54 protein-coding genes and 1 pseudogene (2 of these 55 cut by a window edge) are annotated in these 57671 nt (G+C 52.8%); 18 read left to right on the top strand and 37 right to left on the bottom strand.

Going from position 1 to position 57671, the window contains the following annotated elements; genetic code table 11:
• From XI25_RS09325 to XI25_RS09315, 3 genes are all read left to right on the top strand, one after another.
• On the top strand, positions 1-546 hold the 3' portion of the coding sequence (locus tag XI25_RS09325) for a 3-ketoacyl-ACP reductase (RefSeq protein ID WP_046678316.1). It extends 174 nt beyond the left edge of the window; only the last 546 of its 720 coding nucleotides appear in the window; its start codon lies off the left edge, out of view; the stop codon is at positions 544-546.
• Positions 547-754: 208 nt separating this feature from the next.
• Positions 755-1678 carry an AEC family transporter gene (locus XI25_RS09320; protein WP_046678315.1) on the top strand — a complete coding sequence of 308 codons (924 nt, stop codon included), beginning with the start codon at positions 755-757 and terminating at the stop codon, positions 1676-1678.
• 23 nt (positions 1679-1701) lie between these two features.
• Positions 1702-2886, top strand: coding sequence for a MalY/PatB family protein (locus XI25_RS09315; RefSeq protein ID WP_046678314.1), 1185 nt, complete (start codon positions 1702-1704; stop codon positions 2884-2886).
• Between the two features lie 129 nt (positions 2887-3015).
• Here the strand turns inward: XI25_RS09315 and XI25_RS09310 are convergent, their stop codons facing one another.
• Entirely contained in the window at positions 3016-3540 is a 525-nt protein-coding gene (locus XI25_RS09310) for a hypothetical protein (protein ID WP_046678313.1), read from the bottom strand.
• Positions 3541-3756: 216 nt separating this feature from the next.
• Between XI25_RS09310 and XI25_RS09305 the strand changes: the two genes are divergently transcribed.
• The 4 genes from XI25_RS09305 to XI25_RS09290 all read left to right on the top strand — a co-directional run bounded on the left by XI25_RS09305 (position 3757) and on the right by XI25_RS09290 (position 6762).
• The gene (locus XI25_RS09305; protein ID WP_046678312.1) at positions 3757-4347 is read left to right on the top strand and encodes a M15 family metallopeptidase; all 591 of its coding nucleotides are present in this window, start codon (positions 3757-3759) and stop codon (positions 4345-4347) included.
• Positions 4348-4622: 275 nt separating this feature from the next.
• Positions 4623-5171 (top strand): PadR family transcriptional regulator, encoded by a 549-nt coding sequence (locus tag XI25_RS09300; RefSeq protein WP_046678311.1) that lies wholly within the window; start codon positions 4623-4625, stop codon positions 5169-5171.
• Complete coding sequence (locus XI25_RS09295; RefSeq protein WP_046678310.1) at positions 5171-6346, top strand: MFS transporter; 1176 nt, start codon at positions 5171-5173, stop codon at positions 6344-6346. Before XI25_RS09300 ends, XI25_RS09295 begins: the two co-directional genes overlap by 1 nt.
• Positions 6343-6762 (top strand): transposase family protein, encoded by a 420-nt coding sequence (locus tag XI25_RS09290; RefSeq protein ID WP_046678309.1) that lies wholly within the window; start codon positions 6343-6345, stop codon positions 6760-6762. Before XI25_RS09295 ends, XI25_RS09290 begins: the two co-directional genes overlap by 4 nt.
• Before the next feature lie 55 nt (positions 6763-6817).
• On the opposite strand, the gene XI25_RS09285 is transcribed toward XI25_RS09290, so the two are convergent.
• Positions 6818-7420: a TetR/AcrR family transcriptional regulator gene (locus XI25_RS09285; RefSeq protein ID WP_046678308.1), complete on the bottom strand. Its 603-nt coding sequence runs from the start codon at positions 7418-7420 to the stop codon at positions 6818-6820.
• A gap of 175 nt (positions 7421-7595) precedes the next feature.
• Between XI25_RS09285 and XI25_RS09280 the strand changes: the two genes are divergently transcribed.
• Complete coding sequence (locus tag XI25_RS09280) at positions 7596-8249, top strand: futalosine hydrolase (RefSeq protein ID WP_046678307.1); 654 nt, start codon at positions 7596-7598, stop codon at positions 8247-8249.
• Positions 8246-9091 (top strand): 1,4-dihydroxy-6-naphthoate synthase, encoded by an 846-nt coding sequence (locus tag XI25_RS09275; RefSeq protein WP_046678306.1) that lies wholly within the window; start codon positions 8246-8248, stop codon positions 9089-9091. Before XI25_RS09280 ends, XI25_RS09275 begins: the two co-directional genes overlap by 4 nt.
• A 107-nt stretch (positions 9092-9198) precedes the next feature.
• Here XI25_RS09275 and XI25_RS09270 read toward each other — a convergent pair whose 3' ends face one another.
• The 3 genes from XI25_RS09270 to XI25_RS09260 are packed head-to-tail and all read right to left on the bottom strand — an operon-like array spanning position 9199 to position 11039.
• Positions 9199-9714: a mismatch-specific DNA-glycosylase gene (locus XI25_RS09270; protein ID WP_046678305.1), complete on the bottom strand. Its 516-nt coding sequence runs from the start codon at positions 9712-9714 to the stop codon at positions 9199-9201.
• Positions 9711-10517, bottom strand: coding sequence for a nucleotidyltransferase domain-containing protein (locus XI25_RS09265; RefSeq protein WP_046678304.1), 807 nt, complete (start codon positions 10515-10517; stop codon positions 9711-9713). Before XI25_RS09265 ends, XI25_RS09270 begins: the two co-directional genes overlap by 4 nt.
• Before the next feature lie 18 nt (positions 10518-10535).
• The gene (locus XI25_RS09260) at positions 10536-11039 is read right to left on the bottom strand and encodes a hypothetical protein (RefSeq protein WP_046678303.1); all 504 of its coding nucleotides are present in this window, start codon (positions 11037-11039) and stop codon (positions 10536-10538) included.
• A gap of 157 nt (positions 11040-11196) precedes the next feature.
• Between XI25_RS09260 and XI25_RS09255 the strand changes: the two genes are divergently transcribed.
• Positions 11197-11751: a sigma-70 family RNA polymerase sigma factor gene (locus XI25_RS09255; protein WP_442950369.1), complete on the top strand. Its 555-nt coding sequence runs from the start codon at positions 11197-11199 to the stop codon at positions 11749-11751.
• Positions 11732-12691 carry a DUF4871 domain-containing protein gene (locus XI25_RS09250; protein WP_235439776.1) on the top strand — a complete coding sequence of 320 codons (960 nt, stop codon included), beginning with the start codon at positions 11732-11734 and terminating at the stop codon, positions 12689-12691. The genes XI25_RS09255 and XI25_RS09250 overlap by 20 nt, the downstream gene beginning before the upstream one ends.
• A 117-nt stretch (positions 12692-12808) precedes the next feature.
• Here XI25_RS09250 and XI25_RS09245 read toward each other — a convergent pair whose 3' ends face one another.
• Positions 12809-13693, bottom strand: a complete 885-nt coding sequence (locus tag XI25_RS09245) for a DUF6612 family protein (RefSeq protein WP_046678300.1) — start codon at positions 13691-13693, stop codon at positions 12809-12811.
• A 207-nt stretch (positions 13694-13900) separates the two neighbouring features.
• On the opposite strand from XI25_RS09245, the gene XI25_RS09240 reads away from it, so the two are divergent.
• A complete protein-coding gene (locus XI25_RS09240) occupies positions 13901-14470 on the top strand; it encodes a DUF1273 domain-containing protein (RefSeq protein WP_046678299.1) in 570 nt (189 codons plus the stop codon).
• 211 nt (positions 14471-14681) lie between these two features.
• On the opposite strand, the gene ald is transcribed toward XI25_RS09240, so the two are convergent.
• The 21 genes from ald to XI25_RS09145 form a co-directional block, all read right to left on the bottom strand.
• Complete coding sequence (ald, locus tag XI25_RS09235; protein WP_046678298.1) at positions 14682-15818, bottom strand: alanine dehydrogenase; 1137 nt, start codon at positions 15816-15818, stop codon at positions 14682-14684.
• Positions 15819-15855: 37 nt separating this feature from the next.
• Complete coding sequence (locus XI25_RS33320) at positions 15856-16020, bottom strand: hypothetical protein (RefSeq protein WP_160308899.1); 165 nt, start codon at positions 16018-16020, stop codon at positions 15856-15858.
• Between the two features lie 132 nt (positions 16021-16152).
• Positions 16153-17091 (bottom strand): nucleoside hydrolase, encoded by a 939-nt coding sequence (locus tag XI25_RS09230; RefSeq protein ID WP_046678297.1) that lies wholly within the window; start codon positions 17089-17091, stop codon positions 16153-16155.
• A gap of 194 nt (positions 17092-17285) precedes the next feature.
• Positions 17286-17840: a nitroreductase family protein gene (locus tag XI25_RS09225; RefSeq protein WP_046678436.1), complete on the bottom strand. Its 555-nt coding sequence runs from the start codon at positions 17838-17840 to the stop codon at positions 17286-17288.
• Between the two features lie 18 nt (positions 17841-17858).
• Positions 17859-18662, bottom strand: coding sequence for an ABC transporter ATP-binding protein (locus XI25_RS09220; RefSeq protein WP_046678296.1), 804 nt, complete (start codon positions 18660-18662; stop codon positions 17859-17861).
• A 95-nt stretch (positions 18663-18757) separates the two neighbouring features.
• Positions 18758-19786 carry an ABC transporter substrate-binding protein gene (locus tag XI25_RS09215; protein ID WP_046678295.1) on the bottom strand — a complete coding sequence of 343 codons (1029 nt, stop codon included), beginning with the start codon at positions 19784-19786 and terminating at the stop codon, positions 18758-18760.
• Positions 19787-19815: 29 nt separating this feature from the next.
• Positions 19816-20841, bottom strand: a complete 1026-nt coding sequence (locus XI25_RS09210; protein WP_046678294.1) for a FecCD family ABC transporter permease — start codon at positions 20839-20841, stop codon at positions 19816-19818.
• Entirely contained in the window at positions 20841-21881 is a 1041-nt protein-coding gene (locus tag XI25_RS09205) for a FecCD family ABC transporter permease (protein ID WP_046678293.1), read from the bottom strand. The genes XI25_RS09210 and XI25_RS09205 overlap by 1 nt, the downstream gene beginning before the upstream one ends.
• Positions 21882-22177: 296 nt before the next feature.
• Entirely contained in the window at positions 22178-23689 is a 1512-nt protein-coding gene (locus tag XI25_RS09200) for a helix-turn-helix domain-containing protein (protein ID WP_052759535.1), read from the bottom strand.
• 273 nt (positions 23690-23962) lie between these two features.
• Positions 23963-25021, bottom strand: coding sequence for a protein-glutamate methylesterase/protein-glutamine glutaminase (locus XI25_RS09195; RefSeq protein ID WP_046678292.1), 1059 nt, complete (start codon positions 25019-25021; stop codon positions 23963-23965).
• A gap of 57 nt (positions 25022-25078) precedes the next feature.
• Positions 25079-27136, bottom strand: coding sequence for a chemotaxis protein CheA (locus XI25_RS09190; RefSeq protein WP_046678291.1), 2058 nt, complete (start codon positions 27134-27136; stop codon positions 25079-25081).
• A gap of 14 nt (positions 27137-27150) precedes the next feature.
• On the bottom strand, positions 27151-27579 hold the full coding sequence (locus XI25_RS09185) for a chemotaxis protein CheW (protein ID WP_046678290.1): 429 nt from the start codon (positions 27577-27579) through the stop codon (positions 27151-27153).
• Positions 27580-27595: 16 nt separating this feature from the next.
• Positions 27596-29584: a methyl-accepting chemotaxis protein gene (locus tag XI25_RS09180; RefSeq protein ID WP_046678289.1), complete on the bottom strand. Its 1989-nt coding sequence runs from the start codon at positions 29582-29584 to the stop codon at positions 27596-27598.
• Between the two features lie 18 nt (positions 29585-29602).
• On the bottom strand, positions 29603-31195 hold the full coding sequence (locus XI25_RS09175; RefSeq protein WP_046678288.1) for a methyl-accepting chemotaxis protein: 1593 nt from the start codon (positions 31193-31195) through the stop codon (positions 29603-29605).
• Between the two features lie 33 nt (positions 31196-31228).
• A complete protein-coding gene (locus tag XI25_RS09170; protein WP_046678287.1) occupies positions 31229-31594 on the bottom strand; it encodes a response regulator in 366 nt (121 codons plus the stop codon).
• A 14-nt stretch (positions 31595-31608) separates the two neighbouring features.
• Positions 31609-32034, bottom strand: a complete 426-nt coding sequence (locus XI25_RS09165) for a chemotaxis protein CheX (RefSeq protein ID WP_327204749.1) — start codon at positions 32032-32034, stop codon at positions 31609-31611.
• A gap of 229 nt (positions 32035-32263) precedes the next feature.
• On the bottom strand, positions 32264-32926 hold the full coding sequence (locus XI25_RS09160) for a response regulator transcription factor (RefSeq protein WP_046678285.1): 663 nt from the start codon (positions 32924-32926) through the stop codon (positions 32264-32266).
• A gap of 41 nt (positions 32927-32967) precedes the next feature.
• Positions 32968-35055, bottom strand: coding sequence for a PAS domain-containing sensor histidine kinase (locus XI25_RS09155; RefSeq protein ID WP_052759534.1), 2088 nt, complete (start codon positions 35053-35055; stop codon positions 32968-32970).
• Positions 35056-35286: 231 nt separating this feature from the next.
• The gene (locus XI25_RS09150; protein ID WP_442950373.1) at positions 35287-36414 is read right to left on the bottom strand and encodes a sensor domain-containing diguanylate cyclase; all 1128 of its coding nucleotides are present in this window, start codon (positions 36412-36414) and stop codon (positions 35287-35289) included.
• Positions 36415-36425: 11 nt separating this feature from the next.
• Positions 36426-36836 (bottom strand): hypothetical protein, encoded by a 411-nt coding sequence (locus XI25_RS34445; protein WP_235439774.1) that lies wholly within the window; start codon positions 36834-36836, stop codon positions 36426-36428.
• A 189-nt stretch (positions 36837-37025) separates the two neighbouring features.
• Positions 37026-37625 (bottom strand): hypothetical protein, encoded by a 600-nt coding sequence (locus XI25_RS09145; RefSeq protein WP_046678284.1) that lies wholly within the window; start codon positions 37623-37625, stop codon positions 37026-37028.
• A 176-nt stretch (positions 37626-37801) separates the two neighbouring features.
• Between XI25_RS09145 and XI25_RS09140 the strand changes: the two genes are divergently transcribed.
• Positions 37802-39049 (top strand): ATP-binding protein, encoded by a 1248-nt coding sequence (locus tag XI25_RS09140; RefSeq protein ID WP_046678283.1) that lies wholly within the window; start codon positions 37802-37804, stop codon positions 39047-39049.
• A 46-nt stretch (positions 39050-39095) separates the two neighbouring features.
• On the opposite strand, the gene XI25_RS09135 is transcribed toward XI25_RS09140, so the two are convergent.
• The 3 genes from XI25_RS09135 to XI25_RS34440 all read right to left on the bottom strand — a co-directional run bounded on the left by XI25_RS09135 (position 39096) and on the right by XI25_RS34440 (position 45222).
• Positions 39096-42806, bottom strand: a complete 3711-nt coding sequence (locus XI25_RS09135; RefSeq protein WP_046678282.1) for a glycosyl hydrolase family 18 protein — start codon at positions 42804-42806, stop codon at positions 39096-39098.
• Between the two features lie 452 nt (positions 42807-43258).
• Complete coding sequence (locus tag XI25_RS09125) at positions 43259-44575, bottom strand: tetratricopeptide repeat protein (protein ID WP_235439773.1); 1317 nt, start codon at positions 44573-44575, stop codon at positions 43259-43261.
• Positions 44533-45222, bottom strand: coding sequence for a tetratricopeptide repeat protein (locus XI25_RS34440; protein ID WP_235439772.1), 690 nt, complete (start codon positions 45220-45222; stop codon positions 44533-44535). Before XI25_RS34440 ends, XI25_RS09125 begins: the two co-directional genes overlap by 43 nt.
• 277 nt (positions 45223-45499) lie before the next feature.
• On the opposite strand from XI25_RS34440, the gene XI25_RS09120 reads away from it, so the two are divergent.
• From XI25_RS09120 to XI25_RS09105, 4 genes are read left to right on the top strand one after another with little or no spacing between them, the layout of a single operon-like run.
• Positions 45500-46123: a TetR/AcrR family transcriptional regulator gene (locus XI25_RS09120; protein WP_046678280.1), complete on the top strand. Its 624-nt coding sequence runs from the start codon at positions 45500-45502 to the stop codon at positions 46121-46123.
• On the top strand, positions 46120-46974 hold the full coding sequence (locus XI25_RS09115) for an ABC transporter ATP-binding protein (RefSeq protein ID WP_046678279.1): 855 nt from the start codon (positions 46120-46122) through the stop codon (positions 46972-46974). Before XI25_RS09120 ends, XI25_RS09115 begins: the two co-directional genes overlap by 4 nt.
• Positions 46971-47741 carry a fluoroquinolone export ABC transporter permease subunit gene (locus XI25_RS09110; protein WP_046678278.1) on the top strand — a complete coding sequence of 257 codons (771 nt, stop codon included), beginning with the start codon at positions 46971-46973 and terminating at the stop codon, positions 47739-47741. The genes XI25_RS09115 and XI25_RS09110 overlap by 4 nt, the downstream gene beginning before the upstream one ends.
• Positions 47738-48469: a hypothetical protein gene (locus XI25_RS09105; protein WP_046678277.1), complete on the top strand. Its 732-nt coding sequence runs from the start codon at positions 47738-47740 to the stop codon at positions 48467-48469. The genes XI25_RS09110 and XI25_RS09105 overlap by 4 nt, the downstream gene beginning before the upstream one ends.
• Positions 48470-49108: 639 nt before the next feature.
• Here the strand turns inward: XI25_RS09105 and XI25_RS09100 are convergent.
• From XI25_RS09100 to XI25_RS09075, 6 genes and pseudogenes are all read right to left on the bottom strand, one after another.
• Positions 49109-50188, bottom strand: a complete 1080-nt coding sequence (locus XI25_RS09100; protein WP_046678434.1) for an ABC transporter ATP-binding protein — start codon at positions 50186-50188, stop codon at positions 49109-49111.
• Between the two features lie 18 nt (positions 50189-50206).
• A complete protein-coding gene (locus XI25_RS09095) occupies positions 50207-51010 on the bottom strand; it encodes an ABC transporter permease (protein WP_046678276.1) in 804 nt (267 codons plus the stop codon).
• Positions 51007-51783: an ABC transporter permease gene (locus XI25_RS09090; RefSeq protein WP_046678275.1), complete on the bottom strand. Its 777-nt coding sequence runs from the start codon at positions 51781-51783 to the stop codon at positions 51007-51009. The genes XI25_RS09095 and XI25_RS09090 overlap by 4 nt, the downstream gene beginning before the upstream one ends.
• Before the next feature lie 208 nt (positions 51784-51991).
• A complete protein-coding gene (locus tag XI25_RS09085) occupies positions 51992-52321 on the bottom strand; it encodes a thioredoxin family protein (RefSeq protein WP_046678274.1) in 330 nt (109 codons plus the stop codon).
• A gap of 88 nt (positions 52322-52409) precedes the next feature.
• Positions 52410-54265 (bottom strand): annotated as a pseudogene (locus tag XI25_RS09080) (ABC transporter ATP-binding protein).
• The gene (locus XI25_RS09075; RefSeq protein ID WP_046678273.1) at positions 54246-55991 is read right to left on the bottom strand and encodes an ABC transporter ATP-binding protein; all 1746 of its coding nucleotides are present in this window, start codon (positions 55989-55991) and stop codon (positions 54246-54248) included. The pseudogene XI25_RS09080 and the gene XI25_RS09075 overlap by 20 nt, the downstream one beginning before the upstream one ends.
• Positions 55992-56527: 536 nt before the next feature.
• Here XI25_RS09075 and XI25_RS09070 point away from each other — a divergent pair.
• A complete protein-coding gene (locus tag XI25_RS09070) occupies positions 56528-57577 on the top strand; it encodes a hypothetical protein (protein ID WP_152669104.1) in 1050 nt (349 codons plus the stop codon).
• 77 nt (positions 57578-57654) lie between these two features.
• Here XI25_RS09070 and XI25_RS09065 read toward each other — a convergent pair whose 3' ends face one another.
• On the bottom strand, positions 57655-57671 hold the final stretch of the coding sequence (locus XI25_RS09065) for an ABC transporter permease (RefSeq protein WP_046678271.1). The gene runs 3295 nt beyond the window's last position; 17 of the gene's 3312 nt are visible here — the last part of the coding sequence; its start codon lies beyond the right edge, outside the window; it ends in the stop codon at positions 57655-57657.

The following is a 57671-nucleotide window of genomic DNA, read 5'->3' as shown; positions in this document are numbered from 1 at the left end:
GGCGCAACCGCCGACATATCGGTCCAAAGCGAAGCGGAAGCTGCCTATGCGGCTATCAGCCAGGAGCTTGGGGCCGTTGATATTCTCATTAATAACGCGGGCATCGCCCAGTTCGGCAATCTGCTGGATATGGATCCGGAGCAGTGGAAGCGGATCGTGGACGTCAATCTGATGGGTACATACCATATGCTGCGCACCGTGCTGCCGGGCATGGTTGAGCGTAAAAGCGGCGACGTGATCAACATTTCCTCCACGGCAGGCGAACGCGGTTTTGCCACAGGCTCCGCTTACAATGCCTCCAAGTTTGCCGTAATGGGCTTGACGGAAGCCGTTCTGCAGGAGGTCCGCAAGCATAATATCCGCGTTACGGCGTTAACGCCGAGCACCGTGAATACCGACCTGGCCGTCAATGCCGGCCTTAAAATCGGCGAAGAAGACCATATGATGCAGCCGGAGGATGTGGCCGAGCTGGCTCTGGCCGCATTGAAGCTGCCTGCACGGGTCTTCGTGAAAACCGCGGGCATCTGGACAACCAATCCGCAATAAAGTTTTTGCTTATATTAGGCTGCTTGAAGCCCCATGCAGTAATCTATTCAAGCCGTTCAAGCCGATCGTGGCTGAGCGGCTTTTTCCGTCCCCGCCTAATTTCCTCCCGTGAAGGGCATCCTTTATACCGTGTGAAATTGCCGAGGGTCGTGATATAATGACAGGGTGCTTATAGCCATCGTTAATTGAAAGAAGATGAACAACCACCTTGATTACCGACATTCTTCTGGAAGTAGTTCTGCCCATTTTCGTCCTGATCGGCTTCGGGATATTGTTGCAGCGAGCGTTTCAGCTCGACCTGTATACGCTGGCCAAAATCAATTTTTATTACATTACTCCGGCCGCGGTGTTCATGAGCATGTATGAATCCGAAATGTCTCCCGAGCTTCTCGGTACCGTAGTCCTGTTCTATGCCCTCTATGTGTCCGTCCTTTATCTCCTTGGACGCTGGACCGCGAAACGGCGCAAATTCAGCCGCGGCATGCAGGCGGCCTTCACCAACAGCCTCATTTTGGACAATTCGGGAAACTACGGACTGCCGATCAACGATCTCGCCTTCAAAGGAGATCCTTTGGCCGGATCCGTCCAGGCGTTGATCATGTCCCTGCAAAGCCTGCTTACGTTTACTTACGGCGTGATTTCCATACAGGGTGCCAAGACGGAAGGATTGTACCGCCATGCGATCATCGGCTTTCTGAAAATGCCTGTACCCTACGCCCTTATTCTCGGGCTTCTGTTTCACGCGCTCGCCGTGCCGCTGCCGGTGTTTCTCTCGCGTCCGCTGCTGTATGCGGACCAATCGCTGGTAGCCATTGCCCTGCTCACGCTTGGAGCGCAAATCATCAAATATCCGCTCCGTTTGCGCCGGATGGATGTCTATCTGAGCGTAGCGCTTCGGCTGCTCGCAGCCCCGGCCATCGGGATTCTTATCGTTTTCGCACTCGGGCTTAAAGGCATTCCCGCACAGGCGCTCATTATCGCCTCAGGTATGCCGGTTGGAGTGAACACGTCCATTTTGGCGGAAGAATATCAGAACGAACCTGATTTTGCCGCCCAAACCGTGCTCCTTTCAACCATTTTGAACGTCATCACCATCACCGGCTTGATATCTTTGGCCAAACTTGTCGCTTAATCACACTGCTTGGAGGAGATCGCATGAATTTTGACCTGACTATCGACCGCAACCGAACCGCTTCATTAAAATGGGACCATCTTCGGTCCGTCTTCGGCGTGGAGGACGTCCTGCCCATGTGGGTCGCGGACATGGACTTTGCCGCACCGCCTGCGGTAGTCCGCGCAATGCACGAACGCGTGGAGCACGGTGTGTTCGGCTACACGCTTCAAACGGATTCTTACCGTGATGCCATTGCCGCTTGGATGAAGAAACGGCACGGTTGGAACGTTGCATCCGAATGGATTCAGTTCTGTCCGGGAGTCGTTCCCGCCATGCACCTCATGGTTGAAGCTTTTACGGAACCGGGAGACCAGGTACTCATCCAGACACCCGTATATCCGCCCTTCTATCGCGTTGTAGAGGACCATGGCCGCGAGCTGGTTCAGAACCCTCTTAAACAGGATGCTCAAGGCAATTACGCTATCGATTTTGAGGACCTTGAGCGCAGCCTGTCCGGGGACCGCGTGAAAATGATGATATTGTGCAGCCCCCACAACCCCGTCGGCCGGGTATGGTCACGGGAAGAGCTGACGCGGATCGCGGAGCTTTGCCAACGGCATGACGTGCTGGTCATATCGGATGAAATCCATGCCGATTTGGTTTATGGGCCGGGAGCCCATACCCCGTTCGCATCCCTGTCGGAGGATGCGGCACAGCGTTCCTTTATCTGCACGGCCCCCAGCAAAACCTTTAATATCGCCGGGCTGAATACCGCCAACATTATCATTCCCAATGATTCGAACCGCCGCAAATTCGGAATGGCGATCGAGCGTTATTCTTTGGGCTCCATCACTCCGCTTGGCGTGGCCGCAACGGAAGCGGCCTACCGGGAAGGCGGAGAATGGCTGGACGCGCTTCTGGCCTATGTCCGGGGCAATATGGAATATATGCGGGACTACTTGCATCGCTATCTGCCGGAAATCAAGATGAATCTGCCGGAAGCCACTTATCTTCTCTGGCTGGATTTCCGGGAACTCGGAATGGACGATAAGGAACTTAACCGTTTTCTTATTGAGAATGCCAAGCTCGGCCTGAACAGCGGCGCTTCGTTCGGCAAGAACGGCAACGGTTTCATGCGTTTGAACGCAGCTTGTACGCGGGCGACCATAGAAGAAGCCATGTCCCGCCTGAACAGCGCCGTTACCGCGTGGCGCAGCGTTAAATAAGCTAACCATCCAGCAACGAATTTTCAGTAGCAGGTCGCGGTAGATCAATGACATAAGCCATACGCACCAAAAAGAGGGCCTTACGTTGCGGCCCTCTTTTCTTTCATTCTGCTTCTCGCAGTACCGTTTTTAAGACCAATCGGTCGTGGCGGTCCCCGAGGTGAAATCCTCCGGGGATGCATCGCCGTACACGGCCGTTTCTTCGCCCGGTCCCCGTCCCAACTGATAGCCGGCATCCATCATCGCCCCGTCCAACTGATGAATATGCCTGCTCACATCGTCCATTCCCTTAAACAGCTGCAGGAACTGGTAGGCACCGGGATCGGTGTTTTGCTGGGATTGATCGTCCAACCTCTCGAAATCTTCCTTCCGGTCACCCAGCACCTGACGGTAACGTTCTGCCATATCAGAACGGATGTTGGATACCAGGCCCAGCATACCATGCAGGGCCATCCGGCACTGCACCAAATCCTGGCGGAGGGCTTCAGGCGTTTCGGGAGTGATCTGTACCTGGGCATGCCGAAGTTCGGCATCCAGCTGACCCAACTCCTGCAGAATTCCCCCTAATTGCTCCCCGCTTCCCTCTTGCTGCATTTGCGTCAGCACACCGGACATCTGATTGATTTTGCCCGCGATCGACTGAATAAGGCTCATGCCATCTTCCCCTTTTCTTTGATGTAATATTTTGCCTTTAGCATGCGGAAATCAAAGAATCCTTATTCATCGGGCCAAGCGATGCCTTCTGCTGATAATTCCAACGGAGAAACAATGGGTATGGTGGAATGAAGGCTCCCCAGCCGATATAATCGTTATAGGACATTGAATGATAGATATATGATTATCAGGAAAGTAGGTAGAACACGAAAACATATGGCAAAGGTTAAACGGAGAAAATCAACACGTTTTATCATCGCTGCGGTACTGCTGGCGATTATATATATGCAGCTGCAGACATCCATCCCGGAAATATTGCCTGATTTGGACAAGGAAGAGTCTCCCCCTGTCACGGAGCTTCATCCTGTCGTGCTCGCCCAAAAAAACAAGCTGGTCGCCAAAATGCGCGAGCTTGGAATCCGCGTGGTCATTACGGACGGGTTCCGGAGCCATGAGGAACAATCCCGGTTGTACGAACAGGGAAGAAGCGGCGGGGGCCAAATCGTCACCAATGCCAAGGCCGGCGAATCTCTTCACAATTACGGCTTGGCCATCGATTTTGCGCTCCGCAACGACGGCGGCGATATCATCTGGGATATGGAATATGACGGCAACCGAAACGGCAAAGCCGACTGGATGGAGGTCGTAGCCGTCGCGAAGGACCTCGGCTTCCAGTGGGGCGGCGATTGGGACAACTTCCCCGATTATCCCCATCTCCAGATGGACTTCGGCCTGAGCATCCGCGACCTGAAACGCGGCAAGCGGCCACCCGCGGATTACCAGGAATATTTGGAGGCGGCTAAATAGAAGATGCCCCCTGAACCTTTTTGGATCCAAATCCCGAAACAAACACTGCTCTTCCCCGTCAATGCAGGCTGGAAGTGTAAGTCGCGCGAATCTCAAAAAAAGCCGCAGAGACCATCGGGGTCTGCGGCTTTTTGCAATGCGGTGCCAATCCCTCGTTCTTCGGATTATATGGTGGAAAACTTTACGGACCGAAAAAATTCGTTTATTCTGAGTACATAGATACTAAATGTTTAGTATTCCATGTTTATTATTTTTATTTCTTTGAGGTGAATGAAATGACAAGAGCTATGGTACTCGGTCTTTTGCACACCAACGGACCGATGTCGGGGTATGAAATTCAACAGATGATGCAATCTGCCCAGACGGATTTGTGGGCGTACGTTCAGCCTGCATCGATCTATCACGCCCTTAAAAAACTCCAAGCGGAAGGAAAGGTGTACCTGGATCATGTCGAAATGACGGGAATGAGGTCCAAATCCACCTTTAAAATTACGGAGGACGGGGTTCAGGAGCTCAAGGATTTGCTGCGGCAGTCTTTCGGCAAATCGTCGGTCGTTTTTCCCACGCACCTTTATACGGCCCTCACCTTCATGAACATGCTGCCACCGGAAGAAATACGGGCCGCGCTCTCCTCCCAGGAACAGGATATAAGGGAGTTGTACGAAACGATGAAATCCGGGCAGAAGAAAAAGGAAGAAGCGACGGGAAAAGAGCTGGCTCCGGAAGTGATGGCCATTTTTCAAAACATGTACGCTCAATGCGAGCTTCAACTGGCCTGTATCGAGCAGATCCGGTCATGTCTGGGAGAAGGTGAACCATCTTGATGACCTCCGTCCCTTCTCCTGCAATCCGCAAAAGAGTACTGCTCGTCGTCGGTTTTGCCGTTTTTGTGGATATGCTCATTTATGGCCTGATCGTTCCCATCCTGCCATCTTATGCGGAAAGCCTTGGCGCATCCCAGACGAGGATCGGTTTGCTCTTTAGCTCCTACGCCCTGACCCTGTTTATAGCTACCCCCTTATTAGGGATGCTTACCGATAAGGTTGGCCGCAAAGGTCCTCTGTTGTGGGGAATGATTGGCTTGGCCGGCACAACCGTCATGTTTGCTTTTGCAACGGAGTTCTGGGTACTGGTTGCCGCACGCATGCTGCAAGGCATTGCGGCCGCAGCTACCTGGACGGCGGGATTGGCTCTGCTCGCGGACGTATATCCTTCCGAAGAACGCGGCGCCGCGATGGGGCTTGCCCTCTCCGGCCAAGCGGCGGGAACGCTCCTTGGACCCACGGTCGGCGGATGGTTGTTCGAATGGGGAGGCTACAAGCTGCCGTTCCTGGTTGCTGCCCTGCTGGCATTGATAGACGCTCTGTTGCGGGTGAGCTTGCTTCGGCAAGTTACCGATACCAAGGCCGAGCGCTATATCTCTCCCCTACGTCTTCTGGGGAGCCGGGCGATCTGGATGATTGCCGGCGTCGTTGCTCTGGGCGCGTCCATTCCCGCTATTTTGGAACCTACCCTGCCCCTGCATCTCAGCCGGCATCTGAATGCGACGCCTGGCGTGATCGGGTTATTGTTTGCTGTTCCCACCATAGCTTACGCCTTGACTACGGGAATGATCGGGGCTCTATCAACGAAGGTCGGCCACGCCAAAACCATAGCCGCCGGGCTCATGTTCACTGCAATCATGCTGCCCTTAAATGCTCTGCCGGACATGATTTGGCTTCAAGTCGTCATCCTTGCCCTGCTGGGAATCGGCATGGGTACCGTCCTCGCTCCCGCTCTTCCGAAACTGACGGATTTGTCGCAGCAAACCGTAACGGGGGCCAACGCGCATGGTTTTACCTTTGCGGTTTACAATACCGCTTATTCGGTCGGCATGATGGTCGGCCCTTTGGGCAGCAGCGTGTTGACGGAACATTTCGGCATTTCATACGCGTATCTTATCATCGGAGCGGCGGCTATGCTTTGTGCCATCCTTTTCTATAGAGGGATGCCTAAATGAACAGCAGGCTATGGTTTCAAAATCTCCCGGAACTTCGTTTGATTGGCGAACCGCGCGAAAGCCCTGGCGTTACGGTCTTTCCGGTTGAAGCGGCGGCTGGGCCCGGGCACTGCCCTTATTGCAAGCAATCCGTGAGCCTTTACAAGTACGGTACCCGAATTCAGACCATGATGGATGTGCCGATCAGGTCTAAACCGGTCGAGCTGCAGCTTGTCAGAAAAAGATACCGCTGCCGGGAATGCGGCGTCACTTTTTGGGAGAATCTGCAATGTTTCGATCCTTCCCGTAAAATGACCAAAAGGCTGGTTGAAGCGATAAAACAACATTCCTTCGTCAAGAACTATTCCGAGATTGCCGCGGAATGCGGCATTCACGAAAAAACGGTCCGAAACTGCGTCAAGCAAGAAACCGGATAGCATAAAAAAGAGGTTATTCCGAAGGCCGACCGACCTTTTGGGATAACCTCTTGTGCTAAACCGCATTTTCATTGTTTTTTTCGGAAGCAATGCCGAACATATATAAGTCCACAACCTGACGAGCCAAGTCCTCGGGCGTGCTTTTGCCGGAAAGCAGCTGCCGGAGCGTCAGCCTTTCAATCGCTCCTACCAGACATTCCGCCACCATGGCCATATCGGCGTCGGGGCGGAAATAGCCGTTATCCTTCTCCGCCCGCAAATTCTGTTCGATCATCCTTGCCAGCTCTTGTTTTACCTCGACGGCTTCCGGTCCGATAAAGAAACCGATTCGGGTCAAATCCGGGTCCCTCGCCAAAAGGCTGAACAAATTGGTAAGCACGGCATGGATTCTTGCCGGGACGGTCCCCCGGGTGATTCCCGCCTCAAGCCGGCTGTCCGTAATCAGCTCCTTTAACCGGGTTCGGAAGACGCCCATCAATTCCTTGAACACCGCTTCCTTGCTATCGAAATACAAGTAGAACGAAGGCTGGGTCAATCCGGCCCGGGAGACAATGGTGCTGATTTTTGTCTGGTGATAGCCTGACCGCGCAAACTCGTTAGCCGCAACCGTCAATAATTTTGCCCTGCTTTCCTGTCCATTCGCACCCTTTTTTCGCAAAGCTATCGAACCTCCGTCTCGATCTCGTTGTTCTCTCATTATAACCGAAGCCCCTCAGACTTTCTATAAGAATGAAAGCGGTTAATCATAGCCTTAAATCTTCCCCCTGCTTTACAACGACACTTGAACAATATAACGTTAATAAGGTAGAGGTGCGAAAAAGGAGTGAAATACATTGAACAACCCGGCAACAATTCTGGTCGTCACCGCGGTTGAAGCGGAAAAGGAAGCCGTACTGCGGGGGCTTGCAGGCAGCTCAAAGTTTGAGGTCATTGCGGCAGGAGTCGGTTCTGCGGCTGCAGCATCCCGAACTGCCAAAGAATTGGCATCGGGCCATTATGCATGGGTCATCAGCGCGGGAATCGGCGGGGGCTTTCCGGGTCACGCGGAAACGGAAACCCTCGTCATAGCGGACCGAATCATCGCCGCGGACCTCGGCTCGGAAACGCCGGACGGATTCCTCAGCGTGGACGAGCTCGGTTTCGGATCGTCCGTCATCCAAACTCCGGAGGAAATCGTACACGGATTTGCGCATAAGCTTCAAGCAGCCGGGATTACGGCCGCTATCGGCCCCATTTTGACCGTATCCACGACGACGGGAACGAAGGAAAAGGCGGAGGCTTTGGCCGCCCGGATTCCTGGAGCAGCGGCCGAAGGAATGGAGGGATTCGGCGCAGCCCGGGCTGCTGCCGATTTTGATCTGCCTGTTCTGGAGATCCGGGCCATATCCAACAGCGTCGGTCCCCGTGACCGCGAGGCCTGGAAAATCCCCGAAGCGCTGCGTGCGCTGGAGACCGCAAGTTCCATACTAACGGAGGTGCTGACATGAAAATCGCGTTCTCGCCTTGTCCGAACGACACGTTCGTCTTCCACGCCTGGGTGCACGGCCTGATCCCCGGGGCTCCCGAACTGGATGTATCGTACGCGGACATCGACATTACAAACAACTGGGCTTCCGGCAGCGGTTCACGTGACCATGACGTGCTGAAAATCTCCTACGCCGCTCTTCCTTGGGTCTTGGACGAGTACGCCTTGATCCCATGCGGCGGAGCACTCGGCCGCGGATGCGGGCCTTTGCTTCTTACTCGCGGCGATGCAGCCGAAACCTCCGATCCGGCTTTTCTGTCCGGCCGGAAAGTAGCCGTTCCAAGCGAGCGTTCCACCGCGTATTTGCTGTTCCGGTTGTGGGCGGCCCGTCATGTTCCCGGCGGTTTCGGCGAGATTGTCGTCATGCCGTTCGACCGGATCATGCCGGCCGTCCGTGACGGGCAGATCGACGCCGGACTGGTTATTCACGAAGCTCGGTTCACCTACCCCTCCTACGGTCTCAGCATGATGACCGATCTCGGCAGCTGGTGGGAAAGCGACACCGGGCTTCCGATTCCGCTTGGCGCCATTATCGCCCGCCGATCGCTGGATCTGGCGAAAATTACCGCCTGGACACGCGCCTCGGTTGAATATGCCTGGGCTCATCCGGATGAGTCACGCGATTATGTCATGAGACACGCTCAAGAGATGGATCCCGCTGTGGCGAATGCTCACATCGGCTTGTACGTGAACGCGTTTACCGCGAACCTGGGAGAGGATGGCTATGCTGCCGTATCCGCATTGTTAAACCGGGCTGCGGATGAAGGGCTAGTACCGAAAATAGATCCGGACAAGCTCAGGTAAGACTTCAATCGAAAAAAGGAACCTGTATGCCTTTGTCTTCACTGGCCATCGGGTTCCTTTTTTATTTGTTAATCCTGTCTATGCCCCAGGATTGCAGAATTCTCCTCTCATATGCGCTCGTTCCGGAGGAACTCGCCGAGCTGCCGGTAAATCCCGACAATCTCCTCCATCGGCATCCGGACCAAACCGCTGGAAGAAGGAGCCACAAACTCGCGTACCTCTTTCACAACCGGCTCCGGTTGAAACCCCCAGTCCGCTTGGGATCTGCGGCTGAATTCCGTGTACACCCCTTTGCCTACAAAGCAGGCGATACGGGGACGATACTGTTCCAACTTGGCCCTCAGAATCCTTCGTCCCCGTTCATATTCCTCGCGCCGTATATCCTCCGCCCCCCGTGTGGGCCGGGCGACGATATTCGTAAATCCGTATCCCAGCTTCAACAGCTCGCCGTCCTCCGATGCTTCGTACAGGCGAGGCGTAAGCCCGGAGCGGTGCAGAATTCGCCAAAAGTTGTTTCGGGGGTTGGCGTAATGATGGCCGACCTCGCCGGACCGCAGGCTCGGATTAAAGCCGATAAACAAAATCGAAAGCCCGTAGTCCAGATGATCCTTCACTTCGTTCATTCCAAAAGCCCCTCCTTTCCCCATGCTTCCTTCAACACGGCCCGGAACAAAAGGTCCAGTTCATCATCCTGAACAACGTTATCCCTGCCTGCCGGCATCCGGCTTGCCGATTCCTCATAATAAGCGATTTGGCGCTCCAGGTAATCGTTCAGCAGGCGCATCCGGGGTCCATGCCCCAGATCCTCGCCGGACTTCTTGCGCCGGATCAAATCAAGAACGGCATCATGCAGTTCACTCCCCGCAGGAATAAGAGATTCGGCCAGCATATCAAACGAAAGCGGCGGCATGCTGCCAAAACGCTCGATCCATTCACAAGCCAAAATCGGACGCAGCACATAAAAGTATTTTTTAACCTTTACCTCGTCTCGTTGGAGATAGTCGCGATAATTGCCCTTGGCCATGTTAAGATAGTGGTACGTGCAGGATTTGGGCGAGAAGTTTAGCGGGGACAACTTCCGAATCCGCCCCGCCGCAGAGGTTCGCTCCCTGTATCGGATAGGGGAATCAAGCCACTCCAGCAGAGGAGGATTTGACTTTCGAAACAAATTCAAACCCTTCTTCAAATCCCATCCGACCATATCCAGCCCGAAGTCCACAGGGCGTTCAATCACGTCTCTTCCGGCGAAAATGGACAGGTACCAATCCACCGGTCTAACGTATAAAAAACGGACATCATAATCACTGTCCCGGGAAGGAAATCCCCAAGCCCGGCTTCCCGCTTCGCAGGCATACAGGATCACGATTCCCTCGTCCTGCTCCAATTGCACCAGCGACTCCCGGATCAAGGCGCTCATTTCCCTCATTCCTGTCCCCCCCGTTTTCTAAGTCGATGCCGACGATGCACTTTTGTTCACGCGTTTTTGGATCGAGTGGACGCCCATGACGACAGCAATCAACTCCCAGTCGCTGAGATGACCGCTGTTGTTCTCCAGATGATAGGCTCCGGATTGAAGCCAGCCGCTGATTCGCCGGAAGCCGGCCACCGTCCTGCCGCTCTGGTCGACAACTTCGTATTCCTTGGAGAACGCGGGCGATAGAATTTCGTACACTCCTCGTTCATTGGCATCATATTCATATTTTTTGGTTAAAAAGCTCATTCGCATTCGCAGCACGCCGATTTCATATTCGTCCTTGTCCGCGATTTCCCACTTGTTCGAGAAAAAGCGGAACGTTCCGCTGCAAACCTTTTGTCCGCGATCGTCATAAACGTCAAGAGAGGAACCGAACGCGCTTTTTAAATCCACGCTGCCGACCGCTTCTCCGGCTTCATTCAAAATCTCGGTAGTGCCGGCATTAAAAAAGTTGTCCTTTACATACAAACTCATCAGAAACACTCCTTTTTCCCATCCGATGCTTGAGAACGCAATTTTTGAAAAGCCGCCTTCCCCTTATTATAACTTAACCGGAAGGTTTCGGCTGTCGGGGGAGCGGTTCCGGGAACCAAACCGTGGTCCGGTTGTCTAATGATTAGAGGTGATGATATTGGAACTGGAAAGTCCGCTTAACCGGATGACGGCAGACCATCCAAGTTCGATCCTGATGGAATGGATGGAGGCCTACGGGCAGGATGTTTGGAATTATGCCTATTATTTGACCAAACGCCGGGATGCTGCGGATGACATCAGTCAGGACGTTTTTCTCAAAGCACTTGTAAGCCTTCGCCAATTCGAGGGGCGCAGTTCCGTCAAAACCTGGCTGTTCGCCATCACGCGCAATCTGTCCATGAATTATCTCAGGTCTTCGTTCATCAAAAAAGTAACTCTCATCGGCATGCCAGCGTTTGCCCGGAGCGAGCGTTCGGCTGAAATGGAAGCGATCGGAAAACAGGAAATATCCCGGATTTGGCAGCATGTCATGAGCCTGCCCGTCAAATTCAGGGAAGTGCTGGTCCTCGAATTTCATTACCAGCTTCCGCGTTCCGAAACCGCCTCCCTCCTGGGAATTTCCGAAGGCACCGTGAAATCGCGGCTCCATCGGGCAAGAAAACGAATGGAAGCCCTGCTGAAAGGAGATGAAGATGATGAGCAAAGCAAATGAACCGGATTGGACCCGAAAACTCCAATCCCAGCCGTTCGATAAATCCGCTTTTACGAAAGAGATGGCCGCTGCCGTCCTTGAGCGTTCCAACCGGAGCCCCCGCAACCGTCGCAAGCTGTTCATTCGGGCAGCTGCCGCGGTCCTGGGAAGCGCCGTTCTGCTAGCGGGAGTTTGGCTTGCGGCTCCCTTGCCGACATGGAAAAGCAATGAAGCACACATAGCGAAGCCTGCAGCCCTTGCAGTCGATTGGATGCCACGCCTGGAATTTCGTGCGGAGGATGGGGCCCCCAAGCTTCAAATGGTTCCCGGCGGCGACTACGCCGCCGGCGCCCCGGCAGGCAGCTGGTGGAATTTATACGCTCCCGTGAATGAGCTCTTAGGACAGACCATTCGTATTAGAGCTATCCATCAAGGTACCGGGATGGAGATTGAGGAGCTTCCTCCTACGAAAATAACGAAGGAGATGGGATATGATGATTTTACCCGCGTAACATCCCGGCTCGCACTTCCATTGGCGGGACTGTGGAGGTTTGACGTGACCATCGGCGGTGCTTCGTTCGGCCATGTAGTGGCCGACGTGCCTGACGGCCCCTGGGAGCCGAGTCCGGACTTCCGGTCGTCATCCTATACGATGACAGGCGTTCAGGACCGGCTCGGGTTTATCAATCCGGGTTTTCGTGCCAACCGGCCGAACAAATACATGTGGCATTTCTGGGGCAGAGACGAGGAGCTGAACGGGGAGTTCGTCATAACCGCCGTTAAAAAGGATACCGCCGAGATCATCAGCGTGTTCGAAGCTTCCCTTCATCCGGGAAAACTCAACGGATCGGATGCCTCCCATCCCACCTCCATGACCCTGCCATCCTCCGGCCTGTGGAGGCTGATGGTGAGCATAAACGGAAGGCTCTTCGGAAGCGTGATCGTAAAGGTGGAACCGTAGAGTTCTTGATCAACGCAAATACCGCCGATGCCGTAAACATCGGCGGTATCTTACCGCCAAAAACGCCGTCGTCCTTCGGAAAGGACGACGGCGTCTTATGCTTGTTCGTATTTTGGCTTACTTGCCGGCTTTCGCGCCGTCAAGCGCTTCTTTCGGCACTTCGATCTTAGCGATTTCGTTATGCTTGGAAAGCCCGCTGGTCATCTCCATTTCAAGAGAGACCTTCTGTCCTTCCTGTTCCATTTCCATGACCATGTTCATATCGGTCTTGGTTGGAAAATACGTTTCCTTGTTTACGCCAAGCGTAATCTTCATGCTTTTGATATTCATCTGCTCCAGCATCGCCGCAGCTTCGCCGCCGGCCTGGCCCATGTAGGTCTTCGCCAGCTCCTTCAGGTTGTCGCCGGAAACGTCCGCCGTCAGGATATACTGATCGCCTTCTTCGCTTACCTTGGCGTCTTTGGATATGGTTTTAAACTGCTCCAGCTGTTTTTCCGGTCCTTGGGTGGTCATCTTCATGCCGTCAAGAATTTGCTGCTCCTGCTCCTTGGGAATCTGAACCCATTGGCCGCCAACCTGGGAGTAGATGCCCTTTTGCGTAATGTATTGCTTGATGTCCTGCGTTCCTTGGCCCGGCATCTCCATTTTCATTTCCTGATACATTTCCATTGGATCCAACGTGGTATCGATTTTCATGGAAATGTTCACTTTTTGTTCCTGTTTGCTTTCCCCGGCGCTGATCACGATGTTCTGCTTAATATCGGAATCCATGGAGAAACTTTTCATCTTCTGGCTTGCCTCAGCCGATTTCTGGATTAATTCATCCGCTGAAGGGACGGCAGCTTCTTTCGGTGCTTCCGCTTTCGTTTCGTCCGTTTTACCCGCAGCCGGCTGCTCCGCTGCAGGAGGAGTTGTTGCTTTCTCGGCCTCTTTGTCTTTGCTGCAAGCCGTGATCCCCATTACCAAAATTACGCTAAGTAGTCCTGCTGTCCATTTTTTCAAAACAAGTTCCTCCTAAGAAATATGTATTCCTATTTCATGAATTGGTAAAGGCTGTAACGCCTAACCGAAAACTATTTTATAAAATATCTTCCAAGCCTGTCAAAAGGATAAAGTTATAATTTAAAATTTCATATTTATGAACAATCCTTGCTTCTTCAGGTACCTTGACATTACACTGATGATAAGCTGAATAAGGAGCGTGTTTGATTGAAAAATCTCCTCATCACCGGTTACAGAGCCCATGAGCTCGGCATTTACAATAATAAACACAAGGGCATCCCCTATATTCGAAAAGCGATCGAGTCCCGCCTGGTCCCGCTGCTTGAAGAAGGACTCGAATGGGTTCTCACCCCGGGACAATACGGAGTAGATCTGTGGGCCTGCGAGGCTGCCATTTCGTTAAAACCGCAATACCCGCAGCTGAAATGTTCCATTATCACGGCCTACGCCCATCCGGAGGAGCAATGGAACGACGAAAAAAAGGAATATTACCGCCAAATCCTGAAAGACGTGGATTTCTGCGCACCCGTCAGCAAGGAAAGCTACCAGGGGAGCTGGCAGTTTAAAGCCAGGGACGAGCTGCTGCTGCGGAAAAGCGACGGAATTCTGCTCGTTTACGACGAGGATGCCGGCGAGGCAAGCCCGAGATTCATGAAGGAACGCGCTTTGAAAAAACATGAAGAGGAAGGCTACGGTTACATGATCATCGGCCCGGAGGAAATTCAGGCGGTGACGGATGAAGATAACGGCGGGCCGGATTACGATACTTACATGTAGCTTTGCGAAACGCCAAAAAACCGTCTTCCCGAAGACGGTTTTTTGGTGCTGCAGTCCTTTACGCACGAATGAAAATCTCTGCGGATAATCCGCTTCCCGGATCTCGCCAAGGATTTTACGGGCAACTGCCGTGCGTTCGATTGCCGCCGCCCGATCATCCTTCATTCCCGGATGCTCACCGCTATCGTTAACCGGATGATTTGCTCGGTGCTTACGCAGAGTTTGCGGCATTCCCGGCCAAACAGGTTTCTACAGCCGCATGTTCATAGCCATGGGCCTCCGCTACAGCTTTGTAAGTGACTTTGCCGCCGATCACATTGATTCCTTTGGCAAGGGCTCTGTTGTTCAAAGCAGCCTGCACGACCCCTTGATTCGCTATTTTCAGGCCATATGGCGTCGTGGCATTCGTTAACGCGATCGTCGAGGTGCGGGCAACCGCGCCCGGCATATTGGCCACCGCATAATGAATAACGCCGAACTTTTCATAAGTCGGATTATCATGCGTCGTAATGCGGTCGATCGTCTCGATGGAACCTCCCTGGTCTATCGCCACATCCACAATAACGGATCCCGCTGCCATCTGTTTCACCATCTCCTCGGTTACCAGCCGCGGAGCGCGTGCGCCCGGAATCAGCACGGCACCCACAACCAGGTCCGCCTGCTTCACCGTCTCGGCAATATGGAATGAGTCGGACATGATGGTCTTGATTCTGCCCTGGAACATGTCGTCAAGCTGGCGCAGCCGGTTCGGATTGATGTCCAAAATGCTGACGTCCGCCCCCATGCCGAGCGCAATCCGTGCCGCATTCGTGCCGACGATGCCGCCGCCGATAACGGCCACCTTCGCCGGCGCAACACCCGGAACGCCGCTCAGAAGCACGCCTTTGCCGCCATGGGCTTTTTCCAGGAAGTGTGCGCCGATCTGGATCGACATCCGCCCGGCCACCTCGCTCATCGGCGTTAGCAGGGGCAGACTGCCGTCATCCAGCTGAATCGTTTCATAGGCCACCGCCGTTACCTTGGCATCGACAAGAGCCTTGGTCAGCGCCGCTTCCGGCGCAAGATGCAAATACGTATACAGGATTTGCCCTTCCCGGAAATACCGGTATTCCTCTGGCAGCGGCTCCTTCACCTTAACTACCATGTCTGCGGACCAGGCCTCTTGGGCCGAGTGGACAATTTTGGCGCCGGAAGCTATGTAATCTTCGTCATTGAACCCGATGCCTTGACCCGCACCGCTTTCCACGAGCACCTCATGACCGCCGTTCTTGTAACTGAGAACTGTCCCCGGCGTCATGCCTACGCGGTTTTCATTGTTTTTGATTTCCTTTGGAACCCCGATTATCATGGCTTTAGCACCCCTTTTATGTAACTACTTTCCAACATTATAATATTTTACCCTTTTTAAACGATTGCGCCACTATTATATTATATTCATTGGCCTGCTGACACCCTCCAAATAGAAGAATACCCGCTTTTTTTGCAAGAAAAACGCCATTCCGACCGGCAAACGCCAAAAGAGGCCGCCATCGATCTTTCAAAAGACTCAAAAACTGCACCTCCAATTGTTAGTCGTGCCTAGCAATTGGGGTGCAGTTCAATATTTGGGACAGCCCATATTAATGAAGAAATATGATATGAATCATTCCTTTATTATAATTACCCGACAGAGAATCCTTACCTCACGCCGAAGCGGCTTGCAATCCCGACATAACCCTGTTTAAAAAATGCTCCAGAAAGGCCTTCTCGTCGACCTCGACGCATACGTCGATATTGGGCTCCCCATCCGGAATCTCAAACGTTTGCCCCTCCGCATCGCCGGAAGTGATAACCTCCACGCTAAGCGGCAGCGTCTTCACGAATTCCGGACGGACCACGACGCCGACCGCCAGCGGATCATGCAGGGCACAGCCGCCGATGCCGGGGTAGAATTCTTCGTATACATCCATATAGAAATGGGTCATCTCCGCAAACATCCTTGACATTTCGTTCCCGAGCCCTTCCCATTCCTTCAGATGATTCCGCGCCAGAAGCGTTTTCATCGTAACGTCGAGTCCGACCAGCGTCAGCGGGATGCCGGACTGAAATACGTACTGGGCCGCTTCGGGATCGGCATGAATATTCGCCTCCGCCTTGGGCGTCACGTTGCCCCGGCAGCGTACCGCACCGCCCATCACCACGACCCGGTCAACCAGGTTTACGATTTCCGGATCCTTTTGGATAGCCAGGGCCAGATTGGTCAGCGGTCCTACCATAATGAGCGTGATTTGGTGCGGCTGACTGCGAACAGCTTCAATCATGAAATCGGCGGCATGCGCTTGATGGGCCTGCCGACTTGCCTTAAAAGAGACCGTTGTATTGCCCAATCCGTTATGTCCATGGACCCTGGTGGCATAACCTTTCAGGTCTCTTTCCAGCGGCTTATCCGCTCCCGGAATGACCGGCACCTCGTATCCCAGCATCTCGGCGAGCAGCAGCGAATTTCTCGTTGCGTCCTCGACCGGGATGTTGCCGAAACAGGTCGTCAGCCCGATCAGCTTCAATTCCGGCGATTTCGCTGCGTAAATAATGGCTAGCGCATCGTCAATTCCTGTATCCACGTCTAATATAACCGGCTTCATTTTCCCATCCCCCATGTTTGTAGTTATCAGCGGCTTCTGTTTCGATAGATTCGTCAAGCCCAAAAACAACCTTACAGCCGCAGCCGTAAGGTTGTGTAAATCCGATACCTAACTCTTCTTCATTATACCCTTTAACCGTGACGAAGCGGAAATGATCACAGAAGTATTATATCACGGCTTTGGAAGATATTCTCTTACTGCTGAGAAAAATCCCGAATAATCGTCAACTTCTCCTCTACCGGTGTTCTCGGTCTACCTGCAGGCACTTCTTCCGGATAACCAACCTGCAGCAGTCCGACCAGTTTCTCACGAGGTTGAACCCCAATGCTGGCTCTGAATTCAGGTTTGTATGTAAAAGGCTCGGTCAGCCATTTGACCCCGACTCCACGCTCCCATGCCGCCAGCTGGAAATTTTGCACAAAGGTACCTGCGGCCAGCATATCCTCCTCGAATTCCCGCTGCCGTTCATCCTCCTGGATCATGACGGCGATATACGCCGGAACACTGAGTAGCCTTGCAGGGTCTTTCGGTTTTCTTGCATTGTCGGAAATGGCCTTGACCAACAGCTGCTTGCCTTCATCTACGAACAAGGTGAACCTCCAAGGCTCACGCATCCCATGATTCGGTGCCCATGCCGCCGTATTTAGGAGTTCCAGCAGCAGACCCTCCGCTACCGGATCAGGCTTGAATTTCTTGATCGTTCTGCGCTCCTGAATTACCTTGGCTATAGGCAAAACAGTTGTATCCATGCCCATTGTAATTCCTCCCTATGTTCTAAGTCGCCATCCTTCTTCTACTGCCAGCTCATAAGGCAAGCACAGCGGCTGCCCATTCCGCGGATCAAGGATGATATCGCTTTTAATGCCGAATACAGTCTGCAGTACGCCGGATGTCATCACTTCCAACGGACTTCCTTGTTTGATCATCTGTCCGGACTTGATCGCCACAATATGATGTGCAAACCGGCTGGCATGGTTCAAGTCGTGAACGACCATGACTATGGTCCGCTGCTCTTCCTCGTTCAGCTTTTTAAGTAACTGGAGCACCTCCAGCTGGTGGGCCATATCCAGGAACGTGGTCGGCTCGTCCAGGAACAACACCGGTGTTTGCTGGGCAAGCGCCATGGCGATCCAGGCCCGTTGCCGCTGCCCACCGGATAGCATGTCTACCGGGCGATGGATGAATTGTTCCAGATTGGTGACCTCAATCGCCCAGGAGACCATCTCCTTATCCTCTAACGTTAAATTTCCGAAGCCGGACTGATGAGGAAACCTGCCGTAAGCGACAAGCTCCTCTACCGTTAGACCATCGGGAGCTGTCGGATTTTGCGGCAGTACCGCAAGCTGTTTTGCCACATCCTTGGTTTTCTGCTCATGAATGGCTTTCCCGTCCAAATACACGACACCCTGCTTCGGCTTCAGCAAACGCGCCATAGCTTTTAGGATCGTCGATTTGCCGGAACCGTTTGCCCCGACCAGCGCTGTCATCTTTTTCTCCGGAATGTTTAAGTTCAACTGTTCTACGATGATACGGTCGTCATAGCCAATGGTCAGCTCTTTCGTTATAATCATTCGTGCTCCTCCATTCCGCTGCGGACAGTTCAAGCGCCGGTTCCAATCTACTCTGTTCCCACCACAGTGCTAATAGTTCTCTTTAGTGGATCTGCCTATTCCCTGCCCAAATGTTCTTTAATGGCTTTCAGGCCCGCGACTTGTCCCAGGAAGAACGTGTCGCCGACAAGTGTATCCACCGAATATACCTGGTTGTTCTTCACGGCCTCCAAATTGTTCCATACCGCGTTTTCAGTCCAAATATTGATCAATCCCTGCGGATTCGCGGGGTCCATTTGGCGGCGGTTTTCCGCGATGAAGATATGGTCCGGCGCAAACTCACTTAATGCCTCTATTCCAATCCGGCCACCGATTTTACCTTCTTCAGGCAGTCCGGGAACCGGTGTCAGTCCGATTTCCTCATAAAAGATCGGGAAGTTGGTCGGATGGATGACCGTGAAATCCTTGCCGTTCGAGATCAGAAACAGAACGGTCTCATTGTTGTGCTTCGCCGCCACTGTTCTTGCCTCTTCTTTCAGCTGATTGAAGTATGCTATCACTTCCTCAGCCTTCTCTTCCTTGCCGACAAGCTCGGCGAATTTTCTCAGCCTTGAAGGAGCATCCAGCGAGAAGTCGATGACAACGCTATCCGCCATTTTGTTAAATTCATCGAAGCGCTCCACTTTGTTCGTGCTTGTGCTGCTCATGACAATAAGGTCCGGTTCCATCTCAAGCAGCGTCTCCAGATTGGTTTTGCCTCCCAAATCGACGACCTCTTTCCCTTTCGCGTATTGGCCAAAGATCGGGGATCTGTCCTTGGTACTAAAACCTTCCGATACGACCGGTGCAATATCAAGCACAAGCAGGTAATCGGTTGCCATAATATCAACGCTCGCGATTTTTTGGGGGGCGTTTTCCAGCGTAAGTTCCCCCTTCACATGCTGGATCGTACGCGGAAACTGCGAGGCTGACTGCTTATTCCCAGCAAACGGTACTTCTGCGGAAGGCTCTTCTGCCTTAGTCCCCGCTGCAGTGTCCCCCGTATTTGATTCCGCTGTCTTCTGTCCGTTATTACCGCAAGCCGCAAGGGCAAACGCAAGGATCAGGAGCATGACAAGCATCATTTTTCTTTTATGGATTAACATGTTTCCCCTCCAAAATGTATGATTAAAGACTATGCTCTGTTGCGCATAAGCAGATAAATAAAGTACGGGCCCCCGAGCAGTGAGATGACCACCCCGGCAGGCACCTCCGTGAATTCCATAAAGCTGCGGCCGACCGTATCACCGATCAACACCAGCAGTGCCCCCACTCCAGCCGTGATCGGCAGCATATATTGATGTTGGGGACCGACCAGACGACGAGCGATATGAGGTCCCAGCAGCCCTACAAAGCCGATGCCTCCGCCAATTGCGACACTGGAGGCCGCTAGGCCTACCGCAGCCCCCAGCAGAAGCAGCCGCTCCTTATTGATCGATACGCCCAGGCTCTCGGCAATGTGTTCATTCATGCTGAGCATGTTCAGCACTCTTGACTTCCAATATACATAAGGCAGCAAAATGAGTATCCAGGGGATAAGGGCAAGGACAAATTTCCAATTCGACCCCCATAGCGATCCCATCTGCCAGGTAACAACAAACTCCAGATTACGCGGATTCAGTTGCAATGTCAGTATAATGCTGACTGCGCTGAGTCCTGCTCCTACGGCTATACCTGTAAGCAGCAAGCGTGTCGGCGAGATTCCTTGACCCTTCTTGTACGAAAGAACATAGATGAGGACTGCCGTCGCCCCCGCCCCAACCAGGGCAAGAAACGGCATAAGGAACGGCGGTGCCTCACTGTTCGCCGGATAAAAGGATACGAACAATAGCACGGCCAAGCCTGCACCGGAACTGATGCCCAGAATGCCTGGGTCCGACAGCCCGTTGCGCGAGATGCCCTGTAAGACCGCGCCGGATACAGCCAGTCCCGCCCCCATTAATACGGCTATAATCATGCGGGGGAGGCGAAGATCATAGAGCACGATGTTTTGCTTTTTGGACCCGTTACCAAGCAGGGTTTGCAGCACCTCGGCTGGAGAAATGCTGTAACGGCCGATATTCAGGCTGATCATAAAGCCAATTAAAAGCAGCACGCCGAACAGAATGATAATTTTGATGCTGCGGTTTTTGCGGCTTAGCCCGAACAAGTCTGAAATCATTACAGCTCTCTCCTTTCCCTGCGTGCCAAATACAGAAAGAAGGGAACGCCCATCACGGCAATGATTGCCCCGAGCGGAGTCTCATAAGGCGCAGCGATCAGCTTGGCCGCGATGTCCGCGAATAGAACCAGTATCCCGCCCACAATGGCAGAGCAAGGAATGATCCAGCGATAGTCGACGCCGACCACATAACGGACCATATGCGGCACGATCAAGCCGATGAATCCAACGCCGCCTACGGTGGATACGGATGCACCGGCCAGGATCATGACAACGATGGTGCCGATTCCTTTAATCAGCCTCGTCCGCTGTCCGAGCCCTGCCGCCACATCCTCTCCCAGGCTGAGCACCGTGATAGAACGTGAAATGACCATGGCTGTGAGAAGTCCTGCTATAATCCATGGCATCATGACCGACACCTGAAACCATTCCGCGGTGGAGATGCCTCCTGCAGACCAGAACGCCAAATCGTAATTGATCTGGAAAAGCAGCGACAACGCCTGGCTGATCCCGGAGGTAAGCGATCCAACAACTGCTCCAGCCAGCACCAGCTTCAATGGAGACAACCCGCCTCTGGACATGAATGCAATTCCGTATACAAGCAGAGCACCAAAACCCGCACCAATAAAGGAAAACAGGATGATATATTCGAAGGGCAGCCATGGAACAAACGCAAAGACGAGAACCAGTACGAGACCCGCCCCCGAATTAATGCCCAGCAGGCCGGTATCCGCAATTGGATTCCGCGTCATCCCCTGCATAATGGCTCCTGCTACAGCGAACGCAGATCCTGCCAACACGCCGGCCAACGCACGAGGCATTCGCAGTTCCCGAATTATTGCATGGTGGTCGTTGCTTGGATCGTAATCGATGAGCGAAGTCCAAATCGTATCGAATGTAATATTGGCTACACCCGTCAGTATAGATGCCACTATGCCCATTACGATGGCGGCCAGTCCGACAGCAATAATCATCGTGGCTGCCCACGGCCGGGTTCGAATCGATGTTGTTTTCTCTATCTTGGTCAGTGATGTTTGCATAAGAGCAAGCTTCCTCCGTTGCACGTACAAGTCGTTACGGTCCATTGTTGATCAGCAGGGAAATCATACAAGATGGTATCCATTAGGATCACATATTCCTGTCCGTACGCTCCCCCCCGGGTATCGGCTGTATGAAAAGCTGCTGCCATTTCAATTCCCCTTCCATCCAACAACTCAAAACTGGTATTGATTATCATTATCATTTGTAATAGTACTGAACCTGATATTTCTTATAAATAGCAAATCCTGATTTTTTGAATGTACATTCCTTTGAATCGTTCAACAGATTGTCGTTCCTATGCAAAATATTGCAACGCATGCTCGATCGATTTTTCGTGCCCAAGCGCTGAGTAATGAAGCCACGGATTGATGCCGGCATGGTGTACATGGCCGCCAACAGGTACCTGGACTCTAGCTCGAAGCGGCCGATCCTGAAACAGCAATATATGATCCGCCTTGAAATCATTTAAATCGGCCAAGCTTTTTACATCGGTAAAAGCGAACTCTTCCGTTCCTTTTGGAGCATTCATCTGCAAATCGCCGTACAGCAGCCGTCCGATTTTGCGGCGTTTCATTCCGAAAATCCGGATTCCCTGATCGTTTACCGAAGCTGCCAGCACCGTTTGTTCTCCAAGCCGCCTATGGATCCGTTCACGGACGGCAGCGGCTTTTTGCTCATAATAATAAAGCCAGTATTCCGCCACTTCACCAGCATTCAGAATCGCCGCCAGCTCACGCAGATGCTCCCGCCACGAGTAAGGCTTAAACGCGATCAGTCTGGTCGGCGCAATCTCGGCCAGTTGATCGTACATCTGTTCCGAACCGTCCGTGCCTATAATCATCTCAGGCTGTACTCTCCGCAACCACTGTAATTCCATCCCATTGGTCTCTAACTGTTTGTACGGGTTCTTCTGCTCGCTTCTATTCCAGAACGGAATCAGCTTCTCCCGCGGCAAACCGAGAGCCAGAAGATTATCGAACATCGGTGGGCTCAGCACCGCGACCTTCCTTCGCAGCATTTGGTGATACCGGTAGGGCGGCAAACCGACCATCTTCTTGAACATACGGCTAAAATACTGTACATCCTGATACCCTACCCCGCTTGCGACCTCGCGAATATTAACCACATCTTCCACGAGCATACGCCGAGCCTTCTCCAGCCGATTACGGGTTAAATACTGCAGCGGACTCAAAGATGTGCACTCCTTGAACCGTTTGAAAAATATCGTCGGAGTAACTCCGGAATACCGTGCCATATCCTCAACCTGAAACGGTTCCATAAAATGAATATCCATATGACGGATAATCGATTGAATTAACGAATCCAGACTGGCCTCTTCCCCCATGGCCCCGTTCGATATGGCATCCCACAGCTCTAACCAAGCGATGTGCAGCTTCGTGCTGTAGCTTTGCTGCTTCAGCCACTGCCGATGCAGCTGCTCCAATCGATGGCGGAGAAGGGATATCGGCCGGATTCTTGCCATGCCGCGCATTGCAGGTAAGGCATCCTTTACATTCCAGCTTCCGGCGGCCCTGGACACGACCGCTGAAGCAAACTGCACATAATAAGCCGATGTCGGTTCCGTAACCGGGGTCATGATGTACTCGCCCGACCCGGCCGGAATCATCACCATATCCCCTTCACTTATTATCCCTTCGAACAACGAGGAACAAAGGGCTGCCTTACCTTCCAGCATATACACCAACTCGTGCTCCTTTTCACAGCTGCACCGCCGTCCTTCCGACAGTGAAATCAGACGCATATCCGATATATCCACCATATTTGCCAAAGGGTCCACTTGACTCATAGGTAATACCCGCTCCCTTTCTTTCATACACTTGAAATTGATAATCATTATCATTGAACCTTATTGTAGTGGACCGATTATTTGTTCGCAACCATATTTTAGTTAACCAGCGAATCCATTCCCCAGCTACAACCGCGCGCTAGGTCAACTCGCCGCACCGGTTCAAGGCTGACGCGGATTTCATAGGATATATGCAATAAAACTCCCTCCAGGTCACGACCCGCAGGGAGTTTTATTGCATATTATTTATTTCACACATATTGTTTTCGCAGCTCACACACTCGTCAGCTGCCTGATCTTGGCGGCTATGACGGTCACCGGCAGCACATGGTCAACGCAGTTCAGCTCGATAGCCGTTCGGGGCATGCCGAAAACTACGCAGGTCTCCTGCGCCTCGGCAATCGTGGATGAGGCCCCGTGACGTTTGGCGTATGCCATTCCTTTGGCGCCGTCGCTTCCCATCCCCGTCATCAGGACAAAATGCCTTTTTAAACCGGAAAGCTCAGTAACGGAGTGAAACAACACGTCGACCGAAGGACGGTGACGGTTTTGTGGCTCTTCCTGATGAAGGGCGATCCGATATTCTCCCCGCTTCATGGCCACGGTCATATGGAATCCGCCGGGTGCAATATAGGCTGTTCCTCCCTGAAGCAGCTGGCCGTCCTTTGCTTCCGCAACCGATATCCGGCAGACCTGATTCAGCCGTTCCGCAAGCGAAGCCGTGAATCTTGGCGGCATGTGCTGTACGACCAGCACGGGAAAAGGAATATCTTCCGGAAATCCTCCCAGGACGGTTTCCAGCGCTTTGGGCCCGCCGGTGGAAGTACCGACCGCCACGATCTGACTGAACGGCTTCAAGCCTCCGGCCGGCTTCAGCGGGGTTTCCCGCCGGGCAGCCCTGTTCAAGCTCCGTCGGGCAGAGATCAGTATGGACAGCGGCGTCCGGGCGGCTGTTTTTATTTTGCCGATGATCTCGTTGCGGGCTTCCGCGAAATCGGCATAGGAATCAGGTTTGGCTATAAAATCAACCGCACCGCTTTGCAGCGCCTTAATGGTTACGTCAGCGCCTTCCCGGGTCAGGGAACTCAGCATTATGACTCTTGTCGGCAGTTCCTCCATGATTTTGGCAAGTGCCTCAAGGCCGTTCATTTCAGGCATTTCCACATCCATGGTGACAATATCGGGCCTGAGTTCTTTGACCATTCTAACTCCCTCTGCTCCGTTCCGGGCAGTCCCGATCACCTGAATGGATTCGTCTTCCTCCGCCAGCCTGACAATGAACTTGCGCATAAACAGCGAATCATCAACGACTAGCACTTTTATCGGTCCCATAACTGGCAATCTTCCTTTTTGTTAAACATTTTCGCAAACATGAAACTTCATATCCGATCACTGCTTTCCGCTCAGCTTCTGAATTAATGCCGAGATTTCGAGGATCAAAGCCACCCTGCCGTCACCCAGAATCGTCCCGCCCGCAATGCCCGAAACCTTGCCGACATATTGGCCGAGCGATTTAATGACAATCTCCTGGTTCCCGATCAGCTCATCCACTACCAGCGCCATACGCTTTTCCGCCGAACCTACGATAACAAGCGACAGATGCTTTTTGGCATGCTCCCCGCCCTGCACTTGAAAGTGATCCTGTATCCAAGTGACCGGAATGATCTGATCCCGAAGCATAATCACCGGTTTACCCCGAAGGGTGATAAGCTGCTCCGCCTGAATTCTTACGATTTCCGCGATATTGCTCATCGGTATGATATAGGTCTGACCTGCAAGCTTGACAAGCAATCCCTCGATAATGGCAAGCGTCAGCGGCAGCTTAATTTTAAACTGCGTGCCCTGCCCCGGCTCGGTATCCGTATCGATCAACCCGTTGAGCTTCTCGATATGGCTCTTGACGATGTCCATTCCGACGCCTCGACCCGAAACGTCGCTGACAACCCGGGCCGTCGAAAAGCCCGGATGAAAAATGAGCCCGACCGCTTCCCTGTCGGATAACAGCTCGGCTTCCTCTTGCGTCAGCATTCCTTTGGACACGGCGGAAGCCCTCATCTTGGCCGGATCTATTCCGGCCCCGTCGTCCCTGACATAGATGACCACCTGATTATCCTCGTGGGCTGCCCGGATGACCAGGCTTCCATTCCGGGGTTTGCCTGAAGCAGACCTGATTTCCGGCGTCTCGATTCCGTGATCCACCGCATTTCGGATCAGGTGAATGAGCGGATCGCTGATTTCCTCAATCAGCGTTCGGTCCAGCTCCGTGTCCTTGCCCTCGACAATCAGCTCGATTTCCTTGCCAAGATCCCGGCTCAAGTCCCGGACCATGCGCGGGAAACGGTTAAACAGCTGTTCGATCGGCAGCATTCTCGCTTTCATGACACTGTCCTGCAGGTCGCTGATTACCCGCGACAGATGGTCGGAGATGTGGGCAAGCTCCGATACGGATTCATCGGAAAAGCGCCTTCTTTGGATCTGTTCCACTTGATGGATCCGGGTCTGATCGATGACCAGTTCCCCTACCAGATTCATGAGATGTTCCATGCGCTCGACGCTGACGCGGATCGTCTGGGATTTGGACCGGACGGCCGGAGATTGTTCCAGAGACGGCTCCGGAAACAAAACGGTGGCCGCCTCCGAATCCTTCGTCCGGCTTGGCGCGGCTGTCGCCAAAATCGCGGTTTCCTCGGATCGAACCGGCTCTACGGTGGCGGCCTCCACATCCATCAAACCGGAGACAAATGCCCGAAGCTGCTCCGCATCCAACATGCCCGCAAAAAGGAGCGCCAGTTCCACCGTCCCCTCCATATACTCGTCCAGATCTGCGGGATCGGGCGACGCATAAAGAATCTCTCCCGCTTCGGCAAGAGCGGCTTGTATGACGTAAGCCCGGGCTCCTTTAATAACGCAGGATTCGGATATCCGGAGCAGGACCCAGTTCACCTGAAGCCGCTGTTCCAGGCATTCCGCCACCTTTAGCCGGTCAGCCATGCTCAGCTTCGGTTTCGGTACGGCCGGGACTTCAATCGTTCCCGTTTCAGGCTCCGGCTCCGACGCCGCTTCGGCCAGGGGCGTTCGGCTGCCAAATTGCCGAATCTCCTCCACGCAGCCCGATATGTCGGTCTGGCTTCCCCCCTCCGCAATTTCGAGTTTCAGCAGCTTCAAATTATCCAGCGCTTGAAACAGGAGGTCGATCAATGATGCGGTCACGTCCAGCTTACCGCTGCGGACCTGATCAAGAAGATGCTCCATCTCATGGGTCAGCAGCTTCATGGATTCAAAGCCCATCGCGGCGGACGACCCCTTCAGGGTGTGAGCTGCGCGGAACAGGCTTTGAATCGCACTGCCCTTGTCGCCTTCCTGCTCAAGCTTTAAAATTTCGTCGTCCATCAGCTGAAGCTGCTCGTCAAGCTCCTCCATAAAGACTTCTTTATATTCCGACAGCATGCCGGTCCCCTCCCCTATTCATACAGCAGAAGTTCGTCCAGCTGCAAAATGCCGACCAATCCGTTGTCCGATACGCCGATGCCCGTAAAATACCGGCCGGTCACGCCTCCAACCCGTTCAGGCGGAAGCTGAATGTCCGAGAAGGTCGTCACCTTGTTGACGTAATCTACAATAATGCCGATCGCCTCGTCCTGATGATGGACAACGATAATCCGGCTCGTCTTGGTATAGTCGGCATCCATCAGGCCGAACAGGCTCCGAAGGCTGATGACCGGTACGATCCTGCCCCTCAGATTGATGACGCCCTTCACGTAGTCCCTCATATTCGGAATCGGCGTGATTTCCTGTATTTTTATAACTTCATGGATGTCCTGAATCCGGATCGCGTACTGTTCCGTCTCGATACCAAACTCCACGTACTGCTCTTTTCCGGTTGCCTGCATAATTCGATCCCTCGCGTTACTTGATTTTAAATGCCGCTACCATATTGTTCAGCTCTTCCGCAAGCTGGGCGAGCGCTTGGGCGGTCGATGCCGTTTCCTCGCTGCTTGCCGCCGTCTCCTCGGCAGAGGCCGAAATATTCTCTATCGCGGAAACCACCTCCACGGCTTGGGCCGCCTGCTCCTCGCTTGCCGCGGCGATTTCCATAACCGTGCTGGAAGAATCATTCACCATTCGGATGATGTTTTCGAAGGCAGTACCTGTTTTTTCGGTTGCCACGACGCCTGCCTCCACGGCCCGTACACTTTCGGCCGTATTGTTCTGCATCCCTTTAATGATGCCTGCAATTTGTTTCGTCGCCTCACCGCTGCGTTCGGCCAGCTTGCGTACTTCATCGGCCACTACAGCGAAGCCGCGCCCCTGTTCGCCTGCCCGGGCCGCTTCGATGGCCGCATTCAGGGCTAAAAGATTCGTCTGCTCGGCGATATCGTCGATAACCTCGATAATTTCACCGATGCGCGTCGAGTCTTCTTCCAGCTTCAATACCTGGGCGTTCACGCGGTTCATGCCCTCAATCGACTCATGCACGACCGTTCCGCCCTGGGACGCGATATCGGCCGTCTGGCTTACCAGCTCGGAGGCCGAAGATGCGCTTTCCGCCACGGAAGTGATGGCTGAAGACAATTCTTTAAACAACTCGTTAATCGTCTGAACGGAATCGGCCTGGCGGGTGCTGCCCACGGCAAGTTCTTCGCTGCTTGCGGAAATTTGCTGCGAGGCTGCCGCAACCTGAGAAGCGTTCATGTTGACTTGGCCGATCATTCCGGTCATGCTTTGGGTGACTTCATGGAACACGCCCGCCAGCACTCCGATTTCATCTTTCCGCATCCGGTACATCTCGGGCAGTTCATGGGTAAAATCGCCTTTGGCCATGTGTTCCCCGACTGCCACCGCACGGTTCAGCGGCTTGATGATCGTGTTGGTCAGCAGCACGATGATCAGAGCCAGCAAGAGCAGCGTTACGATGCCCGCGACTATAATCGAGTAGAGGAGCTGCTTCGAGGACGCCGTTATTTCCTTCATCGGAATCACGATCGTGACGGACCAAGGCTTTTCCGTCTTGCCGATATGAATCGGGCTGTACATCAGGAAGTTGCCTTCCGATTCATAGGTAAACAACTTGCCTTCGCGTATCGACTGAAGAATTTCCGGCACGCGGTCGCCCGGATAAACCTCCTGCAGGCTTTTTCCGATCTGACTTTTGTCCGGCAGCGTTACAATCGTTCCGGTATTGGAATAAATATGGGCATAACCGGTCTCGTACAGCTTGAACTGATCCATCATTTCCTGCAGCTTCTCCAGGTCGATATCGATCCCGACGGCACCTATGACCTTGCTTCCATCCTTGATCGGCACAACGAGGGACGTCATCATCACGTCTTCGTTTCCGATCGTCCACTTGTAGGGATCCAGGATCGTCTCCTTGCCGCTGTTTTTGGCCAGTAAATAATAATCCCCTGAATCGGCCTTGTCGTAATCCTCCAGGACATCCAGTTCCAGACCCGTTTCGGTTCTTTTCCAGTATGGAAGCAGGCGTCCGGTTTGATCGGTCCCTGCGGTATTCTTGAACTCTTTATCCTTGCCGTCGAATGCTTCGGGCTCCCAGATGGTCCAGCTTCCCCGATAGGACGGATTATGCTCCAGTACGTTTTTGAGAGCCGCTGTCACGGTCCCCCGGTCTGCAACTCCGGTATCCTTCATCGTTTTAAAGCTGTCCGCCAATGCACGCGCGGTGATCATGGCCTGATCCAATTCCTTCTCGACGGAAGTTCCGATCCTTTCCCCGGATTCGCCCGCAAGGGACATGGCCGAGTTCATGGCCTCCTTGTTGGTGAACAGGCCGATAACAGTGAGCATGCCTGCCAGCAAAATAATGGTGGACCCTAATATGACAACCAGCATCCGAGTACGGAGTCTCATGGAAAACATCCGATTTATACGTTTCATCGTAACCGCTCCTTGCCTCTATGAATTTACTTTGAATTTCGAAACGATCTGATTCAGTTCTTCCGCCAGTCCCGCGAGCGATTGCGCGGTTGATGCCGTTTCTTCGCTGCTTGCCGCGGACTCTTCCGACACGGCCGAGATGCTCTGTACCGCCATAAGCACTTCGGAGGACTGGGCTGCCTGTTCCTGGCTGGCGGCCGCGATTTCGGTTACCTTATCCACGGACTCGTTCACTTTGTATATAATCGACTCCAAGGCCTCGCCTGTCTGGCGGGACAGCGCGACGCCGTTGCCAACCGCCTTAACGCTGTTTCGCGTATTCTCCTGCATCCCTTTGATGATGAGCGTAATTTGTTTTGTCGCTTCGGAGCTTCGCTCGGCCAGCTTCCGGACTTCATCGGCCACCACCGCGAACCCGCGGCCCTGGTCACCGGCACGGGCGGCCTCGATGGCCGCATTCAAAGCAAGCAGATTCGTCTGTTCGGCGATATCGTCAATCACTTCGATGATATCGCCGATCCGGTTGGAATCCTTCTCCAGCTTGATGACCTGCTGGTTGACCTGATCCATGCCTTCAACGGAGGCGTGAATCACCTTCCCGCCCTTTTCGGCAATGCTCATCGTTTCGCCTGATAATTCAGCCGCCTGTTCCGCGATTCGCGCGACCGAATGCATGGCCGTGGTCAGCTCGCTGAACAGCTCGTTGATCGACTGGACCGCATTCGCCTGGTCCGCGCTGCCGCTGGCGACCTCTTCCGTGCTTGCCGAGATTTGCTGAGCCGCGGCCGAAACGCTTTCCGCCGATACGATGACGCCCGTGACCGTCGAGCGCAGGCTTAAAATCATGGCAGTGACCGACTCGATAAGCTTGCCGATTTCATCCTTGGCGTCGTACTCCATCGTTTCGGTAAGATCGCCGTCAGCCACTTGCTCAACCAGCCTGACCGCCCGTTTAAGCGGGCTGGAGATCATCCGGGCAATGAACAAGCCCAATCCGACGGCGATGATAAACGCGGCCAGCACGACGGCAAGCAGGATGATCCGTGCGTCCTGATAACTCTCTTCTCCCTCCTGGCTTCTATGGTCCGCAAGTTCGACATTTATGGTTACCATCTCGTCAAAAAGGCTGCTGACCCGATCCCCCGCCTCCTTGAAATCTCCGTAAAGAAAGGTCTCGAGTTGTTCGTGGCGTCCTTCATCCGACAGCTTCAAGGCCTGCTCGATATGTTGCTTATATTCATTCCAGAGAGCCGGAAACTTGGCGATCAGCGCCTTCTCCTCTTGAGTCGTGTTGCTCTCGCCATACAGGCGGATATTCTCTTCGATCCGGCTTTGGAGTTCATTGATTTGATTCGCCAACGCGTCTTTATTCGCTTGATTGTCCTCCGCGGCAATATTCCTCATATCAAGACGGATTGTCTGGAAGCGGATGGAAGAGCCCATCACGTATTGAATGGGCTTCACATTGTCCTTGTACATTCCATCCAGCTTCACGTTCATCTGCTTAAGGCTGTTAAGCCCGAATAATCCAACGACCGCCGTCAACAGCGCAATAAAGACAAACGCGGATGTCAGCTTCACCGAAGTTTTAAAGTTTTTAAACCACTGCATCGTTAATCCTCTCCCTTGCCTCACATAAAATGATTAAGCACCGATCACTCTGCGGATAGACTCCAGCACCCTTTCTTCCTGAAATGGCTTAACGATGAAATCCCGTGCCCCTGCCTGCAGCGACTGAACGACCATGATCTGCTGCCCCATGGCGGAGCACATGATAATCTTGGCATCGGCATCATGCTGCCTGATGTGCTTGACCGCTTCGATTCCTTCCATAACCGGCATGGTGATGTCCATCGTGACGAGATCCGGCGACATCGACTTGTATTTTTCTATGGCCTCCTGGCCGTTGGATGCCTCGCCCACAACCTCATAACCGTTCTTGTCCAGAATATTTTTCAATACCAGCCTCATAAAAGCGGCATCGTCCACGATCAATATTTTCTTTTTCATAAATATCCCCCTCGTTAATTTTGCAGCAATGCGATTCTGATGGTTCCGACCTGGTCCAAGGCAGCCGATACGCTGACCCCGCTTTTAAAGCCGTATATCTCCATCTGGCCGACCATGACGGTCGGTGGAGTAATATCCACATGCTTTCCTTTGCCGGAAAGAAGGGTGGATGTATGGCCCGCGATCATATTGGCCATCTCCCCGACAAAACTGTGAAGCATGTCCCCCGAAAGCGGCATCCCGAACATCGATTCGCCCAGCCGGCTGAATGTATGTTTTTCTCCTTCGAAAATGAGCCGTCCCTGTACGTCTCCCATAATGCCGATCAGCACGCCGATTTCACTCTGCAGGAGTCCCTGTTCAATGGAAATGGGTTGAGAGACCTCTATGGATTTCATAAAAACCTCACCCATCGATTCAATCGCACTATCCACTAACATTAAACTCCTATCATACATTTGCACTATAACCACCCTTTTTTATGAGATAATAGACCTACTATCATTGGATAAAGAAATCATACACCCGGGACGAAAGAACGTAACCGAAAAAACATTGCGCTGCCACGCAAATATTTTGCGGATTTTTGTATATTAATGTCGAAAAAAAGGGGTCTGTTTTCATGAAGAAAACAAACCCCTTCTTAATCATCTATTTTATTGGCATCAATTAAGAAGGCTTTATAAAATCCGAATCCGACAAAAGTCCCAAATTCTTAGCTTTCATTGCGGCCTCTATTCGGGATTTGACTTTCAGCTTCTGAAACAGGCCGGTCAAGCAGTACTCCAGCGAGCGCTGGCTCATAATGATGCTCTCGGCGATTTCCTTATTGCTTCTGCCGCCGGCAATTTGCTTCAGTATGGCGTATTCCTTGGCGGTGATCGAGCTGGCTTCCGCATCGAACATCCCCGCGACAGGCTCTCCGGCCGTCCTTCGCATCTGTCTCACCAGTGACAGCGGCAGCACCACCTCGCCTCGCAGCGCACACCGGACCGCCGTGACCAGCTGTTCCCTGTCCGCTGTTTTGTGAACGAGCCCGGAAATACCGGTCTCAATCATCAGATTGATGTGATTCGTAAAATCGTAACCGCTATATACCAGAATTACCGCATCCGGCCGGTCCGTCATTATTTTCCTCGCAAGGTCCATCCCGTTCATGACCGGCATGTGCAGATCGATCAGCATGACATCAAACCGCTCGCAAGCCGACATCTCCAGAGCCTGAACCGGGGTATATGCCAACGCAACCGCCAAATCCCCCTCCTGCTCAAGAAGCATTTTGGTTCCCTCCATAACCGAAGGATGATCATCAACGAGTAAAATATGATACATCTGCCCTTCCCCCTATTTTGAATATGGTGTCCGCTCATTTATCATGCCGGTATCGAAATAGATATCGACAATCCCTGATCCGGTGAAGAAACCAGCCTCACTTCCCCATTCAAACTTCGGACACGTTCCTTGATCCCGTAGACCCCCATGTTGCTGAATACGCGCTCCGTGTCCTCTACATTCATTCCGACCCCGTTGTCCGCGTAATTTAAGCATAGCCGGTCTTGACTCCCGAACAGCTTGATCACAACTTGCGTCGCTCCCGAATGCTTGGATGCATTCGCCAGCATTTCCTGAACAATGCGATACAGACCGATTAACAAATCGTCGTTCATAGGATGATTCAAGCCGCTGCACTCAAAACGTATGGCATAATCGGAACGCAGCTGGGTTAATTCGAACAATCCCTCAAGCGACCTCTCCAGGCCAAGTTCCCTCAGCATGGGCGGCCTCAATTCATTACAGGTGATCCGGATCTGATACATGACATCCAGCAGCCCCTGCTTGATCTTTTCCAATTCGCGGTGCAGGTTCTCCGGCAACTCCGGGGCTGTCATAAGCTGATCCAGTTTTCTGTACCATACGATCTGATCCTGCAGGGCAGCGTCGTGCAAATCCTGCGCCAAGTTTTTCCTCTCTTTTTCCGATAATTGAAAAATCAGCCGCAGCAGCCACACCGGCGTTCTCTGTTGGGATGCGATCTGCTCCAGTTCCCTGTTTAAATCCCCGATGACGCGGAAGTTGTCGTATAACACGCTAACATATCTCGCTATCGTCTCCAGCCATACCCTTGTCGCTTGAATAACGAGAAAAGGCGAGGGCTCGCCTATGCATAAAATGCAGCTTATCCCCCGAATCTCCCCGATTTTGACGAAATGCCCGTCCAGCGTATCGATCAGTTCGCAGATGGGCAGCTGATGGGGCCCCAGCTCGAAAATGGTCTCCAAGATGCTGTCCGCAATTTCCGGACCGCCATGGGTGACCGTCACGTTGGTGTGATGGTCCACTTCAATGAAACTGACAAGGTCCGTCCCGATAACCTGCCGGACTTCTCTCACAAACCGGCAGTTTAAGTCCTCTTCCTTGATCATTCCGAACGAGTCCGAAGAAAATTGATCCAGGCTCATTTGGAGCCGGAAGTATCGGTCCTCGCTTTCCCGAACCAGATCCTCGGCATATCTGCGGTCATCCTCCTGTTTTTTGCGTTCCGTTATGTCCCGGACAATGGTTACCGCAGTCTTCGCTCCCATAAAAGGAATAGGCGCCGTAACGGCCTCCACATCGATCACCTTACCGTCGCGGCGGATCATGCGGTGCCAGCCAAGCTGTGAGGTCCCTTGCTGTTCGTATACGTCCTCCACATATTCCATGACCAGCTCATGCGAATCAGGATGGGTAATTTCGCCAATCCGGTGTCCGACAATTTCATCGGAGCTTGCTGCCCCCAATAGCAGGAGCGCATGCGGGTTGGCATACGTGAAACGATAATCCTGATGAAGAAGCATGGCCACAGGCGATATCTCTATGATCTGCCGGTTCAGACGCTCGCTTTCCATCAAGGCCTGCTCGACTTTTTTTCGTTCCGTAATATCTTCAAATACGATTTCAACGGTATCCGACTGATCATCGTAAATCGCGTTGGCCACAATATCGATAATCCCGCCGTTTAACCTTTTGATCCTTAATTCTTTGGCCGTGATAAAACCATGCTGCAGGATTTCGTCCCGGCAGGCGGCGATGAGATCCGGATCATCCTCCAGCAGCCAGCTCCTCGGATGGCTCCCGATCATCTCTTCCATTCTTGATGCGCCGAACAGCTTCATGCAGCTTGGATTTAAATAGATCAGCCCTTTGTCTTTAAATACGGCAATCGCGGCGGGGGACAGCTCCACGAGCCGGCGGTAACGCTCCATGCTTTCTTTAAGCGCTCTCTCCATTTTTTTTCGCTCCGATACATCGAAGAACACATGGATCGCAGCATCGGTATATTCGTCGTAAATTCCTGTTATCTCGGCCTCAACCCGGTTTCCGCTCCTTAGACGCCTCCGATCCAGCAGCAGCACGGTCAAACCAGCGAAAAGAATAAAACACATAATCCATAACAGGCTATCGATCATGTCCCACTCCAAAGTCCGGCTCCCCTTTATTTCTACATGTTTTAAGACGGGTCAGTAATACCGCTAAACCTCCCCAAAAAAGGGATATGTATTTATTATCGGCACCGTTTACATAATTGCGAATATTCATTCCTTCAAATTCGACAAAATTCTAAACTTTTTTTCACAAGAAAAAACCTCCCGTTTCATGGGGGGACATGCGTCGTCGCTCCATGCAACAAAGAGGTTTTTCAATCAACTGTGCTATTTCGGGGATGTAAAGGCCGTAACCCGGTTTCTTCCTTCAACCTTGGATCGATAGAGGGCCGAATCCGCTCTTTCCACAAGTTCCTTCGGCGAGAGCCGCTCATGAGGCATGTATACCGCTATGCCGAGCGACACGGTAATTGTAATGCCGTACGGCCCGGGTTCCGAGGATATTGCGTGGCGAAGCTTCTCCGCTTCCTCGGTCGCCTCCGCAAGACCTCCATGCTTTACGAGAATGCCGAATTCCTCTCCTCCATATCGAAAACAAAGATCTTCCTGACGCGCGCCAAGACGCATTCGGGTGGCAAGGTGACGGAGAACTTCATCCCCTGCCGCATGGCCGTGCAAATCATTGACCCGTTTGAAAAAGTCGATGTCCAGCAGAATCAGCGCGAAGGGCACCCGTTCCTCCAGCCACTCCTGCAGCGTCAGATCGAATGTTTTCCGGTTTGCGAGTCCGGTCAGGCCATCGATTTGGATTTCGTCGTTCAGCAGGCTCAAATGATTGCCGATGCTCTGATGAAGCTGTTTCACTTCATAGATGAGGGAAGCGATTTTCGGCACCTCGGGCGGCAGCGGCTTTTTGGATAACACCGCTTCTTCCGAAAACCTCGCCAGTTCGTATAGAGGGGACGATATGTAACGGGAAACGCGCCAGGCCGCCAACAAAATGACGGCAAATACCGGGAGAGCCTGAAGCGCCATGTTCAGCGCGAGCTTTTCAAGAGGCTTGTCCAGCACCGACACAGGGGTCTGCGAAATGATGCCCCATTGGCCCCTCGGTTCATAGGCATAACCGGCAAAAAAAGATACCCCTCTGCTGTTGACAATCTCCGCGGAACCGCTTCCTCCGTCAATCGCGTTTCGCACCACTTCATTGCTCCCCACCTTTTCATTGATCCGCCGGGAATCCGGATGGAAGATAAGATGCCCATGCTGGTCGACCACGTAAACGTACGAGCCGTTGCCGTAAAAGTGTTCACCCAGCAAACGGCTGAGCACGTTATCCTCCTGTAGATAGATCGTGCCTCCAGCCATGCCTTTATATTGGCCGTCTTTGCCGAAAATGGGGGCCGAAATGAGAAGAATCAGCCTCCCGGTAGAGGCCACGTAAGGTTCCGAAATAAGGGGTGCCTTTAAGCGGGCGCCTGGATCGAGGCTTTCGAAGTAAGTTGGCTGCCGATCAGGCTGTAAGTTTGCGATGGCGTGACTGCCTGGATCCGCCGCTGCGGATCCGCGATGAAGATCGAGTTGAAGTAATGCTCATTCGCCTGGTACCACAACTCCAGTTCACGCTGGCTGAAGGAAGACTCGCCGGCCATTCGGGCCATGCTATTGATATTATGCTGCATGATTTCCAGCAAATCCGTTGTGTTGGAGGATAATTTTTTGGCGTACTGATAATTGCTCTCCAGATAATTCGAGGTCAACGATTTCATATTGGCCCTTAACGCCCAATAACCGCCGATAACCGCAGTTAAAAGGACGGAGCCGACAACAAGCCATCCGAGTATGAAACGGAGCGTGTATCCTTCTTGCTTTCGCATGCTGTGCCTTCCTTTGTTCCGTGTTAAAATCCTGGCGGAACCGGGGTCGTACAGGTTTATCGGCAGGATTATTATCACATTGTATCAAAAGCTGACTAAAGATGTCGTTATTTTGAGAATAAAAAATTTTAAAATTGTAACCGCTTTTGCATTGCGCCCGGAAGGCGGGATGAACAGGGAAGAAAGGGTTCATTTGCTTGCCCCCTCTCCCAGAATCCCTCTCAGCCAACGGGCAGCCGGCCTTATCCCTTCTATGTAGATCCAATTCAGCGGAGGGTACAGCACGCGAACCCACAGCCATGACAACGGGATCCAAATCCAATGGATCATCAGCCATTTCAAAGCTTTCCATATCCAGGCTGCCACAACGCCCGAAAATTTGGCTATGGGAACCAACACCTCTTCGAATAGCCACCGGAGGACATGCCTCCACAAAAAAACGAGCGGAATGACAATCAGATAATGCCATAACGGATGCAAAATATAATTCCAGATAAAACACCCTGCCGGTTTCAGCACATAACGCCAAACCATCATCATAAAAGGCCGAAGCACATTCCCCCACATCCAGCGCAGCGGTTCATAAATCAAATAACGAAAAAGAGGGGTGATTATGTTCTCGATGACAAATGCGAGCACGGGCTCGATTACATGCTTCCACAGCCAAGACAGCGGAGGATACAGCAGTTTTTCCCATAAAAAGCGCACCAGCCGATAGAGGAGATAGAACGGAAAATACAGGATAAACCCGACTCCCCGAAGCACGCATTTAAGTATCGTTTCCATCATTTTTTGTATCAAAACCCCCTATTCATTTTGGTCATCCCATGAACCGGTTCGTTTCCTAATCCTTTAATTATTTTATGATTTACCAAAAAAGTCCAAGGATTTTTTATTCCGATGTCGAAAGAATAGTTCAGCAATTTTTCGTATCAGCGCATTTTCAGACCAGAGGGTGATGATTTTTGTCGGAAATTAAGGGCGTGCTTCTCCAACTGCTTTTTGCTTTAATGCCTTTTGTTGTATACAACGTGTATTACCGCAACCTGGAGGCCAACTACTCCAGAAGATTTATTATAATCACCTGCTCGTTCTGCCTGCTGCTGTCCATGACCTTTCCCTCCAGCATCCAAGAAGGAATCATTTTTGATGTCAGATACGTGATCATGTTTTTCGGCATCTTATTCGGCGGTCTTTGGACAGGTTTTATCCTCTTCGCGGAATTCGCCGTTTACCGCCTTTATATCGGCGGGAGCGGAGCCATTGACGCCATGATCATCATGAGTCTCACCTTTATTTTGTGCATTTTGCTGTGTTCCCTTTACTATAAAGCCGAACGAAGGCATCTGATAACGTTTGTTGCGGGGATCAGCTTCTCGATTCTTCCCCTGATCATTCTTTATATTAACAAAACCGAGTATCTGGTGGAGAATTTATCGTTTAACATCCTCGTTATACCTGTCCAAAACTCGCTTGGCATCTGGCTGCTCATCACTTTGTTCAGCAAATCGGTTAGCGATAAAGAGCTTTATCTGAGGTTCATCCAAAATGAAAAAGCCGATGCGATCAACCAGGTTGCAGCTTCTCTCGCCCATGAGGTACGCAATCCTTTGACGACCGTCCTTGGTTTTTTGAAATTAATTCGCGATAATAATCTCACCAGGGAGAAAACGGAGCGTTTTATCGATATCAGCATTGAGGAAATCCACCGAACGGAACAGATTTTATCCGAATATCTTTCCATCAGCAAGCCGCTGGGTTCTTTTCGCCAACAGATTGACCTGGTCTCCCAGTTAAAAACGGTTGTGGAAGTGATGACCCCCTATGCCAATATGAACAACGTCTCGCTTGAAGCGGAGCTTCCATCCTATACCGTGCTGATCTCCGGGAATTCTACGGAAATAAAGCAGCTGCTCGTCAATTTTATAAAAAATGCGATTGAAGCCTGTACCGATGTTCCCAAAGCTCGAGTCGACATTTTTTTCAAACTTCATCTGCGCAGGGTTCAGCTTGAAATCCGGGACAACGGCATCGGCATGAATGAGGAACAGCTCAGCCGCCTCGGCTCGATCTATTATTCCACCAAAAGCACCGGGACCGGCCTCGGTTTAACCTTTTCCTATCAAGCGATACGCTCCATGAACGGAACCGTTTCCGTAGAGAGCGAGCCTCTCATCGGAACGGTCTTCACTATATCGCTGCCGCTGGTTTAAAATACGCAAAGAAAGGGCATGGAATGGTTTCCATGCCCTTTTGTGCTCAATCCGTTAAACCAATGGCTCGTAGCATTCTAATGACGGTTACGGCCGTTTGCGCTCTCGTTACATTCATTTCGGGAGCGATTTTGTCAGGCGTTACGCCGAGAATGATTTTTTTCTCTGCCATCAGCGCCAGGGAAGCTTTCGCGTACAAGGCAATTTCCGCCCGGTCTTTAAACTTCGCCAGCGATGCGAAATCGGCATCGTTGGTAGCGCCGGCATATTTCATGGCGTTAGCCAGAAGCACGGCCAACTCCTGCCGTGTCAGCAAGGCTTCCGGATCGAACCTGTCCCCCGTCCTGCCTTGAATGAGCCCTGCGGCTTTGGCAGCCGCGATTTCTTTGGCGTATTTCGTCCCGGTTCCCACATCCTTAAAGCTTGAGCCGCTGCCGTCAGGGATGATGCCAAGACCCCGAACGATCATGGATACAATCTCCGCCCGCGTGATCTGCTGACTTCCCCCAAAGGAATTCGGCTGTTCCCCGAATGAGATGAGTCTGGCTGCAGCCTGCGCCACCTCCTCTATGGCCCATGCGGCCTTAACATCATTGAAAATGATACGGTTCTCGGCCAGTGCGTAAAGGCCGCCGGCCGTTTTCTTCAGCTCCGCGATGGCCTTGCCGTTCGGACCGGACTTGAATAATGTCGGTACCGAACGAAGCTCGCCCGAACCAGGGACATGGATCATTCCTGCCGTGCGTTTCGCAAGGAACGACTTGGGATCGAGAGCGATAAACTCGCTGACGTAAAATTTGCCGAAATGCTTTAGCTCTTGAACGGTTTTATCGCCATGGATCCGTTCAATCTTAAACAAGGTCGGATTCGACAATACTTTTTTGCCTTTGAGCAAAGCGGTCATAATCTCAACGTCTTTATCGGCAGGAACGCCGATGGATATTTTGATTGCGCCTTCTCCGGAAATCAATGCTGCCGGTATGCGATGCTCGGTTCCGTTTACGATGACGGACAAGCTGGCTTGCGCGCCTTTATTCGCAATCGCGGTTATGACTCCCTGCGGAATATTCACCTCCAAATGCTTCACGCCGTCTCCGGCTTCAATCTTGAAATTGGAGGAATCCGTTCCCTTAATCTGCTTGACGGCCGCATCCTCCGCCAGGCTTACGACGGTTGTATCGGCCTGCTTTACGATGTTCGCATCCAGCTGATCCTTGCCTTTTGTCGGCTGCGGTTGCGGTTGTGGCTGCGGCTGCGGCGTACCGCCCGTTCCGCCGGAACCGCCGCCCGTGCTGCCGCCCGGATCGGTTGGCGCGGATGTCGTCATCGCGCTCAGCTCTTCCGATGCCATGGACACCTTCTGAATGTCATTACCCGTTTTGGTTACGGCAAGCAGGTGTATCTTGTAGGTTTGGCCAGGGTCCAGGGAAGTCACCGTATAAGAGGTTCCTGCCGTCGCCCCTACCATGGCCTTATCCACGTAAATCTCGTACTCCGTCGCATCCTTGACCGGCTCCCATCGGATCTGAAGCGAGTTCGCCGTCCTGGACGCCAACGCCGGACGTTTCGGAGCCGGCAGCGCGGATGCGTTTGCCTCTCCGTGAATCGGCAGATCTTGGGCGAGCTGGGTTGTGAGCGTCCGGTTGCGGTCGCCGCTGATTTCCCAGCTCATTACGCCCGCAATGTCAAGCGATTTCACCAACGAAGCGGTGTACATCATCGTGGTTTTGTCATTGTACGTAATAAAAACCTTCTTCTCGTCATTGTACAGGTACGGCGTCTTGGCTGCCTCATTCCAATAGCGCACGTAACCGTTCTTGTTCACGTAATTGTTCTCAAGATCGGTATAATCAAAATTATTAACCTCGCCCCAAGTCCCCGGAATGGCCTCGGCGCAAGTCCGGTACTCCCCGGTTGGCGGACAGCCGCCCCAACCCTTGCCGTAGAAAGGGATGCCCGCAACCAGTTTGTAGGCCGGAACGCCGCCGGTCAGATGGCCGTTCAAGCCTCCCAGTACATGGTTGCGCTTGGCGCTTGATTTCGGATGCTTGCGGTCATAAAAAAGCGGTGCATTGTGATGGGCCAACACCTCCCAATTTCCGCTGTAATCGTAAGTCATGATGTTGACAAAATCGAGATATCGCACCGAACGCGTTAGATCCGCATTGACGACGAAATTATCGCCCTGTGCCGATGCGATCGTGAGCAGATAATATTTGCCGTCCTCGGAGCCTGCCGCATCCAAGGCTTCGCGCACGGTTTTCATCAGCAGCGTAAAATTCTCCCTGTCTTCAGGCCCTCTGGAATTATTCGTGTCTCCCCCCTCCACAGGGTATTCCCAATCGATATCCAGTCCATCCAGCCGGTATTCCCTCAGGAAGTCCACGGCCGAGTTCGCGAAGGTCCGCCGGGTTTCCTCCGTTTTTGCCATATTGGAGAAATTTTTGGACCAGGACCATCCGCCCACCGAAACCATCAGCTTCAGATGCGGATTTCGCTCTCGGATCGATACGAGCGAGCTCATATTGTCGAAATCGAGTTCGGGATCGCCGATGACGATCTCGCCGTCGTAAACATAATCCTTCTGCAGCGGAATATCCGGATTCTCGCAGTCCCTGCCCGTGGTGCCGTATTTCTTCCAGCATATATCCGCAAACGCATAGTTAATATGAGTGATCTGCGAAACATCCACGTCGGTCGGTTTGAAATTTCGGTCGCTGCCGGCCGACCAGGAAGTGTAATAAGTGATGTTATTGTAATTGCCGCCCGACACGACGGACACCGGTTCGCTTTCCGCGGATGTCCAGAGACTGTTTTTGGCGACGATACGGTACGCGTAGGTTCTGCCTTCCTTCAGTCCTTTGACTGCAAAGCGGCTCTCATCCGTGTTTCCGATCTTCGTTCCGTCCTGGTAAATGTCATAATCCGTGGCACCCGGAACAGGAGCCCAGCCTAGCGATGCGGCGGTCCGGGTGGCGGTGATGACCTGCAGTCCTTCCGGAGGGCTTAGCTCACCCCATGTAAGCGTTACCGAATTACTTTTGGCGGAAGCGGGGTTCGGAGGATTTTGGGCTCCTACCTCGAACGTATAAGTTTTTCCGGTTTCCAGTGGGGCATACGTGATGCTTGTTACGGAATTTTCCCACGTTCCTCCCTTCCAGCTTCCGTTGACGTAGAGGTCGTATCCCGTGGCTCCGGGGCTGGATCCCCAGTTCAAGGTAACCGAATCCCCGGTAACTTCCGTCACTTTCAAATGACTTGGCGGAGTAAGAGGAGCTTCTTTATATTCGCTGGTGTCTTTGGTTGTGGTAAACTCAAGAACATTGCTTTTATGCTCCTTTCCGGCGTCATGATTCCAAGTGATGTAGATCCGGTAGGTGGTTTCCGGGGATAAGCCCGTAACGGAACGGGTCCACAAGTTGCCCCAGGTGATCCAACCGTTCGTGTCGGCATTCCAAACCTGAATGTCGTTACTTCCTTCCACGAAATCCCAAGCGAATTTGGCTTGATTATGGGACACGCTTTCCAATCTCAAATTCCCGGGCGCCAGCGGATCCTGCGGATCTCCGTAGGTCGATTCCGTGGCGGAAGCCGGAGCAGCCTCCGGGGCTGAAGAAATTCCCGCGGACGGAAGCAGGGCCGAATCGTTCCCTGCCGCATGGGACGGGGAAATATTCAGAAGCGGGCTAAGAATCAGGATCGCTATCAGAAAACATGACAACCATTTAACATAAGTTTTATGTATCCAAGAATTCATCAGTTTCACCTCAATTCAAGTTATGGCTCTTTGCAAATACAGTGTTGAACGACAAACCCGTCCCCCGCTTGAAAGCGGTTACCATTTAATGGTCGTTCCATGCCTTTTTCGCATCTTAAAGGGTAAATTGAAAGGTTAAGCTTTTCCCTCCCTTCCCTAAAATTCGAATCTTGTTTCTTTATATTTTAAAAATCACTAATTTCATCATGAAACTTGGTTTAACAAATAGGAAGGGGGATATTTTTGCAAAGAGGGGATAAAATCGGATGATTTGATCAGGAATTGCCTCCCTGCCGATTTATCCAAGGCTTCGCTTCCCAAGGAATGAATCGATTTAGCGCAAGAAAAACGGGCCCGCTTTTGTCGTAAGGCGGGCCCGTTTTCCGTCATGAAAACATCGTTATCGCAAAGAATATTCCATTTTCCGTTTGGATGCGTTGAAACCATGTGGATCAGGACAGGTAGATCTGGTGTCCGTACATCCCGGTCAGCCTTTCGACAGCCCGGTCGAGAACAGACTCGTCAAAGCCGTCCAAGGTTTCGATCGCCTTGATCTTATCCGCAGCCGGCATCTCCTTGTCAAGATGCAGGCTCCAATTGACGATGTTTTGCACGGCGTCCTCCGATTCAAACTGTTCGAAATAAATATGCGCCTTGTAGAGATAGCTTTCCGCATGCTCGGGAATCGCGCTCAGAACCTGGTCGAAAGCCTCAAGGGCCGCATCCTCCTCATTGTCCTTATAAAGGATCTGACCCAATCGGTAATAGGCTCCGGGGTGTCCGGGCTGAAGTTCAAGGAATTTAAGCACATCCATTCTGGCGTTTGCATAGTCCTTCATGGCCAGGTAGATTCCGCTGCGAAGACTGTACAGTCCCGCGTAACCGGCATCCAGCTCAAGCCCGGCGGTACAATCGGACAACCCCCGGTCCAACTGCTCGGTCTCATAAAAACAGCCTGCCCGGAACTCATACAACCTTGGGTTGCCGGGGCTTGCATGGATAGCCTTCGTGTAAGCGTCAATGGCCAAATCCCACATCCCCATCTCCTTATAAATATGGCCGCTCGCGGCCAAATAAGTCGGGTGAAGCTCGAATTCGGGATCCAGCGACACGGCTTTTTGCAGCTCCAGCAAAGCTTCTTCATTCTTGCCCTGCAAATACAGAACGTAGCTCTTCTTGTTATGGATTTCGGAGGCGTCGCTTAGCTTTAAAGCATCGTCCAGCGCTTTTTCCGCAGAAGGCAGGTCATAGGACTCGATCAAAATATCGGCCCGCTGCGTATAGTTCGCCGGATCATCGTTTTCAAGCTCAAGCAGCTTGTCGTTCAGGCGGATAGCCTCCTCATTTTGGCCCATTCGGTAGTGGCAGTCGGCCATCCAATAGCATACGAGAGGCGATTCCGGCTGTCTTCGGTACAGTTTCGCGATCGCCTCGGCGGCTTTCTCCTCTGAGCCTTCCTCCCGGTAAAGGCGGGCCAGCTCGAAATAGGAACGAAACTCGTCGGGATTCTGGTGGATGGCAAGCTCCAGGTCTTCCTTCGCTTGATGGAGCCTTCCCCAGGCGGCATAAATTTCGGCCCGCTTTAAATAAAGCTCCACGGCGCCGGGATATTTCTCAAGCCCCCGGGATGCCGCAGCGGCTCCTTTTTCATATTGCCCCAATTGCAAATACAAATCGGCAAGCAGCCTACGGAACGAGAACGTTTCCTTCATCTGCCGCTGAAAGGTCATGAACGCGCCGTAGCTGTAATATGTGCTCGCATTAAACAAGGCGTAGCCTGATCCGGCTCGGCTTCGTACCGGTCGGCCAGCTCGACTCCTTGAAGAAGCGCCGTTAAAGCCTCTTGAACCTGGTCCGTCATGTCCAGGCATCTAGCCAGCATGAAATAATACATCGGAATCGTTCGTTCGGGAATTTTGATGCTTTCCCTGAAGCATTGAACCGCTTCCGCGGGATTTCCGTTCTCGTAATAGGTCATCCCCAGTTCATAGTAGGTGGAGATCACCGTGTCCTGGTCCTCTCTCCGGATCGATTCCTTCAAATCACGGACGGCCTCGTCATATTTTCCAAGATCCTTGTAGGCAATCCCTCTGGTATACCAGGTCAAATAATGATCGCTATTGATGGCAATGGCCTCGTTGAGATCGAGTATTGCTTCTTCCTCGCGGTCCAAATCCCGCAAAATGTGGGCCCGGCGCTCATAGGCCCTGGCGGCGCCTTTCTGCTCGATGACTTGCCCCAGATAAGCGATCGCCTCCTCGGATTGGCCTGCATGATGGAGCAGCTCCGCGTAATCGATCTGGTCGTTCAAAGACACGATGGCCTTCCGGCCTTTCGTCATATATCTGAGCGCCTTCTCCAGGTCTTGTTTTTTGCGGTAACGGCTCCCCAGCTTCAGCCACATTCTGTCAACCAAAAACATTCCTCTTCACCCTTTAAATTTATATGTACAGACCCCGGCGCTTCCTATAATAACTTATTCGCTCACTCTCGCCCCGGCAGAAAACAATGCGAAAATAGACGCCTCCGTTACGTCGTACCTCCTATTTTGGACTATAAGAGGAGGAATTGTCCAGCGGTTAAGCCGGGCAGTTGCTCCCGGTCGCAGACATTGACAAAAATCGCCTTTTGCATTTTAATTATGAATATAAAATAAAATTATTCACGAATTCATGATTGGAGCGTGAACAAGAATGCCCCGGTTCAACGAACAGGAAAAGGCAAAAATCCGTCTGGATCTGCAGCAAAAAGGCAAGCATTTATTTTCCGTATTCGGATTAAAAAAAACAAGCATCGCCGACTTGACGAAAGCGGCCGGCATTGCCCAAGGCACGTTCTATCTGTTCTATTCATCCAAAGAGGAACTGTATTTTGAGCTGGTGGAGCAGGAAGAAGAGGCTATTCGCGGACAGCTGGGCGAAGCTTATTTTAGCGGCGCTCCCCTCACGCGTGAAAGCTTTAAGCAATTTCTGCGGGATTCGCTCGAGACGATGGAATGCAATCCCTTTCTAAGGCAGCTGTACGATGAAGAGCTCATGGAAGCCTTATTCCGCAAACTTCCTGCCGACAAGCTGGAAACCCACTTCGCCAAGGATGCCGACGACCTGCTGCCCGTGATTCAGGAGGGGCAGCGCGAGGGTTGGATACGGTCGCGCGATCCCGAAGCCATCGTCAGTTTGATCCGCTCGTTCATTTTGCTCTCCCTGCAAAAGCATCTGATCGGGAGTGAACGGTACCGCGAGACGATGGAGCTGTTCATCGATTTGATTGCGGACGGACTTATCATCGAACGCCCTTCCGAGGAGGTAGAGAAATGATCGACGTCAAGGAGCTTCGCTTCCGTTACCCGGGTCATAGGCTTTACACGCTGAAAGGCTTGAATTTTCATATTCCCCAAGGTGAAATATTCGGATTTCTCGGACCCTCCGGAGCGGGAAAGAGCACGACCCAGAAAATTCTGATCGGCATGCTGAAGCAGTACGAAGGCAGTGTCAGCATTTTTGGGAAACAGCTGAAGGAGCACGGCCGGGATTATTACAACTCCATTGGCGTGGCCTTTGAATTCCCCAACTTCTACAGCCGGTTTACGGCGCTTGAAAACCTGAACCTGTTCCGGTCCTTGTATGACGTTCCCACGGAGGAGCCCGAAAATCTGCTTGCGCAGCTGTCGCTATCGGAATACGGCCGGACCAAAGTGTCCGACTTTTCCAAAGGGATGAAAATGAGGCTGAACTTATGCCGTGCTCTGATGCATCGGCCGGACATTTTGTTTCTTGACGAACCCACCTCGGGGCTCGATCCCGTGAATGCAAGCACCGTAAAAGACATCATTTTGCAGCAGAAGGCACTGGGAAAAACGGTCATTCTGACAACCCATAACATGTTTGCCGCCGAGGAGCTCTGCGACAGGGTCGCTTTTATTGTGGATGGGGAAATCAAGCTGGTCGACGCGCCGCGGGAGCTTAAGGTGAGGGAGGGCAAAAAAGCGGTGACGGTGGAGTATAGGGAAGGAACGACGCTCAGGCGGGCGGATTACCAACTGGACGGCATAGCGGATAACGAAGCGTTTCAGGACCTGCTGCGGGGCGGCTCCATTGAGACGATCCACACGCAGGAAGCGACGCTGGACCAGCTGTTTATTCGGGTCACGGGGAGAACGCTGACATGAAGCAACCGGCCGGAACCCCTATAACCGTTTCACGGCTTCGTCTATCCGGCTTGAGGCGATTTGCCCGCACATGGAAACAGGATGTCAAGCTTCAGCTGCGGCATCATTTTTATTCGGCTTATGCGCTGATCAGCCTTGCCTATCTTGTACTGCTGCATATGATCCCCGAGAATCAGCGGGCGGTGTGGAGCATACTGCTGACGTTTTCGGATCCAAGCATGCTCGGTTTCTTTTTTATCGGCGGCCTCATTCTTCTCGAAAAAGGGCAGCAGCTCCACGATACCCTGTTTGTCACGCCCTATTCGCCCGCGGCCTACATCTGGTCGAAGACGCTCTCCCTGACATGCCTGTCCTTGGCGAGCAGTCTGGCGATTCATGCAGGGACGTTCGGTTTTCACCGGAACATGGTCATTCTCATTGCGGCTGTTGTGCTGACCTCCGTTTTCTTCACTTTGGCGGGGCTCGGCGTAGCCGCGCGCTGCCATACCATAAACGGATTTTTCTTCTTGTCGGCCCTTGTATCCGCCGTCCTGGTAGTGCCGGTTCTGGGCACGCTCGGGATTTTGCCGGGCAAAATTTTCATGCTGTTTCCCGCTGGCGCATCGCTTCTCCTGCTCCAATCGGTTTTTGAGCCGGCCCCTTCTCTAGCCGAAATGATGTTGGCGTTTATCAATCTGATTTTATGGATCGGTCTTGCCTTCATCTGGGCTCACCGTTCGGTGTTATGTTTATTATGGGGTTTGAACAAAGGAGGGGACCGTTTATGAACCGAGCTGTACAAATGCTGGGGCGCGATCTGAAACAGGTCGGGCGCGATCCGATGCTCGTTTTTATCACGGTCGCCCCTTTCCTGCTGGTGCTGGCGCTAAAGTACGGCGTGCCCTTCCTCTCTTCTCTTCTGCTCGCTGCCGATTTCCGGCTGTCGGACCATTACGGCATCCTGTACGGAACCTCCATCCTGCTTGTCCCGCTTGTGATCGGCGTGATGGCCGGACTCATGATGCTTGATGAAAGGGACGAGCAGCTCATTGCCTATTATTCGGTCACTCCGCTCACGCAAAAGGGATATTTTGTGCACCGGTTGACGCTGCCGACGCTGTTGTCCGGCTTTTATGTCATCCTGGCCTTCTATATGGCCGATTTTTCCTCCTGGTCTCCGCTTCAGTATGGCTTGGCTCTGCTCATGCTCCTGATGGAGGGACCGATCATGGCATTGCTGCTTGTTGCTTTCGCCTCCAACAAAGTGGAGGGGCTTGCAGTATCCAAAATGGGGGGGCTGATGGTGTTTATCCCTGTGCTCGCCTACTTGATCCCTGAGCCATGGTCATGGGGAGCGGCCGCATTGCCGACCTATTGGGTCGCTCGCCTGTTTGCGCCGCCGGTCGGCATGCCGTGGAATGAAGCAAAGCTGATTGGGATCGGGCTCATCGGGATAGCCGTTCACCTCGTTTATCTCGGGTGGTTGTTTAAGCGGTATGTACGCCGGATAGCCTAGAGCCCGCGTTAACGAGACAGGTACAAAAAAGGAACCTCGAAGTGAGATTCCTTTTTTTGGGGGGCGAGGAGGTCGCCAGGGCGTCAGAGCGTGGGTGCAGGCAACCCTGCTCGCGACTTAGGGAGGGCGGCCCTCGCTAGGGCGTGGGGTACGCGCCGGCAACCCTGCTATGCAATACGTCGTGGCGGCAGCGTCAGGGCATAGGGGTGCAGGCATGTGACACACGTTCCGCTATTTGATCAAAAATCCCTATTTGGGCAAGTTATCGGACAGAGGTTCCGTTATTAGGCGAAAAACAGAGAAAAATGCACCTAAACGCCAAGATAACGGAACCACGGTCCGTTAATTTTTTTTTACTCGCTCCAGATGCAAAATAACGGGACGCAGGTCCATAAAGCAGATTTGTGCAACCCAACTAGGCTGCCTTCACTAAGGCTCACTTGAAAAACTCACTTTAAGCCCTGAAAAACACGGTCTACTTCATCGCATCCCCACGGGATCTCAACGCTAGTCTACCTCACCATCATCTTCATCGGCTCTGACCACTTTATCTACCTCACCAACATCTCGACCGGCTCCCATCGTTAGATCTACTAAAACACATTTCCAAGGACACCTTTAGTTCCTCTTTCAAGCCCATTAATACACCTTATGTATAATGTCCTCAAAATCCGGGTCCTTCATGTCGATATCGTCCAACTCTCCCCAACTGCCCAACTCCTTCATCACGTCCAGCGTGTTGATTTCGCTGCGGTTGGCCTCCACCGTTACCATGTTCCCCGTTATGCCGACGACGCGGATCGGCAGGCGGCGGAGGTTCGTATCCCGTTCCACGGCGGAAGCGGCTGAAGAGGTCGCAGCCGTGGCGGCGAGCGCAACGGCAGCTGAGCTAGTGGATAAAGCCTCTTCCGCCGCTGCTCCGTAGACCTCCGGTACTTGAAACGCGCCCCGGTAGGTGACGGTAATCAGGCTTGGGAGCCCGATCGTATCCCTGAGCGATTGAATCGTCCCGTCATAGGTCAGGCCTCCGTTGTTGATGACCATGACGCGGCTGCACAGCTGCTCGATGTCATCCATGTCGTGGGTGGTCAGCAGCACCGTCTTGCCGAAGTCCTTGTTCAGCAGCGTCAAAAACTCGCGAATGCTCCGTTTGGCGTTGACGTCCAGGCCGATGGTCGGCTCATCCAGAAACAAGAGCTCAGGGTCATGCAGCATCGCCGCGGCGAGGTCCGCGCGCATGCGCTGCCCGAGCGACAGCTTCCGCACGGGCGTTTCCCAGAACGAGCGCAAATCCAAAAGCTCTGCAAACTGATCGAGTCTGCGTCTCTTTTCGGATTCGTCCACGCCGTACATCTTGGCCAGAATATCATACGAGTCTTTAACCGGCAGATCCCACCACAGCTGGCTTCGCTGGCCGAACACGACCCCCACGTTTTTGACGACCGCGCGGCGTTCCTTATGCGGATTTCTCCCGCGGATCAGCACCTCGCCGGACGTGGGATGCAGGATGCCCGACAGCATCTTGATCGTGGTCGATTTACCGGCCCCGTTCGGGCCGATATAGCCGAGGAACTCTCCCGGCTCTACCTGAAAGCTGATGCCCCGCACCGCCTCCTTGGTTTTGTATTCCCTGGAAAAAAGCGTCCGCAGGCCGGAGAAACGGCCCTCCTTGACGACAGGCGTCTTAAACTCCTTGCGTACGTCGCGAACTTCAATCATCATGGTCCGTTCCTCCTTCTAACTTCCGGCACTTTGGTATTTGGTGATGCCGAATTTCCAAAATCTTAAACTTAAAGCCAGACTGATCCCTGCGGCGGCTGCCGTGGCGATGAACACCCAGGGGCCAAGCTCCCCGTGCAAAATATATAACGACGGTACGTAATTGACAAAACCGACCGGGACAACGACGAGCAGCAGGCCTTTCATCCAATTCGGATACAGGCTCAGGGGATAACGGACCGCCGTGCCGGCCGCATCTTCCGTAAGGTTCTGGAGCTCGCTGATGCGCGTCGTCCAAAAGCCGCAGGTTGCGGTCGCAAGTCCGATCGAGAACAGGATCACCGCTCCCGTAAGAATGATGAACAAGGTTTGCGGAATCGCGGTCCAGCCCGCCTGTCCGCTGCCGATAATGCCGCCAAGGGACCACACCAGCAGAAACCCGCCTTGAAGAACTTCGCCGAGCATGATCCGGAAATTTTGCGGCATGAGCGCAAGCAGGACGGGCATCGGCCGGGTCAGCAGCTGGTCAAGCTCTCCGTTTACGAGATATTTTTCAAGATGATGCACTTCGTCCGCAAACGTCCGGTACAGCGTTTTGGACAGCGTCATCACCGCAAACAAATAACCGACCTCGTACATGGACCAGCCTTGAATGGCCCCGAATTTATACAGCACGATCGCAACCATGAGAAACTCGGAAATTTGGATGAGCGCAGCCAGGAACGAGGCCAGAATAAAGTTGAACTTGTACTGCATCCGGCTTTTGATGCTCGTGCGGATCAGCAAGCCGTATAATGATATCCAGGATTTTACCGAAGTCATCCGCCCTGCACCTCCACCTTCCGCCGCAAAAAGCCGGTCGCGAGCAAGCAGGCAAGCGTCAGCAGGAGACACCAAAACAACGTTCCCCACAAGGCGGAGACGCTGCCCAAACCGAGATAAAAACGTGTCGGCACATACAGCAGATAAGGATACGGCGACAGCCAAGCGATGTTCTGAAGCCAGCCGGGAAGCCATTCGATCGGGATGAAAAATCCGGCGAGCAGGTTAATCATGGCATGGTTGCCCCAATAAAGCCATGACGATTCCGTCGTCCACAAAGCGGACGCGCCGATGAGATAGTTGATGCAGATCGATAAATAGGCGGCTCCAGCCAAGGCCATGGCTGCGTAAAGAAGGGAAGAAGCTTGATCGGGAAGAGATAGCGAGAAAACGAAGAAATACACCAGATAGATCGGGATGGATTTGTACACGAACTGGTAGGCGATCTGCCCCCACTCCCTGGCCATCAAATGGCTGAACAGGTGCACGGGACGCATCAGGTCAAGCGAAATATGCCCGGTCCTGACGGATTGGGGAATGCCTAGACCGTTCGTAAGGAAGCTTGAAACCCACAGCGCCGATTGGGTAAAAGCGATGTAGCTCACCATTCCCTGCGTACCGTATTCCCCGAGCGAGTAGTCGGCCCCGAGTCCGATCCAGATGCTGGCGTACAGGAATCCGAACATGGCGCTAGCGATGTTGTGGATCATGTGCGCGCCCCGGTACTGCAAATTCCGGGCATAGGCTTTGGAAGCCAGCGTGAAATAAAGCATGTGACACCTCCGATAAGTTGTTTGGACGGCGGACCCGCCCACTTCAGACAAGGCGAAAATGAGAGAAGGACAATAGCATACCAAATGATTCCACGGCAGGCAAGATATATTTTGGGTTAATTTTATATCGACACAAAAAAACACCGGAAACGGGAACCATGCCCCTCTCTCCGGCGTTACGGCTTAAACTGCCGATTTCGTCTTTATTTTACGGCACTCTCAACATTTCCTCGTACTGCGTCAATACACGATCCAGCTCATCAAAGCGGACAAAGCGCGCGATGCGGTAAACTTCCTTGCCCTGGAAAAAAAGGATCACCGTCGGCGCGGAAAGCGCCAGAAACGCCGAGGCCGTGTCGGGCGCATCTTCCATGTATGCATAAATGCCCGTCACGTTCGGGCGCGATTCCAGCATAAGAGACACCTTGACCTCTACCGATTCGCACACGCCGCACTGTCCGGTTTTGATGATGAGCAAAACGAGCGGTTCGCCCTCCAGCACCCGGTTGATTTCCGCAAGCGATTTTAATTGCCTCATTTCTTGATCCCCCGCTCCAAAGTTGACTGATGGATTACCTCCATTGTATACCTTTATGGACCGGAACAGCCAGGAACTAACCTCCATGCTATATGGCCGCGCGTTTCAACTGGCTGTGGTACAGCTCGCTGTAAAATCCGCCCTGCTTCAGCAGTTCGTCATGCGAGCCCTGCTCCAGAAGCCTTCCTTCCTTCAACACCAGGATTCGATCGGCCTGACGGATCGTGTTCAGCCGATGGGCCATCACAAAGCTGGTCCGCCCTTTCATCAGGCGCTGCAGCCCCTCTTGAATCTTGATCTCCGTGACCGTGTCAATGCTGCTGGTCGCCTCGTCCAGAACCAGCATGGAAGGATTCGCAAGAATGGCCCGGGCAATGGCCAGCAACTGCTTTTGTCCCTGACTGATTCCGCTGCCGCCTTGCTTCAGCACCTTGTCGTATCCATCTTTAAGCCGCATGATAAACGAATGCGCATTCGCAAGCTTGGCCGCCTCTTCGACCTCTTCGTCCGTCGCGTCCAGCCGGCCGAACCGGATATTCTCCCGGATCGTTCCTTCAAACAGGAACGAATCCTGCAGAACGAACGCCATGTGGGACCGCAGGCTTTCCCGCCGAATTTGCGACAGGTCGCGCCCGTCGAGCGTAATGCTTCCGCCGTCCGGATCATAAAACCGCGACAATAGCTGGATTAATGTCGTTTTGCCGGCCCCCGTAGGTCCGACCAGGGCGATCATCTCGCCGGGCTTTGCCTCGAATGTGATGCCCTCTAACGTATCGCCGTCTTTTCATATGAAAAAGAGACGTCCTTGAAGGAAACAGCGCCTTCAACCCGATCCAGCTTGACGGCAGCGCCTTCATCCTTGGCCTCCACTTCCTCATCCAGTACCTCAAACACCCGCTCCGCCCCCGCAATCGCGGACAGCAGCGTATTCCACTGGTTCGCCAGATCGTTCAGCGGCCGCGTGAACTGCCTTGCGTAGCTTTCAAAAATAATGATGACCCCGATCGTGATATACCCCTGGATGGCCATGATTCCGCCGATCCCGGCGACAATCGCGAAGCTCAAATTGTTCAGTCCGTTCATCAGCTTCGGGATAAATCCCGAAATGGTCTGTGCCCAAAAACCGGACATCCGGATTTTGGCGTTGCGTTCCTCGAATTCGCGGACGACCCGCTCTTCCTGGGAGAACGCCTTGATAATGCGCTGACCCGACAGCGTTTCCTCGATGAAGCCGTTAAGCTCGCCCAAATTGCGCTGCCGTTCCTTGAAGAGCGGGCCTGTCCGCCGGGTAATCCAGCGCATGCCTAGCGCCATGAGCGGAACCACGATAAACGTAAGAAGCGTCAACAGCGGGCTGAGCCACAGCATGACCGATAGGGTGCCGGCAAGCGTCAGCACGCTGGAGAAAATTTGAATCGCCGAGCTGTTGAGCGTGGAGCTTACGTTTTCGATATCATTGGTCAGGCGGCTCATGATTTCGCCTTGCTGCCTTTTTCCAAAGAACGGGATCGGCAAGCGGTGCAAATGGGAGAACAAATCCATCCTCATCCGGTACACCGTCTCCTGCGCGATGCCGATCATCCATATGTTATGAAGCCAGGTCGTCAATGCCTGAAGAACGTACACAAAGGCGAGGCCGATCAAAAAATAAATCCACGCCGAACCCCCGGCATTTCCTGTTATCCCCGCGTCCTGCAAAAATTCATCTACGGCGATCCCAAGCAAATACGGCCCCAGAAGTCCCAGGCCCGAACTGAGCATCACCATAAGCAGGACCAGGGACAATTTTCCCTTTCGCCTAGCCAGGTAAGACCAGATTCGCTTAAGCGTTGCGGACCAGTTCTTAGCTTTTGTCGTTGTCTTCCGGTGGAACAATCCTTTGTTTTCCCCGAGCTCGAACTTCGGTTTCGGGTGGCGGAACGGTTCAGTGAATGATTTGAACATGCTGTGCCTCCTCCCCGTACTGGGACTCATAGATTCGGCGGTACAGAGGCGAGTCCGACATCAGGGTTTCATGATTCCCCTGGGCGATCAATCGCCCGTCGTCCAGCAAAAGAATCAGATCCGCCGATGTCGTGGAGCTGATCTTCTGCGTTATGAGAAAAGTCGTGCAAGACAACTCTTTGAGCGCATCCAGGAGCGCCCCTTCCGTACGCACGTCCAGAGCGCTGGTGCTGTCATCCAGAATTAAAATGGACGGCTTGCGCACGAGCGCTCTCGCAATCGACAGACGCTGCTTCTGGCCTCCGGACAAATTTACGCCCCTCTGGCCGAGCATCGTGTCATATCCTTGGGGAAAACGCTCGATCGTCTCATGGATCTGGGCCTGCTTGGCCGCTTCCATAATTTCATCCAAGGTGGCCTCTTCCCGTCCCCAGGCAATATTGTCCCTTACGGTGCCGGAGAACAGCAGCACCTCCTGCGGGACATACCCGATATTTCTCCGAAGCGCCTCCGGGTCATATTCGCCGGCCTTGGTCCCGTCAATCAGAATCCTCCCGGAGTCCTCTTCATACAAACGGGGGATCATCTGGACAAGCGAGGATTTGCCGGAGCCCGTGGCGCCCATAATCGCGACCCGCCAACCGGGGCGGACCCGGAACGAGACATCCGATAGCACGGCGATATCGCTGCCGGGATAACTGAAGCCGACCGTATCGAATTCCACGCCCCCTTGCAGGGAGCGGGACGAGGAATCTTTTGACGGTAAACGGTTCTCATAAGCATCGTTTTCTGTCATCAGCACCTCCTGAACGCGTTGCGCCGAAGCACGGGCCCGCGAAAGCACCATCACAAGACCGGATAAAACCGACATGGCTCCGATGCAGCGCAGGGTATAGTTCAAAACCGCCACCACTTCACCAATGGAAGCGCTGCCGGAAACGATATCGCGCCGCCCGAACCACAGTACGGCCATGATTGCCGCATTCATTACGATCAAAATGAACGGCATGGTCCGCTCCGTCATCCGCAGCGTGGACACCGTGCCTTTCATCAACGTTTCCGACGAGAGGGCGAAACGCCTGATTTCATGTCCCATCCGCACAAATACGCGAATAAGCCGGATGCCCGTCAGGTTTTCCTGGATAACGCCGTTTACCGCATCCAGGCGCTGTTGCACCTTTTTGAAAGAGCTTGCCGCTTTTTTCATGATCCACGCGATAAAAATAAACAGGGCAGGCACCGTTAGCACGAGCCACAAGCCTAAGCGGACGTTAACCACCAGCGCCATCATAATGCTCCCTGTCACCACGAGCGGCACCCGCGTCATAAACCGGAGCCCCATAAATACCGTATCCTGGATTTGAGTCACGTCTCCGGTGAGGCGCGTGATCAGCGAAGAGGTTGCGAAACGGTTGAATACCGCATATGAGAAGGACTGCACCTTGTCGTACAGCCTGCTCCGCATATCATATCCGATCCCCTGGCTTGCGTGCGCCGCGAAAAAAGAGCTCGCGATCCCCGCACCGAACGCAATGAGCGCACTAAAGGTCAGCACGCCTCCCCACGTCCAGACGACCGACATATCCTTATGCTGGATGCCGTCATCGATAATTTTCGATATCAGGAGCGGCTGCACCAGCTCGACCGAAAGCTCGATCAACATCATGACCAGCGCCGCTGTCGCGGCAACCCGGTACCTCTTTAAAAATGAAAAGACTATACCCATGCACATTCCTCCGACTTATGGTCTTTATGCTGCCGCATGTTTTGAGAGAAGGCTTTAATAGCGCGTGTCCAAAAGCCGGATTTTAGGTGAAATGAAGATTGACGCCGACTGCGTTTCCATATTCATTTCGTGGCCGAAAGCCGACTTTCGAACAACCTCCCCAGTAGCAATATTGGTTCGTTCCACTGCCAAATATATGTCCATTATAACGTATTTTTCACCGGAAATCGGTTCAAAGCGGGATATTATAAATTTTAAAGTTTGAAAAGTAGCCGCATAAAGGATCCGGCCCTGACCGAAAAAATTTCAAGCTGCCGAATGAGAACGCTTAAGAAAAACGTCTATCGACGTACTTTCTCTGAAGACAGACCGCTTTTAGCGGAAGTTTTTCTTGCGATATAGAATTCCATCAGCTCCGCTGATAACTTATAAATTCTATATCTATAAATAATGCCGAAGGCCCAGGGATAGGGACTAAAGTTTCACCCGTTTTCTTTCGATATAAAATATAGCAATCCAGAAGGAAGATGATGCTGTTGAACCTGCCTCGGACGTTTGTGCTAAACGAAGAGGGCTATGCTCTGATTCAGAAGCTCGTTCAGCTTCGGATGGATGAAGACCTGGCGTTCGAATACCATGGTTTAAGGACCATTGAAGAGAAACACCGGAATATGCCGCTAAGCACCGGGATGGTTCAAACGCTGAGCAGGGCCCCAAAAAATCATGCCGCTGCCAAAGCAGCCGAAAGAATCCGTAAAAAGGAAGCACGGAAAACCTGCTGGGCGGACAAAAACCTGTCTCCGCTTCCTCCGTCGCTCAAAAACATGCCGGTCGAGCCGTTGATAAAGCGCTTTAACGAATCCTCCCATGGCCGTATTCAGCTGTTTTTGATCATGCAGGAGGTCATGCATACGCCGGTTTACGAGGATGCGGTGCGTTTCCAGGATGCTGTCGAAGAGACCAATCATTCGGAGCATGCCGATACCATTTCGCAAATATGCGGCTTCGGCTCCTGGGGCCGGAACATCCAAAAAAACACCGAAACGTTTTTCAAGGAAATCCGGGATGAGGGAGGAACCATGCTCCAATGGGGCATTTCCGGTCCGGCCGGATACGGCTCGGTCGCTGCTGCGCTGGATCTTCCCGCCCTTGCTCCCGCCATTGCAGGTCTGCTCGGCTCGTCCGGCGAAGCAGCTTTCACGGCCGATCTGGCCATAATGGGCGGAGGCTCCGTCGCCGTCGGAGGCTTCGGTACGGCCGACGGGATGACCGTGCTTGCCGGAGGCAGCAGTCTGCTCGGGGCCGTCGCCGGCGGCTCGGCCGGGAATCTGCTGGGCCAAATCCCCCATGAGGCCGTGGCCCTGAGCGTGGTCAAGGCGATCAACCTGATTCAATACTTGAAATCGGATGACAACCGCGATCGGGCCGGCACCATACATATGCTGAACCAGGCCCAGGAACTGTTTCTGGGTTTCAAACACCAAGCGGAAAGGGAAATGGCGCTGCACGGAATTTACGGCAGCAAAAAGGACATGATGCAGATGTTCCATATCCTGAACCGGGCATTCAGGCAAATCATGAAATAACCCTTCGGCTTCACCGTGTTTCGGGAAAAATCAAACAGCCTTAGTCTCGTAAAACCGGACTAAGGCTGTTTGATGCGCTATTCCACGGATTTTA

This window comes from Paenibacillus sp. DMB20, from assembly GCF_000987955.1.
GTDB lineage: Bacteria > Bacillota > Bacilli > Paenibacillales > Paenibacillaceae > Paenibacillus_AQ.
The sequence above is the reverse complement of the archived record's forward strand: the minus strand, read 5'-3'. Positions and strand labels throughout refer to the sequence as shown.

What these genes read in the sequence shown, in the direction of transcription:
- XI25_RS09145 (WP_046678284.1), bottom strand. Translation starts at nt 37,625, where the DNA reads ATGATGGAAACGATACTTAAATGCGTGCTTCGGGGAGTCGGGTTTATC.
- XI25_RS09220 (WP_046678296.1), bottom strand. Translation starts at nt 18,662, where the DNA reads ATGATTATAACGAAAGAGCTGACCATTGGCTATGACGACCGTATCATC.
- XI25_RS09105 (WP_046678277.1), top strand. Translation starts at nt 47,738, where the DNA reads ATGAACCGAGCTGTACAAATGCTGGGGCGCGATCTGAAACAGGTCGGG.
- XI25_RS09175 (WP_046678288.1), bottom strand. Translation starts at nt 31,195, where the DNA reads ATGCAGTGGTTTAAAAACTTTAAAACTTCGGTGAAGCTGACATCCGCG.
- XI25_RS09135 (WP_046678282.1), bottom strand. Translation starts at nt 42,806, where the DNA reads ATGAATTCTTGGATACATAAAACTTATGTTAAATGGTTGTCATGTTTT.
- XI25_RS09290 (WP_046678309.1), top strand. Translation starts at nt 6,343, where the DNA reads ATGAACAGCAGGCTATGGTTTCAAAATCTCCCGGAACTTCGTTTGATT.
- XI25_RS09090 (WP_046678275.1), bottom strand. Translation starts at nt 51,783, where the DNA reads ATGCTTTATTTCACGCTGGCTTCCAAAGCCTATGCCCGGAATTTGCAG.
- XI25_RS09275 (WP_046678306.1), top strand. Translation starts at nt 8,246, where the DNA reads ATGAAAATCGCGTTCTCGCCTTGTCCGAACGACACGTTCGTCTTCCAC.
- XI25_RS09210 (WP_046678294.1), bottom strand. Translation starts at nt 20,841, where the DNA reads ATGATTTCAGACTTGTTCGGGCTAAGCCGCAAAAACCGCAGCATCAAA.
- XI25_RS09095 (WP_046678276.1), bottom strand. Translation starts at nt 51,010, where the DNA reads ATGACTTCGGTAAAATCCTGGATATCATTATACGGCTTGCTGATCCGC.
- XI25_RS09075 (WP_046678273.1), bottom strand. Translation starts at nt 55,991, where the DNA reads ATGGGTATAGTCTTTTCATTTTTAAAGAGGTACCGGGTTGCCGCGACA.
- XI25_RS09110 (WP_046678278.1), top strand. Translation starts at nt 46,971, where the DNA reads ATGAAGCAACCGGCCGGAACCCCTATAACCGTTTCACGGCTTCGTCTA.
- XI25_RS09185 (WP_046678290.1), bottom strand. Translation starts at nt 27,579, where the DNA reads ATGCAGGCAACCGGAAAAGAGCAGTACGTGGAGTTTGGTATCGAGACG.
- XI25_RS09300 (WP_046678311.1), top strand. Translation starts at nt 4,623, where the DNA reads ATGACAAGAGCTATGGTACTCGGTCTTTTGCACACCAACGGACCGATG.
- XI25_RS09215 (WP_046678295.1), bottom strand. Translation starts at nt 19,786, where the DNA reads ATGTTAATCCATAAAAGAAAAATGATGCTTGTCATGCTCCTGATCCTT.
- XI25_RS09180 (WP_046678289.1), bottom strand. Translation starts at nt 29,584, where the DNA reads ATGAAACGTATAAATCGGATGTTTTCCATGAGACTCCGTACTCGGATG.
- XI25_RS09310 (WP_046678313.1), bottom strand. Translation starts at nt 3,540, where the DNA reads ATGAGCCTTATTCAGTCGATCGCGGGCAAAATCAATCAGATGTCCGGT.
- XI25_RS09170 (WP_046678287.1), bottom strand. Translation starts at nt 31,594, where the DNA reads ATGAAAAAGAAAATATTGATCGTGGACGATGCCGCTTTTATGAGGCTG.
- XI25_RS09250 (WP_235439776.1), top strand. Translation starts at nt 11,732, where the DNA reads ATGATGAGCAAAGCAAATGAACCGGATTGGACCCGAAAACTCCAATCC.
- ald (WP_046678298.1), bottom strand. Translation starts at nt 15,818, where the DNA reads ATGATAATCGGGGTTCCAAAGGAAATCAAAAACAATGAAAACCGCGTA.
- XI25_RS09230 (WP_046678297.1), bottom strand. Translation starts at nt 17,091, where the DNA reads ATGAAGCCGGTTATATTAGACGTGGATACAGGAATTGACGATGCGCTA.
- XI25_RS09200 (WP_052759535.1), bottom strand. Translation starts at nt 23,689, where the DNA reads ATGAGTCAAGTGGACCCTTTGGCAAATATGGTGGATATATCGGATATG.
- XI25_RS09205 (WP_046678293.1), bottom strand. Translation starts at nt 21,881, where the DNA reads ATGCAAACATCACTGACCAAGATAGAGAAAACAACATCGATTCGAACC.
- XI25_RS09165 (WP_327204749.1), bottom strand. Translation starts at nt 32,034, where the DNA reads ATGTTAGTGGATAGTGCGATTGAATCGATGGGTGAGGTTTTTATGAAA.
- XI25_RS09115 (WP_046678279.1), top strand. Translation starts at nt 46,120, where the DNA reads ATGATCGACGTCAAGGAGCTTCGCTTCCGTTACCCGGGTCATAGGCTT.
- XI25_RS09195 (WP_046678292.1), bottom strand. Translation starts at nt 25,021, where the DNA reads ATGGGACCGATAAAAGTGCTAGTCGTTGATGATTCGCTGTTTATGCGC.
- XI25_RS09100 (WP_046678434.1), bottom strand. Translation starts at nt 50,188, where the DNA reads ATGATTGAAGTTCGCGACGTACGCAAGGAGTTTAAGACGCCTGTCGTC.
- XI25_RS34445 (WP_235439774.1), bottom strand. Translation starts at nt 36,836, where the DNA reads ATGCGAAAGCAAGAAGGATACACGCTCCGTTTCATACTCGGATGGCTT.
- XI25_RS09295 (WP_046678310.1), top strand. Translation starts at nt 5,171, where the DNA reads ATGACCTCCGTCCCTTCTCCTGCAATCCGCAAAAGAGTACTGCTCGTC.
- XI25_RS09160 (WP_046678285.1), bottom strand. Translation starts at nt 32,926, where the DNA reads ATGTATCATATTTTACTCGTTGATGATCATCCTTCGGTTATGGAGGGA.
- XI25_RS09270 (WP_046678305.1), bottom strand. Translation starts at nt 9,714, where the DNA reads ATGAACGAAGTGAAGGATCATCTGGACTACGGGCTTTCGATTTTGTTT.
- XI25_RS09265 (WP_046678304.1), bottom strand. Translation starts at nt 10,517, where the DNA reads ATGAGGGAAATGAGCGCCTTGATCCGGGAGTCGCTGGTGCAATTGGAG.
- XI25_RS09225 (WP_046678436.1), bottom strand. Translation starts at nt 17,840, where the DNA reads ATGGATACAACTGTTTTGCCTATAGCCAAGGTAATTCAGGAGCGCAGA.
- XI25_RS09085 (WP_046678274.1), bottom strand. Translation starts at nt 52,321, where the DNA reads ATGAGGCAATTAAAATCGCTTGCGGAAATCAACCGGGTGCTGGAGGGC.
- XI25_RS09305 (WP_046678312.1), top strand. Translation starts at nt 3,757, where the DNA reads ATGGCAAAGGTTAAACGGAGAAAATCAACACGTTTTATCATCGCTGCG.
- XI25_RS09120 (WP_046678280.1), top strand. Translation starts at nt 45,500, where the DNA reads ATGCCCCGGTTCAACGAACAGGAAAAGGCAAAAATCCGTCTGGATCTG.
- XI25_RS09190 (WP_046678291.1), bottom strand. Translation starts at nt 27,136, where the DNA reads ATGCTGTCGGAATATAAAGAAGTCTTTATGGAGGAGCTTGACGAGCAG.
- XI25_RS09315 (WP_046678314.1), top strand. Translation starts at nt 1,702, where the DNA reads ATGAATTTTGACCTGACTATCGACCGCAACCGAACCGCTTCATTAAAA.
- XI25_RS09260 (WP_046678303.1), bottom strand. Translation starts at nt 11,039, where the DNA reads ATGAGTTTGTATGTAAAGGACAACTTTTTTAATGCCGGCACTACCGAG.